52 protein-coding genes and 1 pseudogene (2 of these 53 cut by a window edge) are annotated in these 56,967 nt (G+C 71.8%); 31 read left to right on the top strand and 22 right to left on the bottom strand.

Annotation, left to right across the window (positions count from 1 at the left end; genetic code table 11):
* The 3 genes in view from ACLQ3B_RS13930 to ACLQ3B_RS13920 are tightly spaced (at most 30 nt apart) and all read left to right on the top strand, a layout consistent with a single transcriptional unit that may run on beyond the window.
* A protein-coding gene (locus tag ACLQ3B_RS13930) for a hypothetical protein (protein WP_425780774.1) crosses the window boundary here: on the top strand, positions 1 to 660 show its 3' portion. The gene continues 270 nt to the left of window position 1, outside the view; only the last 660 of its 930 coding nucleotides appear in the window; its start codon lies off the left edge, out of view; its stop codon occupies positions 658 to 660.
* Between the two features lie 13 nt (positions 661 to 673).
* Positions 674 to 1,135 (top strand): hypothetical protein, encoded by a 462-nt coding sequence (locus ACLQ3B_RS13925; RefSeq protein WP_425780773.1) that lies wholly within the window; start codon positions 674 to 676, stop codon positions 1,133 to 1,135.
* Between the two features lie 30 nt (positions 1,136 to 1,165).
* On the top strand, positions 1,166 to 1,921 hold the full coding sequence (locus ACLQ3B_RS13920; RefSeq protein ID WP_425780772.1) for a hypothetical protein: 756 nt from the start codon (positions 1,166 to 1,168) through the stop codon (positions 1,919 to 1,921).
* 112 nt (positions 1,922 to 2,033) lie between these two features.
* Here the strand turns inward: ACLQ3B_RS13920 and ACLQ3B_RS13915 are convergent, their stop codons facing one another.
* Genes ACLQ3B_RS13915 through ACLQ3B_RS13890 form a run of 6 tightly spaced genes read right to left on the bottom strand, consistent with a single transcriptional unit; the run spans position 2,034 to position 7,965 of the window.
* Complete coding sequence (locus ACLQ3B_RS13915; RefSeq protein ID WP_425780771.1) at positions 2,034 to 2,918, bottom strand: PmoA family protein; 885 nt, start codon at positions 2,916 to 2,918, stop codon at positions 2,034 to 2,036.
* On the bottom strand, positions 2,915 to 3,574 hold the full coding sequence (locus tag ACLQ3B_RS13910) for a hypothetical protein (RefSeq protein WP_425780770.1): 660 nt from the start codon (positions 3,572 to 3,574) through the stop codon (positions 2,915 to 2,917). The genes ACLQ3B_RS13915 and ACLQ3B_RS13910 overlap by 4 nt, the downstream gene beginning before the upstream one ends.
* The gene (locus ACLQ3B_RS13905; RefSeq protein WP_425780769.1) at positions 3,558 to 4,457 is read right to left on the bottom strand and encodes a carbohydrate ABC transporter permease; all 900 of its coding nucleotides are present in this window, start codon (positions 4,455 to 4,457) and stop codon (positions 3,558 to 3,560) included. Before ACLQ3B_RS13905 ends, ACLQ3B_RS13910 begins: the two co-directional genes overlap by 17 nt.
* Entirely contained in the window at positions 4,457 to 5,440 is a 984-nt protein-coding gene (locus tag ACLQ3B_RS13900) for a carbohydrate ABC transporter permease (RefSeq protein ID WP_425780767.1), read from the bottom strand. Before ACLQ3B_RS13900 ends, ACLQ3B_RS13905 begins: the two co-directional genes overlap by 1 nt.
* Before the next feature lie 28 nt (positions 5,441 to 5,468).
* Positions 5,469 to 6,815 carry an ABC transporter substrate-binding protein gene (locus ACLQ3B_RS13895; RefSeq protein WP_425780766.1) on the bottom strand — a complete coding sequence of 449 codons (1,347 nt, stop codon included), beginning with the start codon at positions 6,813 to 6,815 and terminating at the stop codon, positions 5,469 to 5,471.
* A gap of 19 nt (positions 6,816 to 6,834) precedes the next feature.
* A complete protein-coding gene (locus ACLQ3B_RS13890; RefSeq protein ID WP_425780765.1) occupies positions 6,835 to 7,965 on the bottom strand; it encodes a LacI family DNA-binding transcriptional regulator in 1,131 nt (376 codons plus the stop codon).
* Positions 7,966 to 8,202: 237 nt separating this feature from the next.
* Between ACLQ3B_RS13890 and ACLQ3B_RS13885 the strand changes: the two genes are divergently transcribed.
* The 7 genes from ACLQ3B_RS13885 to ACLQ3B_RS13855 all read left to right on the top strand — a co-directional run bounded on the left by ACLQ3B_RS13885 (position 8,203) and on the right by ACLQ3B_RS13855 (position 17,438).
* Complete coding sequence (locus ACLQ3B_RS13885; protein WP_425780763.1) at positions 8,203 to 9,531, top strand: Gfo/Idh/MocA family protein; 1,329 nt, start codon at positions 8,203 to 8,205, stop codon at positions 9,529 to 9,531.
* Positions 9,532 to 9,556: 25 nt separating this feature from the next.
* Complete coding sequence (uxaC, locus tag ACLQ3B_RS13880) at positions 9,557 to 10,990, top strand: glucuronate isomerase (protein WP_425780761.1); 1,434 nt, start codon at positions 9,557 to 9,559, stop codon at positions 10,988 to 10,990.
* A complete protein-coding gene (locus tag ACLQ3B_RS13875) occupies positions 10,987 to 12,291 on the top strand; it encodes an enolase C-terminal domain-like protein (RefSeq protein ID WP_425780759.1) in 1,305 nt (434 codons plus the stop codon). The genes uxaC and ACLQ3B_RS13875 overlap by 4 nt, the downstream gene beginning before the upstream one ends.
* Entirely contained in the window at positions 12,282 to 13,775 is a 1,494-nt protein-coding gene (locus tag ACLQ3B_RS13870) for a mannitol dehydrogenase family protein (RefSeq protein WP_425780758.1), read from the top strand. The genes ACLQ3B_RS13875 and ACLQ3B_RS13870 overlap by 10 nt, the downstream gene beginning before the upstream one ends.
* Complete coding sequence (locus tag ACLQ3B_RS13865; RefSeq protein WP_425780756.1) at positions 13,765 to 14,979, top strand: Gfo/Idh/MocA family protein; 1,215 nt, start codon at positions 13,765 to 13,767, stop codon at positions 14,977 to 14,979. Before ACLQ3B_RS13870 ends, ACLQ3B_RS13865 begins: the two co-directional genes overlap by 11 nt.
* Positions 14,980 to 15,069: 90 nt before the next feature.
* Positions 15,070 to 15,795: an HD domain-containing protein gene (locus ACLQ3B_RS13860; RefSeq protein ID WP_425780754.1), complete on the top strand. Its 726-nt coding sequence runs from the start codon at positions 15,070 to 15,072 to the stop codon at positions 15,793 to 15,795.
* A 149-nt stretch (positions 15,796 to 15,944) separates the two neighbouring features.
* Entirely contained in the window at positions 15,945 to 17,438 is a 1,494-nt protein-coding gene (locus ACLQ3B_RS13855; protein ID WP_425780752.1) for an FAD-binding oxidoreductase, read from the top strand.
* A 77-nt stretch (positions 17,439 to 17,515) separates the two neighbouring features.
* Here ACLQ3B_RS13855 and ACLQ3B_RS13850 read toward each other — a convergent pair whose 3' ends face one another.
* Positions 17,516 to 17,881 (bottom strand): barstar family protein, encoded by a 366-nt coding sequence (locus ACLQ3B_RS13850; RefSeq protein ID WP_425780750.1) that lies wholly within the window; start codon positions 17,879 to 17,881, stop codon positions 17,516 to 17,518.
* A gap of 18 nt (positions 17,882 to 17,899) precedes the next feature.
* A complete protein-coding gene (locus ACLQ3B_RS13845; protein WP_425780748.1) occupies positions 17,900 to 18,349 on the bottom strand; it encodes a ribonuclease domain-containing protein in 450 nt (149 codons plus the stop codon).
* Between the two features lie 245 nt (positions 18,350 to 18,594).
* Between ACLQ3B_RS13845 and ACLQ3B_RS13840 the strand changes: the two genes are divergently transcribed.
* A complete protein-coding gene (locus ACLQ3B_RS13840) occupies positions 18,595 to 19,422 on the top strand; it encodes a hypothetical protein (RefSeq protein ID WP_425780746.1) in 828 nt (275 codons plus the stop codon).
* Positions 19,423 to 19,460: 38 nt separating this feature from the next.
* On the opposite strand, the gene ACLQ3B_RS13835 is transcribed toward ACLQ3B_RS13840, so the two are convergent.
* The 6 genes and pseudogenes from ACLQ3B_RS13835 to ACLQ3B_RS13810 form a co-directional block, all read right to left on the bottom strand.
* The gene (locus ACLQ3B_RS13835) at positions 19,461 to 20,411 is read right to left on the bottom strand and encodes a DUF559 domain-containing protein (RefSeq protein WP_425780744.1); all 951 of its coding nucleotides are present in this window, start codon (positions 20,409 to 20,411) and stop codon (positions 19,461 to 19,463) included.
* Between the two features lie 223 nt (positions 20,412 to 20,634).
* Entirely contained in the window at positions 20,635 to 20,892 is a 258-nt protein-coding gene (locus tag ACLQ3B_RS13830) for a hypothetical protein (RefSeq protein ID WP_124819902.1), read from the bottom strand.
* 184 nt (positions 20,893 to 21,076) lie between these two features.
* Positions 21,077 to 21,646, bottom strand: coding sequence for a peroxidase (locus ACLQ3B_RS13825; protein ID WP_425780742.1), 570 nt, complete (start codon positions 21,644 to 21,646; stop codon positions 21,077 to 21,079).
* A gap of 84 nt (positions 21,647 to 21,730) precedes the next feature.
* A complete protein-coding gene (locus tag ACLQ3B_RS13820) occupies positions 21,731 to 22,357 on the bottom strand; it encodes a restriction endonuclease (RefSeq protein WP_425780740.1) in 627 nt (208 codons plus the stop codon).
* Between the two features lie 247 nt (positions 22,358 to 22,604).
* Positions 22,605 to 24,230, bottom strand: a complete 1,626-nt coding sequence (locus tag ACLQ3B_RS13815; protein ID WP_425780738.1) for an ABC transporter permease — start codon at positions 24,228 to 24,230, stop codon at positions 22,605 to 22,607.
* Positions 24,231 to 24,322: 92 nt separating this feature from the next.
* A pseudogene (locus tag ACLQ3B_RS13810) lies at positions 24,323 to 25,237 on the bottom strand (ATP-binding cassette domain-containing protein); the annotation flags it as partial.
* Between the two features lie 110 nt (positions 25,238 to 25,347).
* On the opposite strand from ACLQ3B_RS13810, the gene ACLQ3B_RS13805 reads away from it, so the two are divergent.
* Genes ACLQ3B_RS13805 through ACLQ3B_RS13780 form a run of 6 tightly spaced genes read left to right on the top strand, consistent with a single transcriptional unit; the run spans position 25,348 to position 30,457 of the window.
* On the top strand, positions 25,348 to 26,274 hold the full coding sequence (locus ACLQ3B_RS13805) for a TetR family transcriptional regulator (RefSeq protein WP_425780736.1): 927 nt from the start codon (positions 25,348 to 25,350) through the stop codon (positions 26,272 to 26,274).
* A 59-nt stretch (positions 26,275 to 26,333) separates the two neighbouring features.
* On the top strand, positions 26,334 to 27,509 hold the full coding sequence (locus tag ACLQ3B_RS13800; protein ID WP_425780735.1) for a sensor histidine kinase: 1,176 nt from the start codon (positions 26,334 to 26,336) through the stop codon (positions 27,507 to 27,509).
* Positions 27,506 to 28,165 carry a response regulator gene (locus ACLQ3B_RS13795; protein ID WP_425780733.1) on the top strand — a complete coding sequence of 220 codons (660 nt, stop codon included), beginning with the start codon at positions 27,506 to 27,508 and terminating at the stop codon, positions 28,163 to 28,165. Before ACLQ3B_RS13800 ends, ACLQ3B_RS13795 begins: the two co-directional genes overlap by 4 nt.
* A gap of 53 nt (positions 28,166 to 28,218) precedes the next feature.
* Entirely contained in the window at positions 28,219 to 28,932 is a 714-nt protein-coding gene (locus ACLQ3B_RS13790) for an ABC transporter ATP-binding protein (RefSeq protein ID WP_425780731.1), read from the top strand.
* Entirely contained in the window at positions 28,929 to 29,732 is an 804-nt protein-coding gene (locus tag ACLQ3B_RS13785) for an ABC transporter permease (RefSeq protein ID WP_425780729.1), read from the top strand. Before ACLQ3B_RS13790 ends, ACLQ3B_RS13785 begins: the two co-directional genes overlap by 4 nt.
* Complete coding sequence (locus tag ACLQ3B_RS13780) at positions 29,729 to 30,457, top strand: hypothetical protein (RefSeq protein WP_425780727.1); 729 nt, start codon at positions 29,729 to 29,731, stop codon at positions 30,455 to 30,457. Before ACLQ3B_RS13785 ends, ACLQ3B_RS13780 begins: the two co-directional genes overlap by 4 nt.
* Positions 30,458 to 30,494: 37 nt before the next feature.
* On the opposite strand, the gene ACLQ3B_RS13775 is transcribed toward ACLQ3B_RS13780, so the two are convergent.
* Positions 30,495 to 32,273 carry an ABC transporter ATP-binding protein gene (locus ACLQ3B_RS13775; protein ID WP_425780910.1) on the bottom strand — a complete coding sequence of 593 codons (1,779 nt, stop codon included), beginning with the start codon at positions 32,271 to 32,273 and terminating at the stop codon, positions 30,495 to 30,497.
* Between the two features lie 97 nt (positions 32,274 to 32,370).
* Between ACLQ3B_RS13775 and ACLQ3B_RS13770 the strand changes: the two genes are divergently transcribed.
* Positions 32,371 to 32,802, top strand: coding sequence for a MarR family winged helix-turn-helix transcriptional regulator (locus ACLQ3B_RS13770; protein WP_425780725.1), 432 nt, complete (start codon positions 32,371 to 32,373; stop codon positions 32,800 to 32,802).
* A gap of 97 nt (positions 32,803 to 32,899) precedes the next feature.
* Complete coding sequence (locus ACLQ3B_RS13765) at positions 32,900 to 34,684, top strand: N-acetylglutaminylglutamine amidotransferase (protein WP_425780723.1); 1,785 nt, start codon at positions 32,900 to 32,902, stop codon at positions 34,682 to 34,684.
* A gap of 19 nt (positions 34,685 to 34,703) precedes the next feature.
* On the opposite strand, the gene ACLQ3B_RS13760 is transcribed toward ACLQ3B_RS13765, so the two are convergent.
* Positions 34,704 to 35,837, bottom strand: coding sequence for a carboxylate-amine ligase (locus tag ACLQ3B_RS13760; RefSeq protein WP_425780908.1), 1,134 nt, complete (start codon positions 35,835 to 35,837; stop codon positions 34,704 to 34,706).
* Positions 35,838 to 35,979: 142 nt separating this feature from the next.
* Between ACLQ3B_RS13760 and ACLQ3B_RS13755 the strand changes: the two genes are divergently transcribed.
* A complete protein-coding gene (locus tag ACLQ3B_RS13755) occupies positions 35,980 to 37,641 on the top strand; it encodes a DUF885 domain-containing protein (protein WP_425780721.1) in 1,662 nt (553 codons plus the stop codon).
* Here ACLQ3B_RS13755 and ACLQ3B_RS13750 read toward each other — a convergent pair.
* Both ACLQ3B_RS13750 and ACLQ3B_RS13745 read right to left on the bottom strand, forming a co-directional pair.
* Positions 37,595 to 38,815 (bottom strand): RNA polymerase sigma factor, encoded by a 1,221-nt coding sequence (locus ACLQ3B_RS13750; RefSeq protein ID WP_425780719.1) that lies wholly within the window; start codon positions 38,813 to 38,815, stop codon positions 37,595 to 37,597. The genes ACLQ3B_RS13755 and ACLQ3B_RS13750 overlap by 47 nt on opposite strands.
* 2 nt (positions 38,816 to 38,817) lie before the next feature.
* Positions 38,818 to 39,174: a YciI family protein gene (locus ACLQ3B_RS13745; protein ID WP_425780717.1), complete on the bottom strand. Its 357-nt coding sequence runs from the start codon at positions 39,172 to 39,174 to the stop codon at positions 38,818 to 38,820.
* Positions 39,175 to 39,471: 297 nt separating this feature from the next.
* Here ACLQ3B_RS13745 and ACLQ3B_RS13740 point away from each other — a divergent pair, with 297 nt between their 5' ends.
* Entirely contained in the window at positions 39,472 to 40,794 is a 1,323-nt protein-coding gene (locus tag ACLQ3B_RS13740) for a flavin monoamine oxidase family protein (RefSeq protein ID WP_425780715.1), read from the top strand.
* Between the two features lie 124 nt (positions 40,795 to 40,918).
* Here the strand turns inward: ACLQ3B_RS13740 and ACLQ3B_RS13735 are convergent, their stop codons facing one another.
* Together ACLQ3B_RS13735 and ACLQ3B_RS13730 are read right to left on the bottom strand one after the other, a co-directional pair.
* Entirely contained in the window at positions 40,919 to 43,144 is a 2,226-nt protein-coding gene (locus ACLQ3B_RS13735; protein WP_425780713.1) for a discoidin domain-containing protein, read from the bottom strand.
* Between the two features lie 227 nt (positions 43,145 to 43,371).
* Positions 43,372 to 44,571, bottom strand: a complete 1,200-nt coding sequence (locus tag ACLQ3B_RS13730) for an ROK family protein (protein WP_425780711.1) — start codon at positions 44,569 to 44,571, stop codon at positions 43,372 to 43,374.
* Between the two features lie 234 nt (positions 44,572 to 44,805).
* Here ACLQ3B_RS13730 and ACLQ3B_RS13725 point away from each other — a divergent pair, with 234 nt between their 5' ends.
* The 4 genes from ACLQ3B_RS13725 (at position 44,806) to ACLQ3B_RS13710 (ending at position 49,402) form a co-directional block, all read left to right on the top strand.
* Entirely contained in the window at positions 44,806 to 46,104 is a 1,299-nt protein-coding gene (locus tag ACLQ3B_RS13725; protein ID WP_425780709.1) for an ABC transporter substrate-binding protein, read from the top strand.
* Between the two features lie 70 nt (positions 46,105 to 46,174).
* Positions 46,175 to 47,167 (top strand): carbohydrate ABC transporter permease, encoded by a 993-nt coding sequence (locus tag ACLQ3B_RS13720; protein ID WP_425780707.1) that lies wholly within the window; start codon positions 46,175 to 46,177, stop codon positions 47,165 to 47,167.
* Positions 47,160 to 47,999 carry a carbohydrate ABC transporter permease gene (locus ACLQ3B_RS13715; RefSeq protein ID WP_425780705.1) on the top strand — a complete coding sequence of 280 codons (840 nt, stop codon included), beginning with the start codon at positions 47,160 to 47,162 and terminating at the stop codon, positions 47,997 to 47,999. Before ACLQ3B_RS13720 ends, ACLQ3B_RS13715 begins: the two co-directional genes overlap by 8 nt.
* 29 nt (positions 48,000 to 48,028) lie before the next feature.
* The gene (locus ACLQ3B_RS13710) at positions 48,029 to 49,402 is read left to right on the top strand and encodes a GH1 family beta-glucosidase (RefSeq protein WP_425780703.1); all 1,374 of its coding nucleotides are present in this window, start codon (positions 48,029 to 48,031) and stop codon (positions 49,400 to 49,402) included.
* A gap of 82 nt (positions 49,403 to 49,484) precedes the next feature.
* Here ACLQ3B_RS13710 and ACLQ3B_RS13705 read toward each other — a convergent pair whose 3' ends face one another.
* A complete protein-coding gene (locus ACLQ3B_RS13705; protein WP_425780701.1) occupies positions 49,485 to 50,066 on the bottom strand; it encodes a nucleotidyltransferase family protein in 582 nt (193 codons plus the stop codon).
* 126 nt (positions 50,067 to 50,192) lie between these two features.
* Here ACLQ3B_RS13705 and ACLQ3B_RS13700 point away from each other — a divergent pair, with 126 nt between their 5' ends.
* The 6 genes from ACLQ3B_RS13700 (at position 50,193) to ACLQ3B_RS13675 (ending at position 55,412) form a co-directional block, all read left to right on the top strand.
* The gene (locus ACLQ3B_RS13700; RefSeq protein ID WP_425780906.1) at positions 50,193 to 50,690 is read left to right on the top strand and encodes a 2Fe-2S iron-sulfur cluster-binding protein; all 498 of its coding nucleotides are present in this window, start codon (positions 50,193 to 50,195) and stop codon (positions 50,688 to 50,690) included.
* On the top strand, positions 50,687 to 51,670 hold the full coding sequence (locus ACLQ3B_RS13695; protein ID WP_425780699.1) for an FAD binding domain-containing protein: 984 nt from the start codon (positions 50,687 to 50,689) through the stop codon (positions 51,668 to 51,670). Before ACLQ3B_RS13700 ends, ACLQ3B_RS13695 begins: the two co-directional genes overlap by 4 nt.
* On the top strand, positions 51,667 to 53,757 hold the full coding sequence (locus tag ACLQ3B_RS13690; protein ID WP_425780697.1) for a xanthine dehydrogenase family protein molybdopterin-binding subunit: 2,091 nt from the start codon (positions 51,667 to 51,669) through the stop codon (positions 53,755 to 53,757). The genes ACLQ3B_RS13695 and ACLQ3B_RS13690 overlap by 4 nt, the downstream gene beginning before the upstream one ends.
* 28 nt (positions 53,758 to 53,785) lie before the next feature.
* A complete protein-coding gene (locus ACLQ3B_RS13685) occupies positions 53,786 to 54,151 on the top strand; it encodes an ArsR/SmtB family transcription factor (protein ID WP_091398629.1) in 366 nt (121 codons plus the stop codon).
* On the top strand, positions 54,151 to 54,792 hold the full coding sequence (locus ACLQ3B_RS13680; protein WP_425780694.1) for an SRPBCC family protein: 642 nt from the start codon (positions 54,151 to 54,153) through the stop codon (positions 54,790 to 54,792). The genes ACLQ3B_RS13685 and ACLQ3B_RS13680 overlap by 1 nt, the downstream gene beginning before the upstream one ends.
* A 101-nt stretch (positions 54,793 to 54,893) precedes the next feature.
* Positions 54,894 to 55,412 carry an NUDIX domain-containing protein gene (locus ACLQ3B_RS13675; RefSeq protein ID WP_425780693.1) on the top strand — a complete coding sequence of 173 codons (519 nt, stop codon included), beginning with the start codon at positions 54,894 to 54,896 and terminating at the stop codon, positions 55,410 to 55,412.
* Positions 55,413 to 55,475: 63 nt separating this feature from the next.
* Here the strand turns inward: ACLQ3B_RS13675 and ACLQ3B_RS13670 are convergent, their stop codons facing one another.
* Positions 55,476 to 56,967, bottom strand: partial view of an ABC transporter ATP-binding protein gene (locus ACLQ3B_RS13670; RefSeq protein ID WP_425780904.1) — the 3' portion only. The gene runs 455 nt beyond the window's last position; only the last 1,492 of its 1,947 coding nucleotides appear in the window; its start codon lies off the right edge, out of view; its stop codon occupies positions 55,476 to 55,478.

The raw sequence follows: 56,967 nt of genomic DNA, 5'->3' as shown, positions 1-56,967 counted from the left end.
GCGTACTCGGCGAACACCGCGCCGGAGGAGAGTTCCCGCTCCAGCGGCCGGGTCACGTACGAGGTGCGGGCGGTCGCGCCGCCACGGCGTACCCCATGGTTGTGGATCGCCGCCGCGGCGGCGTTGGTCCTGGTGGTGGTCGCCGTGGGTGTGGTGTTGCTGACCCGCGACGGCGAGCCGGCCCCCGGCGAGCCGAGGGTGGTCACCGTCGAGGCGGAGAGCCTGGTGGACGCCGCGGTGGTCACGTCGCCACAGAAGAGCAAGGCGGCCGTGGGCGCGCAGCCCAACTGCTGCGGGGTGACCTGGTCCGGGGACAAGCAGCTCTTCTTCACAGGGCTGGCGATCGGCGATCAGGTCACCGTGACGGTGCAGATCCCGGCTGACGGCACCTGGCGTTTCGCCGCGGTACGAACCACTGCCTTCGACTACGCCAACACCGTCTTCACCATCGACGGCAACCAGGTCGGCGGCACGTTCCTCGGCTTCACACCGACGGTGCGGAAGACGGATTTCCTGGACGTCGGCACGGTCCGGCTGGCCAAGGGGCCGCACCAGGTCACACTGCTGGTGATCGGCAAGACACAGGGCACGAGCTCCTACTTCGCCGGGGTGGACACGATCCGGTTCACCGAGATCGTGGCGCAGGCGGTGGCGCGATGAGTGGCGTGGCGCGATGAGCGGTCGGCAGAAGGCGCTGCTGGGGCTCTTCGCCGTCCTGCTGGTGGCGCTGTTCGTGGTCGCGGTCGGCGCGGGCCGCGACGACCAGGGTGATCCGGGGGCCCGGCACGGGCTGGTCGACCGGTTGGGCGCGCTGGGCGGCGAGCGTTCCGCTGTGGATCCGGCGACGGTCAGCGCCGACTGCGCCGACGAGGCGGGCCGGCTGGAGTTCTCCGGCAGCTGCGCGGTGCGGGTCGCGGACCCCGGCGGGCTGCGCACCCTGGTGCTGCGCAGCGCGGCACGGTTCACGGTCGTCGCCCCGGCGCCCGGCGACGCCGACCTCACCATCCGCGACGAGGTCGAGCCGGCGGCGGACGGCACAGGCGCGGTGGCGAAGATCGCCGTCGACCAGGCCACCGAGGTGGGCCTGGTCTGCCCCGGGCTGGGCGCCTGCACGGTCGTCGTGGCCACGTCCTGACCCGAACTGGATCGAGAGGAAGGTGCCGCCGTGGGTGACCTTCGCAAGCCGTTCCTGCTGATGGCCATGCTCGCCATCGTCCTGGCGATCGGGGTGGAGCTGGGCGCCGGGCTGCTGCTCGGCGGCGCCGACGCCGGTGCGGCCCTCGCGGACAGCGCCGGCGCGCTGGACGTGGAGATCGACGACGTGTCCGGGGTCAGCGAACCGTCCGGCCGGGGCACCGGCTACCTGGCGTTGGTCGACGCGGTGGCGGTCTGGAGCACCGGGCTGTTCTGCCTGGGCCTGCTGCTGCCCGAGCGGGTCCAGGGTCGGGTGCAGGGCGTCGCCAGCCTGATCTTCTCGATCATCCTGATCATCGTCGGGCTGGTCGCGCTTGTCGTCGCGTTCGTGGAGCTGTCCATCATGGTGTCGCTGTTCCTGGCCGTCCCGTTCGGCACCCTGGCGTACCTGGCGCTGTGGGGGTTCTTCCCGGTCGGCGAGGCGGCGGCGCTGCTCGGGCTGGTGCTGCTGCTCAAGCTGGTGTGGGCCGGGATGCTGGTGCTGGCCCAGCCGCGCTTCCTGCAGAACAAGGGCCTCGTGCTGCTGATCCTCACCACCCTGCTGTGCACCGTCGTGCTGGAGTTCCTGCACAACCTGGTGCCGGTGATCCTGGTCAGCATCGTCGACGACGTGGCGGCGCTGGTCTTCGCGATCATCGCGATCATCTGGGGGCTGGTGCTGTTGATCGGCTCGATCCCAGCGATAGTCAAGGCCATCCGGGTAACCGCCGCCCTACCAGCCCGCTGACGTCGGCCACCCACCCCCCCCGCCCGCCCCGTTGATCATGAAGTTATTGCCACTCTGCGCGGCGTGTCGTGGCAATAACTTCATGATCAACCTGAGCGGGTTCGGGCGGGGTTCACGCCACCAGGGCGGCTGCGGCGTCGCGGTCGAGGGTTCTGTCGGTCACCCACACCCGGTACCGGCCGTGCCGACTCCCACCGGCCGGCACCACCGCCGGCCGGTCGAACGCGAACGCCACACCGACCCCCGGATACATTCCGGTCCGCACGAACCACCTGTCGTCCTGGCCCAGACCGGCAAAGACCAGGGTGTACGCCCCGCCACCCGACCCGACGCCGGTCAGCGCGAGCCACGGCGCGGCACTGCCGTTGACCGTCTCCTCCCCGGCGGTGTCGGCGGTGAACACCGCCGGTTCCCTGCCGTCGGCGGCCCGCCAGAAGAACCCGCCGTAGCCGGCCCCGCCCGGGCGGCCGTTGGTGGCCGGGCTGCCCAGGCGCACCTCCCGGTCGGCCGGGGCGGTGAGGACGGAATCCACGTCGAGCCGCCAGGTGTCCGGCGCGACCACCGACGCGGCCAGCCCCCGCCGTTCGGTCAGCAGCACCCCGCCGGCCCGGTCGCGCCACTGGAGATCGTGCGCGTACCGGCCCGGGGACCGTTCGACCTCGCCGGTGTGCGCGATGACGCCATGGTCGTCGCGCCAGGTGTAGCCGACGTCGCGGACGTAGGTACGCCCGCCCCAGAGGTTGCTGCCATCGACGTCCTGCACCGCCAGGGACGCGCCGAGGTGCCACACGTGGTCGGCGGGGAGCGCGTCGGTCACCACCGTGCCGGCGAGGGTGCGGACCGGGTGCAGGTACGGCCGAGGCCCGTGCCGCGCGTCCAGCGCCGGGTCCAGCACGTACTCGGCCACCTCGGTCCCGCCGAGCACGAGCCGGACCGGCGCCTCGCTCGGCGTGGCCGGGCCGGGCTCGGCGGCCCGGCCCGGACGATCGGATTTCACGGCAACTCCGGGCTCGGTGCGGTCCCCGTCGCCAACGACCGGCGGACGGTGACGGCGTGCAGGGCGGCCACGGTGTAGCCGGCGAGGATCGGCACCGCGACCGGGGTGACCAGGACGGCGAGCAACCCGGCCAGCGCGACGACCCCGGTGAGCGCGGCCCAGCGGGTCGGCGCGTCGAGGCAGGCGCGGGCGGCGGACCGGGCCGAGGCCCGCCACCGCCCGCCCCCGTTGCCGCCCACCTCGACGACGACCAGCCCGGCGTACCCGGCCAGGCTGGCCGCGATCAGCGCCGTCACCAGCAGCGCCGCCGGGCCGCCCGGCACCCGGCCGGTGGCCAGCGCCGCCAGGTCGGCGGCGAGCAGCGCCGCGGCGGCGAGCGCGAGCAGGCTGACCGGCACACCGGGCAGCACCGAGCGGCCGAACCGGCGTACGGTCGTGCGCGCCGACGGCCAGCTGCCGGTACGCGTCCAGTCGTGCACCGCCGCACTGGCCGTGCCGGCCGCCGCGGCGGCGGTGAGCAGGGGCACCGCCGCGAGGGTCAGCAGGATGCCGAGCAGCGCGAGGTCGGCGGCGTCGCGGGCGACGTCGCGCCAGTCGCGCCGCCCGCCGGTGTCGGTCGGTTCGGCCGTTGATGCCGGTTCAGCCCTTGATGCCACTGGTGTTGATCCCCTCGACGAGCATCCGCTGGAACGCGACGAAGAACAGGAAGACCGGCAGCAGCGACAGCACCGACATGGCGAACATCGGGCCGACCGCGCTCTGGCTCGTCGAGTCGATGAAAAGGGTCAGTGCGACCGGGACCGTGTAGTCCTCCAGTTGGGACAGGAAGACCAACTGGCGGAAGAAGTCGTTCCAGGTCCAGATGAACGAGAAGATCGCCGTGGTGACCAGCGCCGGACGGCTCAGCGGCAGGATGATGTGCCGGAAGATGCCGAACGGGCCGGCGCCGTCGATGCGGGCCGCCTCGTCCAGCTCCCGGGGGACGCCGCGCATGAACTGGACCATGAGGAAGACGAAGAACGCCTCGGTGGCCAGGAACTGCGGGATGAGCAGCGGCAGGTAGGGCCATTCGCCGCCGACCAGCCCGAGGGTGCGGAACAGGATGTACTGCGGAACGATCAGCACGTGCTGGGGCAGCAGCAGCGTGCCGATCATGACGGCGAACCACATGCCGCGCAGCCGGAACCGCAGCCGGGCGAAGGCGTACGCGGCCAGCAGGCAGGAGAGCCCGTTGCCGACGACGGTGAGCAGGCTGACCATCGTGCTGTTGAGGAAGAACCGGCCGAAGCTGACGTCGAAGTTGGACCACCCGGCGGTGTAGTTGCCCGGGCTGAACCGCTCGGGCAGCAGCCCGACGTTGTTGACGATCTCCTCCTGGGACTTGAACGAGGTGCCCACCATCCAGATCAGCGGGTAGAGCACCACGGCGACGATCGCCACCAGGATCAGCAGTCGCAGCAGGGGCCGTCCGCCGGGCCGTCTGCGCGCGTTCGGCGGCGCAGTGGTCGGCGCGGTGGTCGTCGGGGTTCCCGTCACCATCACCGGTCCTCCCCGTCGGAGTAGTGCACCCAGAACCGTCCGGTGCTGAAGAAGATCGCGGTGATGACCGCGATGGCGAGCAGGAAGACCCAGGCCATCGCCGAGGCGTAGCCCATGTTGAGCTCGGTGAAGCCGGTGATGTAGAGGTTCAGCGTGTACATCAGGGTGGAGTCGACCGGGCCGCCGGTGCCGTTGCTGAGCACGAACGCGGCGGTGAAGCCCTGGAAGCCGTTGATGGTCTCCAGCACCAGGTTGAAGAAGATGACCGGGGAGAGCATCGGCAGGGTGACGTTGCGGAACTGGCGGTACCGACCGGCTCCGTCGACCGACGCGGCCTCGTACAGCTCGGTGGGCACCTGCTTGAGCCCGGCCAGGAAGATCACCATCGGCGCGCCGAACTGCCAGATGGCCAGCACCATGAGTGTTTCGAGGGCCCAGTCGGGGTCGTTGACCCACGGTTTGCCGGTGATGCCGAAGAGGCTCAGCAGCGAGTTGAACGCGCCGTCACGGTTGAACATGTTGACCCAGACGATGGCCAGCGCCACGCTGCCGCCGAGCAGGGACGGCAGGTAGAACAGCCCGCGGAACAGCCCGACGCCGCGCCAGGCGCGGTTGAGCAACAGCGCCACGCCGAGCGCCGCGGCCAGCTTCAGCGGTACGGCGATCAGCGCGAAGGTCACTGTCACCCGTACCGCGTGCCAGTACGACGGGTCGGCGGTGAACATCCGCTCGTAGTTGGCCAGCCCCACCCACTCCACCTCGGAGAAGGGGGTGAGGATGTCGTAGTTGGTGAAGCTCAGGTAGAGCGACAGCAGCATGGGGATTGCCGTGACACCCATCAGGCCGATGAGCCACGGCGACAGGAAGACGTACCCCGCCAGACCTTCGCTGTGCCGGAGGCGTCCGGGCCCACGCCTGTCGGCGTGGGTCCGGGCGGATCCGGGGCCACGTCGGGTCGGGTCGGGCGCCGTGGTCAACGCCACGAACAGCTCCTCTCCTCGCCTGGCGGCGTCAGGCGATGGCGGACTTGCACGCCTCGACGAACTGGGCGGCGGCCTCGGCGGGGGTGGCCCGGCCGTACTGCGCGTTCTCGGCGGCCTTGATCAGCTCGGACTTCACCTTGCTGTGCCCCTTGATCGGCACCTGCGGCGACTCGCCGAACTTCTGGGTCAGCTCTGCCTCGACGGCGATGGACTGCTTCATGGCCGGGTCGGTGGTGTCGTCGCTGACCACCCGGCGCAGGTCCAGGTTGGACGGCAGGCCGCGGTCGGTGCCGAGCAGCTTGACCGCCTCCACGTCGTTGTTCAGGAAATTGATCACATCGATCGCGACGTCCTTGTTCTTGCTGCCCTTGAACACCGACCAGTACATCGAGGCCCGGGCCCACTGCGCGCTGGGGTCACCGGGGTAGGCGATCACGCCCAGCTCGTCCTTGGTGTTCTTCTTCAGGTCCGGCATCTGGTTGGCCCAGACCCACGAGGTCGCCGACTTGCCGGTGACCACCAGCTGCTTGGTGACGTCGCTGGAGTTGCCCTCGTGGATGACGTCCGCGGTCGGGGTGGCCTTGCGGTCCCGGGCGCCCTTCCACAGGTCGAACCACTTGGTCACGTCCTCGGCGGTGAAGCCCAACTCCTTGCCCTGGTAGAGGTCCTTGCCCTGTTGGCGCAGCCAGACCCAGAGCGCCTTGTAGTCGGCGCTCGGGTCCTGGGTGCCGGGCACCTTGGTCTTGGCGGTGACCTGCTCGGCCCAGGCGATGTGCTGCTCCCAGCTCATCCCGGTGGTCGGCTCGGGCAGGTTGTGCTTGGTCAGCAGCGTCTTGTTGTAGACCAGGCCCTGGGTGTTCTCCCCGGCGGCCAGGCCGGCGAGCTTGCCGTCGACGACGCCGTACTGCCAGAGGCTCTTGGGGAACTTGGAGGTGTCCAGCTTTCCGGACTCCTGGTAGGAGGTCAGGTCGAGCGTGGTGTTGCGGGCCGCGTACTCGGCGAGGTAGTTGTCGTCGATCTGGAACAGGTCCGGCGGGTTGCCGCCGGCGGTGAGCGTGGCCAGCTTGTCGAAGTAGCCCTGGTTGGCCTGCCAGGTCGTCTCGAAGGTCACGTTCGGGTGCTTCTTGGTGTAGAGCGCGAGGGCGTCCTCGGTCAGCTTGGCCCGGGCATCGCCGCCCCACCAGAAGATGGAGAGCTTGACCGGCGCGTTCGGATCGGCGGCTTTGCCGTCGTCTCCGCAGGCGGCGGCACCGAGCATCAGCGGTGCGGCGACCGTCACGGCGAGCAGGCCACGGAGCAGGCGCCGCCGAGGCAGCGGGGTACGGTGGGCGCGCCCGACGGGCGCGTCAGTGGTGGGGGGCGTTGCGGGGTGCATGTGCGCTCACTCCTCGGCATTAGGAGGCGACGGCGTCACCGGTGGCCGCAGTCGGGATGCCCGGGTCCGCAGGGCAATGCGGGCCCGGGCCACGCGGTGCGGCCAGGGGACGTGCCGGTCGGGCGTACGGGCCCGGGCCGGTCGAGTCGCGGATGACCAGGTCGGTCTGGAGCATTACCTGTGCGGTGGTACGACGGACGCCGAGCGCCGTGCCGGCACCGGACCCCCGCGCGTTGCGCGGTGACTCGATGTCCTGTTGCAGCAGCATGTCGACGGCCGTCCGGCCGGCGGCCCCGGTGGGTGTGGCCACCGTCGTCAGTTTGGGGCGGGTCAGCCGACTCAGGGTGATGTCGTCGACCCCGACGACGCTCACCTCCTGCGGCACCCGGACCCCGAGCGCGTCCAGCCCCTCGATCAGGCCGATCGCCATCAGGTCGTTGTAGGCGAGCACTGCCGACACACCGCTGCGTCGCACCTGCTCGGCGACGGCGGAGCCGCCGACCTCGGTGGGGGCGTTGGGGCCGAGCACTGTCAGTTCCGCGCCGCCGGCTCGGGCGGCCGCGCCGGCGGCCCGGCGCATCTCCCGGTTGGTCCACGAGCTGCGCGGGCCACCGAGCAGCGCGATGCTGCGGTGCCCCAGGCCGACCAGGTGCTCGATCGCCGAGCGGGCGCCCTGCCCGACGTCCATCAGCACGCAGGGCAGGCCGGTCACCTGGCGGTTCACCACGACCAGTGGCACCTCGCGGCTGAGCTGCTCGATCAGGCTGTTGCTCATCCGAGGGCTGCACAACAGCACCCCGTCGACCTGTTTGGCCAGCGCGTGGACCAGCTCTTCCTCGGCGGTCGGGTCCTCGTTGGTATCGGCGACGAAGACGTGGTAGTCGCGGTGTCGGGCCTGACCCTCCGCCGCCTTGATCAGCGGCGGGAAGAACGGGTTCGCGATGTCCGCGATGATCAGCCCGATGTTGTGCGTCCGTCCGGTGATCAGGGCTCGGGCGGCGCGGTTCGGCCGATAGCCCAGATCCTCCGCGCACGCCAGCACCCGGACCCGGGTCTCCGGGTTGACCAGGTGCGGGGCGGAGAAGGTGCGGGACACGGTGGAGATGTGCACACCGGACGCCCGGGCGACGTCCCGGATGGTGACTGGCACGGCGGCCCCTTCGTCCGATGTGGTGGCGGTCACGCAGGTGTGGCCCATTAATGCAAACGGTTGTGCCAGTGTCAACGGTCAATGGTTACGGCTTCGTTGCGCCAACATTCCCCTTGGTGATCATCCACGCCCCAAAAGCTGACATATGACGCCGATCCCGATGGTGTCGTTGACGCGATTGGATCGATCGTGATTACTTCATTGCAAACCTTTGCAGCACCGCCGGGAGGCGACCGCATGTCACCCAGATCCGCCGGACGGGTCCGCTACGCCGTCGTGGGCACCGGCGCGCGGGCCGAGATGTTCGTCCGGGCGCTGGTGCTCGACCACGCCGACACCACCGAGCTGGTGGCCTTCGCCGACACCAACCAGGCCCGGATGAACGCGCACAACCGCTGGCTGGGCGAGCTGGGTCATCGCCCGGTGCCGACGTACCCGGCCGGTGACTTCAAGGCCATGCTGGCCGCCGAGCGCGTCGACGTCGTCCTGGTCACCAGCGTGGACGTCACCCACGACGAGTACGTGGTGACCGCGCTACGCGCCGGCCGCGAGGTCGTCACCGAGAAGCCGATGACAGTGGACGCGGCACGCTGCCGGCGCATCCTGGACACGGTGACCGAGACCGGCGGCCGGGTCACTGTCGCCTTCAACTACCGCTACAACCCGCTGCACGAACAGGTTCGCCGGCTGCTCGCCGAGGGCGCGGTCGGCGAGATCGGCTCGGTGCACTTCGAGTGGCTGCTCGACGTCCGCCACGGCGCCGACTACTTCCGCCGCTGGCACCGCGACAAGGCCAGCTCCGGTGGGCTGATGGTGCACAAGGCCAGCCACCACTTCGACCTGGTCAACTGGTGGCTGGCCGCGACACCCGTCGAGGTGTACGCGGCCGGCCGACTCTTTTTCTACGGCGCGGACGGCCGCCGGCACGGCTACGCCCGCGACTACGACCGGGCGCACGGCTCCCCCGCCGCCGCCGACGACCCGTTCGCGCTGCGGCTGGACGCGCACCCTCGGCTGCGCGAGTTGTACCTCGACGCCGAGGCCGAGGACGGCTACCAGCGCGACCGCAACGTCTTCGCGCCCGGGGTGAGCATCGAGGACGACATGGCGGTGCTGGCCCGCTACTCCACAGGCGCCACGATGACCTACCACCTCACCGCGTACGCGCCCTGGGAGGGCTACCGGGTGATGGTCAACGGCAGCCGGGGCCGACTGGAGCTGGACGTGGCCGAGAACGACTTCGTCGACCGGGGCACCGCCGGCGCGGTCAAGGGCGCCGCCCTGCACGGTGCCGAGGCGCCGGCCGAGGGCGGAGGTGCGACGCTGACCCTGCGCCCGTTCTGGGCCCCGCCCCGGCAGATCCCGGTGGAGGGCCGCAGTCGGCACGGGCACGGCGGCGCGGACGCCCGGATGACCGGGGTGCTCCTCGGCGGTCAACCCGATCCGTTGGGCCGCGCCGCGACCGCCGACGACGGCGCGTTGGCCCTGCTCACCGGCCTGGCCGCCAACCGGTCCTTCGAGACCGGTCAACCCGTCCGCGTCGCCGACCTGCTCACCCCCCGCTGACACAGGAGACGAGGAGCCCCACCCCGTGCCCACGTTCGACCACACCGACCTGCTCCTGCCACCCGAACCGAGCCAACGCGCGCTGGCCCGGGAGCTGTACGCCCTGGCGGCGGAGCAACCCATCATCTCGCCGCACGGGCACGTCGACCCGGCCCTGCTCGCCGAGGACCGCCCCTTTCCCGACCCGGCGCAACTGCTCATCGTGCCCGACCACTACCTGACGCGGATGCTGTTCAGTCAGGGCGTACCCCCGGCGGATCTGGGGGTGCCCACGCGCGACGGCAGCCCGGTGGAGACCGACGGCCGGGTGGTCTGGCGGCGCTTCGCCGCGCACTGGCACCTGTTCCGGGGCACCCCGTCGCGACTCTGGCTGGAGCAGACCTTCCGCACCGTGTTCGGGGTGCACACCCCGCTCGGCCCGAGCACCGCCGACGCCCTCTACGACGAGATCGCGGCCCGGCTCGCCGAGCCGGACTTCCGGCCCCGGGCGCTGTTCGAGCGGTTCGGCATCGAGGTCCTGGCGACCACCGAGTCGCCGCTGGACGACCTCGCGCAACACGCCAAGCTCGCCGCCGACGGGTGGGGCGGGCCGGGCGGCCGGGTGGTCACCACGTTCCGCCCGGACGACGTGGTGGACATGGAGTTCGAGGGCTGGTCGGCGAACGTGGACCGTCTCGGCGACCGGGCCGGCGAGGACACCGGGACGTACACCGGCTACCTGGCCGCGCTGCGGGCCCGACGTGCCGCGTTCATCGCCGCCGGCGCGACCTCCTCCGACCACGGCCACCCCACCGCGCGGACCCTGGACCTGACCCCGGCCGAGGCCGAGCGGCTCTACGACCGGGGCCGGCGCGGCGAGGCCGACGCCGCCGACGCGGAGGCGTTCCGGGCGCACATGCTCGTGGAGTTCGCCCGGATGTCACTCGACGACGGCCTGGTCATGCAGCTGCACCCCGGCGCGGTGCGCAACCACAACCGGTGGTTGCACGCCCGGCACGGCCGCGACGTCGGCGGCGACATCCCGCAGGCCACCGAGTACGTGCACGCGCTCGCCCCACTGCTGGAGCGCTACGGCAACGACAGCCGGCTGCGGCTGGTGCTCTACACCCTCGACGAGGACACCTTCACCCGCGAGCTGGCGCCCCTCGCGGGTGGGTACGCCGCGGTGCTGCTCGGCGCGCCCTGGTGGTTCCTGGACTCGCCGGAGGTGCTGCGCCGCTTCCGGGAGACGGTCACCGAGACCGCCGGCTTCTACAACACCACCGGGTTCGTCGACGACACCAGGGCGTTCTGCTCCATCCCGGTACGCCACGACGTGGCCCGGCGGGTGGACGCCGGGTTCCTGGCCCGGCTGGTCGCCGAGCACCGGTTGCCACTGGACGAGGCCGCCGAGACCGTCGTCGACCTGGCGTACCGGCTGCCCAAGCGGGTCTTCAACTTCGGAGGACAGGCTCAATGACCGTCACCATCACCTCCGTCGAGGTGCACGACGTGCGGTTCCCGACAGCCGCCCGGGGCGACGGCTCCGACGCGATCAACAGGGGTGACTACTCGGCGACGTACGTGGAGCTGGGCACCGACGCCGGCCCGGTCGGCGCCGGGTTCACCTTCACCAACGGCCGGGGCAACGAGATCACCTGCGCCGCGGTCCGTGCCCTGGCCCACCACGTGCGGGGGCGCACCATCGAGGAGATCACGGCCGAGCCTGTCGCGTTCTGGCGCTCGCTGAGCGCCGACGTGCAGCTGCGTTGGCTGGGCCCGGAGAAGGGCGTCATCCACATGGCGACCGGCGCGCTGGTCAACGCGGTGTGGGACCTGCGGGCAACCCTGGCCGGCAAGCCGATGTGGCGCTTCCTCGCCGAGCTGCCCACCGACGACCTCGTGGCCAGCGTCGACTTCCGGCACATCAGCGACGCGCTCACCCCGGACGAGGCGGCGGCGATCCTGGACAAGGGGCGCGACGGCCAGGCCGACCGGCTGGCGACGCTCGAACGTGACGGTTTCCCTTCGTACACCACCTCGGTCGGGTGGCTCGGCTACCCCGACGACAAGGTGCGGGCGCTGACCCGACAGGCGTACGCCGACGGCTGGCGGGCGATGAAGATGAAGGTCGGCGGGCCGCTCGCCGACGATCTGCGGCGGGCCCGGATCATCCGGGAGGAGATCGGCCCGGACGCGCTGTTGATGATGGACGCCAACCAGGTCTGGGACGTCGACGAGGCGATCACCGCGATGGCGGCGCTGGCCGAGGTGGACCCGTACTGGATCGAGGAGCCCACCCACGCCGACGACATCCTCGGGCACGCCCGGATCGCCCGCGCGGTGCACGAGTTGACCGCCGGCCGCTGCCGGGTGGCCACCGGTGAGGTGGCCGCCAACCGGGTGATCTTCAAACAGTTGCTCCAGGCCGAGGCGATCGGCGTGATGCAGGTCGACGCCTGCCGGGTCGGTGGCGTCAACGAGGTCCTGGCCGAGCTGCTGCTGGCGGCGAAGTTCGGCGTGCCGGTCTGCCCGCACGCCGGCGGCGTGGGCCTCTGCGAGTACGTCCAGCACCTGGCGATCTTCGACTACCTGCGGGTGGCCACCGGGCTGGACGGTCGGATGATCGAGTACGTCGACCACCTGCACGAACACTTCGTCGATCCGGTGCGGACCCGCGGTGGCCGCTACCTGTTGCCCGAGCGGCCCGGTTACAGCGCCACCATGAAGCCCGCGTCGATCGCCGAGTTCCGCTTCCCGGACGGTCCGGCATGGCGGTGACCGTCGGGGCCTCCCGGCTCGGCCTGGGCATGCTGCGCCGGCTGCCCGCCGAGGCCCGTCCGCTGATCCGGCCGGGCACCGTGCCGACCGGCGTCGTGCACCTGGGGTTGGGCGCGTTCCATCGGGCCCACCAGGCCGTCTACACCGAGGCGGCGGTCGGCGCGGCCGGCGGTGACTGGGGCATCGTGGCCGTCGCCCCGCGCAGCACCGCAGTGGTCGAGGCGATCGCCGCGCAGGACAACCTGTTCAGCGTCAGCGCCCTCTCCGCCGCCGGCAGCGCCACCCGGGTCGTCGGCGCGCTGAGCGGAGTGCGGCACGCACCCAGCGACCCGGACGCCGTGGTGGCGCTGCTCGCCGACCCGGGGGTCCGCGTGGTGACCCTGACCGTCACCGAGAAGGCGTACCAACTCGACCCGGTGACCGGCCAACTGTCCCCGGACTCGGCGCTCGCCGCGGACCTGGCCGGCGGCCGACCCCCGAGCACGGTGCCGGGGCTGCTGCTGCGGGGGCTGGCCGCCCGGGCCGCCGCGGACGCCGGGCCGGTGGCCCTGGTGAGCTGCGACAACCTGCCGGCCAACGGTCGGCGGCTGCGCGGCATGCTCGACCAGGCGGTCGGCCGGGCCGGCGGTGTGCCCGCCGGGCTGGTCGAGTGGGTGGCCGGCAACGTCACCTGCCCGGGCACCATGGTGGACCGGATCGTGCCGGCCAGCACGCCGGAGACGATCGAGGCGGCCCGGCTGGCGCTCGGCGTGACCGACCTGGCGGCGGTGGCCGCCGAGCCGTACGCGCAGTGGGTGATCGAGGACGACTTCCCCGGTGGACGACCGGGCTGGGAGTTCGCCGGGGCGGTGCTCACCGACGACGCCGGCCCGTGGGAGCGGTTGAAGCTGCGTGCTCTCAACGGGGTGCACTCGGCCATCGCGTACCTCGGGGCGTTGGCCGGTCGGGAGACGATCGCCGACGCGCTGGAGATCCCGCACCTGCGTGACGTGCTGCGCCGGCTGATCGCCGAGGACGTGGCGGCCAGCTTCACCCCGCCGGACGGGGTCCGGGTGGTCGACTACGGCGAGCAGGCCCTCGCCCGGTTCGGCAACCCGGCGATCCACCACCGCACCCTGCAGGTGGCCCTCGACGGCTCGCAGAAGCTGCCGCAGCGCGTCCTGCACACCATCGCCGACCTGCGCGCGGGCGGGCGGTCCGCGCGCTGGGGCGCGCTCGTCGTGGCGTCCTGGTTGCGCTTCGCGCTGGGGTACGCCGACGATGGCCGGCCGCTGCCGTTCCAGGACCCACTGGCCGGTCCGATCCGGGCCGCGCTGGACGCTGGACCGCGGAGCCCGACGGGTGCGGTCGACGCGGTCTTCGCGCTGCGCGAGGTCATCCCGGTGGAGGTGGCCGAGGACGACGAGGTCCGCGCCGACGTGATCGCCTGGCTGACCTCGTTGGAACGGCACGGCGTCGAGGCCACCCTGGCCGGTGCCCGGTGAGCGGGTCGACGAGGGCCGGGCGACGGTGAACGGGGCCACGCCGCCGACCCGGGTGGCGGTGATCGGGGCGAACGGCCACGGTCGCTGGCACCGACGGGTGATCGCGCCCCTGCACGCCGCGGGTCGGCTGCGGCTGGTCGCCCTGGTCGACGTACGGCCGGTGGAGGACGACCGCGCCGCCCCGGTGCCGCCCGGGGTGGCGGTGTTCACCGACCACCGGGCGATGCTCGCCGCCACCCGGCCGGAGGTGGTGGTGATCTGCACGCCGCCGCACACCCACCTGGCGATCGCCCGCGACGCCCTGGCCACCGGCGCGGACCTGCTGCTGGAGAAGCCGCCGGTGCTGTCGCTGGCCGAACACGAGGAGTTGACCTGGGCGCTCACCGCCGCCGGCCGGGTGGCCCAGGTCGGCTTCCAGGCGCTCGGCTCGGCCGCCCTCACCGCGCTGACCGACGCGCTGGCCGCAGGCCGACTGGGCACGGTCACCGGCATCTCCACCATCGCCGCCTGGCAACGGCCGGACGCCTACTACACCCGCTCCCCCTGGGCCGGCCGACGGAGTCTGGACGGCCGGCCGGTGTTGGACGGCGCGCTCGCCAATCCGTTCGCGCACGCGGTGATGCAGTGCCTGGCGATCGCCGAGGCGCTCGCCGGGGCGACGCCCTGGCCGGTCGCGATCGAGGTGGAACGCTACCGGGTCCGGCCGATCGAGGTGGAGGACACCGCCGTGCTGCGGGTCCTGTTCCGCGCCGGGCCGCCGGTGCTGGTGGCGGCGACCCTGGCCGCCGAGGAGTTCGTCGCGGGTGAGGTGGTGGTGACCGGCACGGCGGGGCAGGCGGTGCTGGAGTACCCGACCGACAGGTTGCGCCTGCCCGGGGATGTGGTGACCCGTCGGGTGCCGGGGCGGCTGGGGCTGCTGGAGAACCTGCTCGCCCACCGGGTCGACCCGGCGGGCGTGCCGCTGATCGCGCCGCTGGCCCGTACGGCGCCGTTCACCGCGCTGCTGGACGCGTTGCGGACCGCGCCGGAGCCCCGGCTGCTCGACGGCGATCTGGTGAGCACCCTCGGCGAGGGCGGCGAGCGGGTCCGCCACCTGCGGGGCGTCGTCGACGTGTTGCGCCGGGCGGCCGAGCGGGGGGCGCTGCCGAGCGAGTTGGCGGTGCCGTGGGCGTCCGCCGCGTATCGCGCCGCGCTGGCGGGATAGGCGGCGGAGACAGGCACCTCGCCAGACAGTCGGGTCGGGTCGGCGACGTTCGGGCTCATCGATGTGGTGAAGATCGGCTATAAGTGACGCATGGACTTCCCGCCGCACCTGGGCAGCATGCCGATGCACGCGATCACCGAGATCCACGGCGAACCGGGCCTGCTGGAACGGTTCCGGTTGGAGGTCCAGCAGTTCGACGACGCCGCCCGGGCGCGGTTGACCGCGGCGCTCGACCTCGCCGCCGAGCTGCACCGCGACGATCGGCGCGTCCGTGAGCCGTACCTGAACCACCTGCTGCGGGTGGCGATCCGGTTGATGCACCACTACCAGGTGCGGGACGTGGGCGTGATCGTCGCCGGTCTGCTGCACGACGCCGTCGAGGACCACCCGGTCGAGCTGGCCGACGGCGACCCGGGCGCGGACCCGACCGGGGCCGCGCTGGCGGCGCTCGCCGCGCGGTTCGGGCCACGGGTGGCCACCCTGGTCGCCGCGGTCACCAATCCGGTGTACGACCCCGAGCGCGACCGCAACGCGCAGTACCGGGAGCATCTGGCGGTCAGCCTGGACCGGGAGCCGTGGGCCCGGGTGATCAAGGTGTCGGACTTCACCGACAACGGGGTGGGCGTGATCCACACGGTCGGGCCGAAGGTGATCTCGTCGGCCCGGAAGTACCGGCCGCTGGTGCCGCTGTTCCGGGACCTGATCGGCCGACCGGACACCCCGTTGTCGCCGGCGGTGAAGCGGCACATCTTCGGCCAGCTGGACCTTGCCGAGGAGCGGTTCAGTGCCATCCTGGACCAGCCCGCCCCGAGTTGACCCGTACCGGATCACCCGACCGGGTTCCGTGACAAGTTCTCAGATCCGTCCGGAAGCCTCGGGCATTACGGTTGGTTTGCGCCAGATGAGAGGAAGATTCCCTCTCGATTCATTTTTCGGGCGTGTCACCAATCGAGAGGATTCGGACCATGCGCGACCTTTCCCGTCGTGATCTGCTCAGGGCGACGGCCGTCGGCGCCGGAGCGGTCGCTATCCCGAGCATGATCGCCGGCAGCTCGGCCATCGCGGCCGACGTTCCCGGGTGGCCTTCCGACACGAAGTTCCCGCCGGCACAGCTGACCGGCCGGATCGTCCGCCCGCAGAGCCCCAACTACCCGGAGGCCAGCCTCGGCTGGGACGAGCTGTTCGTGCACTATCCGCTGGTCATCGTCTTCGCTCAGGAGACCCAGGACGTGGTCAACGCGCTCACCTGGGCGCGGCAGCACAACGTCGCGCTGCGGGTCCGCAGCGGCCGGCACAACCTGGAAGGCTGGTCGAACGTCGACAACGGCATCGTGATCGACGTGAGCGAGTTGAAGGACGTCCACATCGACACCGCCGCTCGCGTGGCGAAGGTCGGCGCGGGGCTCACCCAGTCGGAGGCGGTGACCGCCCTCGGGGAGCACGACCTCGCGGCGACGACCGGCACGGAGGGGACCGTGGGCCTCTCCGGCGCGACCCTCGGCGGCGGCTTCGGCTTCCTCACCCGCTACATCGGGATGGCCTGCGACAACCTGATCGGCGCCGAGATCGTCGTCGCGGCGGGCGCTGACGGGGCGAAGGTGCTCGAGGTGGACCCGTGGAACTACCCGGACCTGCTCTGGGCACTGCGTGGAGCGGGCAACGGCAACTTCGGGATCGTCACCTCGCTGACCTACCAGGTTGCCCCGCTCACCAGCGTCGCCTACCTGCAGGTGACCTGGCCCGGTCTCGGCGACCTGCACGAGGTCTTCGACGCCTGGCAGCGTGTCGGACCGTTCACCGACCCCCGCCTCGGCACCCAGGTCGAGGTCCACCCGGACGAGATCCTGCTGTTCGCGGTGCTCGCGGAGGGATCGGAGGCAGAGGCCAGGAAGCTGCTGGCACCGATCCTGTCGATCGGCAACCCCACGGTCACCGCGCAGACCGGCGGCTGGGGCGATGTCTACGCCGACTTCCAGATCCCCAACGAGGACGAGCCGGCGAAATGGAAGTTCTTCTCCCAGTTCACCCGCGAGCCGTTCCCGGAGAAGGCGGTCAGCATCGTGCGTGAGTTCATGGAGAAGTCGCCCTCGCCCGACAGCAACTTCTTCACCCAGGCGTTCGGCCGGGGGGCGCAACGACAGGAGCCGTTCGGTGGCGCGGCGTTCCCGCACCGCGACGCGCTCTTCTACTCGGAGCCCGGCGTCGGCTGGGGCACCCGCGGCGAACCCGACAGTGACGACGCCGTCACGCCGATCGCCCAGACCTGGATCGCCGAGTTCAGCCAGGCGCTGCGGCCCTACGTGGACGGCGCCTACGTCAACGTGCCGAACATCGGCATGGCCGAGTGGGAGAAGGCCTACTGGGGGCACAACTTCCCCCGGCTACGCAAGATCAAGGCGAAGTACGACCCACACAACGTCTTCCAGTACGAGCAGAGCATCCCGCCCGCCACGCACTGACCCGGACGACCGGCGGTGCGGGTGACGTCGACCCGCACCGCCGGGCACCGCCGCCGACGGCGGGCTCGAATTAGCGGTCAGGACGGCGCGGTCTCGTCGAGGACGACGCGCAACGAGTGCGGGGCGCTGGTGGCGAGGTCGCCGAGCACGGCGATCAGCAGGCCGTACTGATCGGTCGGCTCGTCGACGAGAAGCTGGCCAGCGTCGGTGATCAGCAGAGTGAGCGGGCCGGCGTCCAGCCGGTCCCGGAGCACGTCGGAGAGGGCGTCCCAGGTGTCCCCCAGGTACGCCGGCAGGGCCAGTACGGCGGCGAGCGCGGCGAACAACCCGGCCCTGCTCCGCGTCGTCGCTCCGGCCAGCACCACCGCGCCGGGCACGTCGAGTCCGCCGTCGTGGCAGACGATCAGCCAATCGGGCACCCGACCCGCGTCCTCGTCGACCATCACGTTCCTCCTGGTCGGTCAGAGCCGGTAGAAGTCGGTGTAGTGGTTGGGCGAGAACCAGGTGACCCCGGTGCTGCGGTTCACCACGATCCGGTACGCGTCCCGGGCGGCGCCCTGGGTGCGCGGGTAGACGTCGTACTCGTAGTAGGTGGCGTTGGTGGGCAGTTGACCCTCGTAGTTGTAGAACTGACCACCGGCGAAGTTGGACTTCCCGCCGCTCCATGAGTACCAGCCTCGGCTGGTCGGGAACCCCTTGGCGGACCAGCCCGAACGGACGGTGCGGGCGTCCGCGCAGCGGCTCATGGTGCAGGAGCTGTAGACCGCCGCCGAGGCCGGGTCGCTCAACCGAGGGGAGACCACGGACGGGCCGACCAACGCGGCGGCGACCATGGCGACGAGCAGGGCGAGGGTGGTGGTACGCCGGCGGATCGCGCCGAGCGTGGCCAGCGGGGACACGAGGGTGGACACAGGCTGCCTCCAGACCATCCAATCTATCGATCCGCGTGATTGTCGGACCGAACCCAGTCTCACCGCTGCCGGTCGACGGCAACACCCTTCGGCACCCGAACTGCTCCACAATGCTCGGTTAACCCTGAATGATCCTCGGTCCGGTTGGTGTCGATATGCCGTCCGCTCGGTGACGGCGTGGCGGCAGGCAAATCGGTCACCTGTTGTTAGCGTGAAAAGCGGATCCGTGACCGTGGAGGGGTGCCATGACGGACGCCCCCGACGGGAGGCCGAGGCCCGCGGACCAGTGGCGGCACCGGGGCGTACGCGGGTTGACCATCGCCCGCGACGCCGGTGCGCGCGGCTGGCGGTGGTGGGCGCGAACCTGGGATCGGCTGGTCGCCGCGCTCCAGGACGAGGCGCCCGTCGGCTCCGCCGCCGCGCCGTCGCCGTCCGGTCCACTCGTCGAACAACGCGACGCACCCCGGCTCATCGCGGTCCCGGCACGCGGGTACGTGTACTCGTTCTACATCCGCGCCACGTTCGCCTGGTCGTCACCGGCGAGCCTGCGGTCCGAGGTGCTGAGCTGGTACGTCCAGTACTTCCAACCGAACGCCATTCAGCGGCTGACCCGGCTCGCCGCGGACGCCGCCCGGGACCTGCACCCACACCGGGCCGGTGACCTGGAGGTGGCGTTGCAGCGGGCGCTCGCCGAGGATCCTCTGTGGCACTACCAGCGGGGCGACGTCACGCTCACCTGCCGCCCCGACGCCACCGTACGACTCGACGAACGGATCATGCCGGCGCTCCAGCCGCACGTCGACCGCCTGGTCAAGCTGGAATACCAGTTCGACGAGCAGATCCGAAAGGCCAGGTACGCCGAGGAGCTGAGCCGCCAGTGGGCGACGATCCTGGCGGATCACGCGGACGACCACGACCTGGCCGACGCCCGCGACCACATGCTCACCGCCCAGAGGGAAGCCGCACGATGGATCGCCGAACTCCTTCACCAACACGGCGAACACCCCCCGGAGTCGCCGCCCACGCCCAGAGTCCCTCCACAAGCCTCTTCAAGATCACTTGATGGTGAGTAGTTGTTGGGGGCTGTCGAGAACTGCTGAGCATCATGTGATCATGGGCGGCCGTGACGGTTGGCGAGGATGGCCAGAGTCTCCTGGCGGACCTTGGCCGGATCCGTGGTGAGGCAACGGTGGCTGAAGCGGACGACGAGGATCCCAACGGTGGCGGGCAGGGCGTCGCGGCGGAGGTCGATCTCGCGTTCGACCGGATCGCCATGGCTGGTCGCGCCGTCCAGCTCGATGTTGACCCGTTCCGCCTCGGCGAACATGTCGAGGTAGATCGTCCGGGCACCGACACGTACCCGCTCCTGCCGGGTGAACCTCGGCATTCCCGGGCCGGTGAAGACGTGGTCGTGTCCCCAGACCTCCAAGGGGCTGCGGCACCCAGCGGCGAGACGGTCCACCAAGCCGCGCACCGCCGCGCGGTCGGTCAACCTCGGCACCTCGGCAAGAGCGGCGGCGAGGCGCTGCGGCGTGGTCAGCCGGTCGTTGACCGCGCGGATGAGCAGGCCGGATCGGTCGGCCGACGGCAACAGGGGCCAACAGTCCACCAGGGTCCGATCAAGTCGGGTAACCGGCAACCCGCGGCGCACCACCACGTGCGGTGGCTCAATCACCAGGCCCGGCCGGTGCCGCACCATGAGATGCGGCCAACTTCTCAGGCCCGATTCGGTGGACAGGTCGATATGCACCGGCTCACCCGTCGGTTGACGCCGTACGCCCCACACGTCGAGCGCGCTCAGTCGACTGAGCGCCCCGCGCCCTCCCGCGTACGCCAGCGCGGCGCGACGAGCCAGCTCCGGTTCGATCCGCGCGAGAGGTGGCAGATCAGCGTGGGTATCCCGGACGAGCCCGATATCGACGTAGACCTCCGGGAGGACCCGGACCACTCGACCGGCCCGGCACGCGCCCTGGAGTGTCCACGGCGGCGCCACGCGGAGCACGTCCCGTCGGGTAGCCAGGCCACCGCCTCGGTCGAGCAGGGATTGCAAGCGTGCGTCCACCGGCCCACCCTGCCGCCGAGCGTCACCCTCGCGGGGGTCGCTGTGGACAGCAGAAGCACCTGTGGATGACGGCCCGAGTCCTACCCAGCTGCGGTACGCGCCGCTGAGCGCCGCACACCGAACAGCTGGGCAGCCACCCACCCATGACGAAAGGCCACCGCCGGTCGGGTCGACCCGGCGGCGGCCAATCGGGTCCGAGAGCGCCCGTCCGAGCAGGCAAGCGCTAGGAGGCGAAGCTCCAGAGGAAGTAGAAGCCGGGGGCGTTGGGGGTGTACTGGCGGTACTCGCAGTAGTACCGGCTCCACAGGCCGGCCCGAACACCCTCACTGCCGTAGCTGTTGCAGAACTGACCGTCGGAGTAGACGTTGCGCAGCGTGCCGCCTGGCGGGTCCGCCGCAGCCGGAGCGGCGCTGAACCCGACCAATCCGCCCAGCGCCAGCGCCACCGCCGTCACCAGGGTCGCCCATCTGCGTCCGCGCATGAAGCCTCCTCACATCACGTCCACGGTGCATGGCGGCTCCGCGTCGAGCCGAGACCGGGACATCGAAGTTCGTGAAAGTAGAGGCTTGCACGGGCGCGTGCGGTTCGGCTCCCGACAACGGGCGGCGCTACCGCGACGATCCGCCAGCGATCTCCGTCGAATGGGCATCCGCCCTGAACACGCGTCAGCCGCCGAAGCTCAGCGCCCGCCGCAGATCCACGTCCAGGCTCTCGTTGTACTGCGGATCGGGCTCAGCCCCGGCAGCGCTGAGGATGGTGCTGAAAAAGCATCTGGCGCCAACGGCGAGGATCACGCGGAAGATGTCCGTGTCATCGAGACCGTGACCGCGCAGGCCCGCGACGTCGGCCTCGGTGACGGAGTTGGCATCGGCCGCGACCTTTCCGGCGAAGTTGACGACTGCGACCTCCTGCGCGGAGAGACCGGCGCTGCCGTGGTCCGACGCGATGGCGGCGACGGTCGGTGCGTCGAAGAACTTGTCGCGCAGGACCTTTCCATGTGCCAGGCCGCAGTAGGAGGATTTCAGGGCCCGGGCCGCGGCGAGTGTCGCCAACTCATAGCGGCGCAGCTCCATCCCGGCCTTCACCGCACCGTTGAGCTGCTGCCATGCCGCGTACACCGTCGGGTCGTGGGCGAACAACCTGGTGTAGTTGGGCAGGTAGCCCATCGCCTTCGTGTCCGTATCGAACATCCGCTCGGTGTCCGGTGACTGTTCTGCCTGCTGCAGGAAACTCATCCGACTCCTCCCTTGCTTGACCCGGGACGGTACGCCGTTGCGACTGCGGACGCTGTCCGCTGACTCGACGATCTCCCGGGCGAATTAGTGCGATCCGCTTTCCTCGAGGAGCCTCGGCACGGGCTTTCCCGTCCACGCCCACATTTCCAGCGCATCCCGGTCGACGAGCGTGATGTCGAGCTGCCGGGCTATCTGAATGCCGTCGCCCGCGGTGAAGAAGCTGTTAGTCACGAGCATGCAGATCTCGCCACCGTGGATGTCGCGGCAGGTGCCGGCGAACCGCTGGATCGCGGCACTGCCCACCCGGTTGTTGGGGCTCTGCCGCTTGCACTGCACCACGACGCGCCGGCCGTCGGGGGCGATCGCCAGGACGTCCGCTCCCCGGTCACCGGAGCCGCCGCACACCGTCACGTTCCGAAACCCGGACGCGACCAGGATCCGGGCGAACCACCGCTCAAACTCGGGTCCGCTCATCGTGTCGGTCACCGCGATCAGCCTGTCCCGCTGGGCCTGGTCGGCCCGTTCGCGGGCACGCTGCTTCGACACGACAAGACCCACAGTGGCCGCCGCCATGACGACGAGGCTCACCAGGAGAGCGGACCAGTATGGATGCCGCTGCACGAAATCGATGACCATGCGGAGGAGCACGAGAGCGACGACGGCAGACAGCGCCAAAGCCCAGCCGTTGGCAGACCTGCCGCCACCGGCCACGCGGCGGACCATCGATCTGCGCCGAACACTGCCGCTGCGCCGCCGTCGGTAGTGCGCCCGAACCCGCGCGCCACCCTTCCTGGTGTGGGACCTGACATACGGCACGAGGCACCTCCGCGGTCGAGGAAACCTCAGTGTCGCGGTAGCGTGCGACAAACCCCCTGCACGGCCGTCGGTGGTGTCCGGTACCCGTCACTCATGTCGACTCGCTCAGCTGCCAACGAGCATCCGGACGCAGGAGCACGGCTCAGGACGGCACGTCGCGGTGGCGGAAGGCGGCCACACCGACGGCGAGCAGGGCCGCGGCCACCGCCGCCAGCACCACCAGGGGAAGCGCCGCCGGGTCGACCGCGGGCACGGCCGGCACATGGGTGTACGGCGACAGATTGAGCGCGGCCTGCGGCAGCTCCAGCACCGCGCCGAGCTGCCCGAGGAGCAAGAAGACCAGCAGCGCCGTCCAGGACAGCACCACCGACCAGCGGGGCAGCAGCCCGAAGATCGCGGTCACCACCCCGGCCACCACGAGCAGGGCGGGCAGGCGTAGCAGCGCGGCACCGCCCAGCTCGACGGCCTGGCCGAGCGGGTCGTCGGTGACGATGCCGTAGCCGAGGCCTGTGGTCACGCCGGCGAGGAGCAGCAGGGCGACAGCGCCGAGCGTCGCGGCGAGCACCTGGGTGCCGAGCCAGCGGGTGCGGCTGACCGCCGTGGCGAGGGCCGCCTCCAGCACCCCGTCGGCTTCGTCGCCGCGTACGCGGAGCAGGGCCTGCACGACGTACGCGCCGATGGTCAGGGCGAAGAGGCCGAGCATCGCGGCCAGGTACGCGTTGATCAGGTCGGTGCCGCCGCCCATCGCGTTTATCGCTTCGGCGGCGGCCGGGTTCGCGTCGATCATGTCGTTGAACTCGTCGGCGGCGACGCCCATGGAGAGGCCGAGCACGGCCACCCCGACCGCCCAGCCGAGCAGCGTGCCGCGCTGCGTCCGCCAGGCCAGTCCGGCGGGGCTGAGCAGCCGTGGCGCACCGGTCGCCGGGCCGCGTCGGGGGGCGACCAACCCGGCGCCCTGGTCGCGTCGCTCGGCGAGGGCGTACGCCAGCGCCACCCCGGCGAGCAGCAGCGCGGCGGGCAGGGCGAGCACCCACAAGCGTTCACCGTCGAAGGCTCGTACCTGGTTGCCCCAGCCGAGCGGGGAGATCCACGACGGCCAGGCGCTGCGTACGCGGGTCCCGTCGGCGCTCTGCTCGCCGAGCACGTCCCCGGAGGCGCGCAGCACGAAGGAGAGCCCGACGGTGGCGGCGGCGAGCGCGTTGGCGCCGCGTGCGGTCACGGAAAGCTGGGCGGTGACCGCGGCGATGGCGGTGAACGCGACCCCGACGCCGCCGATCGCGCCAGCGGCCGCGACCGAGCCGGCGAGCGGCAGACCGGCGCCGACCAGCGCGACCGCGAGCAGCACGGCGGCCAGGGCGTTCGCCGCGACGATGACGAGCAACGCGGCGGTGAGCGGCGCGTACCGGCCGACCACGGAGGCGCCGAGCAGTTCGGCCCGGCCGGTCTCCTCGTTCTGCCGGGTGTGCCGGGTCACCGCGAAGGTGCTCAGCAGCGCGACGATCAGGGCCAGCGTCACGTACGTCTCGGCGACCACCACGGCACCGAGGTCGGTGCCGTGGATGGGGCCGTTGAAGGCGCGGGCGACCAGGCTGGACGCCGAGGTGGTGGCGTAGGCCAGCCGGGTTTCCTGTGCCGGGTAGATGCCGGCGACACTGCCGGCGAGGGCGTAGCCGAGCAGGGGCGTGCCGAGGACCCAGATGGCGAGGCGGATCCGGTCGCGGCGCAGCACGAGCCGGGCCAGCCGGGTCGTGCCGGTGAGGGCGATCACCGGGCACCGGCCTGCGGGGCGTCAGCCTGCGCGTCGGCGTCCGAGCCGCCGGCGGGAGCGCCCGGGGCAGCGCCGGCGGGAGCGCCTGTGGCAGCGTCGACGGCAGCGCCCGGGGCGGCGGCGGCCGGGTCGTCGCCGTAGTGGCGGAGGAAGAGCTGTTCCAGGGTGGGTGGCGTGCTGGTCAGCGCGCGGACGCCGAAGCGGATGAGCTGGCCGAGCAGCTCGTCGAGGTGGGCGGGGTCGACCTCCAGGTGGGTACGGCCGTCGACCTCGCGCACGTCGTGCACGCCGGGCAGTGCGTCCAGGCCGGTGACCGGGCGGGCGGTCTCGACGGTCACCGCCGTGCGGGTGAGGTGGCGCAGCTCGGCGAGGGTGCCGGATTCGACGGTGCGGCCCTCGCGGATGATGCTGACCCGGTCGCAGAGCGCCTCGACCTCGGCGAGCACGTGGCTGGAGAGCAGCACGGTGGCGCCGGCCCGCTTGACCCGCCGGACCTCGTCCTGGAACACCGCCTCCATCAGCGGGTCGAGGCCGGAGGTGGGCTCGTCGAGCACGTACAGCTCCACCGGGGAGGAGAAGGCGGCGACGATGGCGACCTTCTGTCGGTTGCCCTTGGAGTAGGTGCGGCAGCGGCGGGTCGGGTCCAGGTCGAAGCGCCGCAGCAGCTCGTCGCGGCGACGTCGGTCGAGGCCGCCGCGCAGCTGACCGAGCAGGTCGATGGCTTCCCCGCCGGTGAGGTTGGGCCAGAGGCTGACGTCGCCCGGCACGTACGCCAGCCGGCGGTGCAGGCGGACCGCGTCGCGCCACGGGTCGGCGCCGAGCACCTGGGCGTCGCCGGAGTCGCGGCGGAGCAACCCGAGCAGGATCCTGATGGTGGTGGACTTCCCGGAGCCGTTGGGCCCGAGGAAGCCGTGCACCTCCCCCTGCTCGACGTGCAGGTCCAGCCCGTCGAGTGCCCGGATGGCGCCGAACGTCTTGACCAGGTTGCCGATCGAGATGACGGACATCGCCCCTCCTGCCATTGGATGCCTCGACCGTCACCACTGTACTGACCGCTGGTCAGTAGAATCAACGGTGACCGTGCCCACTGGTCAGGACAGTCGCTAGGCTGGCCGGCATGACCGCCGATCCCGCGGACGACACCCGCACCCGGATCCTGCGCGCCGCGCTCGACCTGTTCGCCGAACACGGTTACCAGCGCACCTCGCTGCGCCAGATCGGCGAGCGGCTGCGGCTCACCAAGACCGCGATCCTGTACCACTTCCCGGCCAAGGAGCATCTGCTCGCCGCCCTGGTCGAGCCGCTGGTGGCGGACCTGGAGGCGCTGCTCGACTCGGCCCAGACCCAGCCCACCGAGCGGGCCCGGTGGACGGTGCTGGAGGGCTGGTTGGACGTCATGCTCGCCCATCGCCGGCCGCTCGGCATGCTCTTCCACGACATCGCGCTGATCGGCCGGGGCGACGCGTACCACCGCCTCATGGAGGTCGCGATGCGGGCCAACGACCTCATCGCCGGACCGGACGCGGGGCGTCGTGAACGGGTCCTCGCGGTGCAGGCGGTGGGTGCGTGCAGCGATCCGGTCGTCTTCTTCACCGACGTGTCGGACGAGGTGCTGCGCGCCGACATGCTCGACGGCGCACGCCGCCTGCTGGCCCCGCTGTCCACGGACACCACGACCGAGGCGGGCGAGGACGCCGCGGCCGAGGCGCGCACGGACGCCGCCAACGGGGCGCGCACGGCCACGGCCGACATGCGCGCGGACGCCGCGGCCGGGGCGCGCACGGCCACGACGATCCCGCCGTCGAGGCGTGGAACCCCGACGCACGTGAGCGCCAGGGACGCGGCCCCGGGAGGCGCCACGACAACACCGAGCGCGGGGGCGGCGAGCCGACGTCGGCGGCCGGGGCGGCCGCCCGCGCTGGGCCGGGAGCAGGTCGAGGCGGCCCGGCGGATGCACGAGGCGGGCACCCACTCAGTGGACGCCATCGCCGCGGCGCTGGGTGTCTCGCGGGCCACCGTCTATCGCCACCTGACCGCACCATAACGAGACAGTTCTAAGACTGTTTCGAGACGGTTGTGAACTCAAGCTGCCCGGCCGTCCGGATGCCGTCGCCCGCGGTGAAGAAGCTGCCCGCCGAGTACGGTGTGGTGGTGCAGCGGCGCTCCCCGACCGGCCGAGCGGGGCGGCGATGGCCGCTGGCCGACGGTGTGGCAGCCCTTGTGGTGATCGCGGTGTTCTGGCTGCCCTCGCTGTTGGCGGCCGGCAGTTGGCCGCGAGTCGCAATTGGTGCCGCACTGGCAGTGGTCACCGCTGCGGCAGTGATACTCCGGCATCGGCTCCCCGCGGCGGCAACCGTGGCCGCGGCGGCGGCTACCCTCGCCGCCGGCCTGCTCGGCGTCTGCGAAGATCCGATGCTCGCCACCGCCTGGTGCCTCTACGCCCTGGCGCGCAAGCGGTTCGCGCGAGTCCCCACCAGCGCCGTCATGCTGGTCTGCCTGTTCGCCCTGATGCTGGCGGTCACCGGAGTGGACAGCGGCAGTCCGGACCAGCCCGGCAGCCGGGTGGTGCTCGCCGCCGCCGCGCTGACCGCCGCCTGGCTGCTCGGCACGGCGGTTGGCCGGGAGATGGAGTTCGCGAGGGAGGCCGAGCGCGCCCGGGTGCAGCTGGACGTGGCACGGGAGGTGCACGACGTGGTCGGCCATGCCCTCGGGGTGATCTCCGCGCAGGCCGGTGTCGTCCGCAGCCTGCCCGACGCCGACGATCGGGAACTGCGCGGCACGCTTGGCGACATTGAGGACCACGCCCGTCAGGCACTGCACGAGATCCAGGCCCTGGTGCGGAGCCTGCGCAATTCCGCGCCCGCCCAGGGCGGGCCCGGGCCGGCCGGTCGCGTCCCGAGCATCGCCGAACTCTCGCCGGTGATCAACGACGCCCGCGCGGCCGGGCTCACCGTCGACGCCCACCTCGACCTTGTGCCGGACGCGGGCGACGGCACCGGGTTGGTGGTGTTCCGCATCGTCCAGGAGGCCCTGAACAACGTGATCCGTCATGCCCCCGGCGCCCGATGCTCGGTCCGGGTCAGCCAGGCCGACGAGGAGATCCAGGTGTGGGTCCGCGACCACGGCTCGTCGGTCCCCGGCGCGGGCACCGGTTCCGGGCTCGGGCTGCAGGGCATGCGTGAGCGGGCGGCGCTGGCGGGTGGGACCGTTTCCTGGCGGCGGCCGCCGGGCGGCGGCTTCGAGGTCACTGCCCGACTGCCGGTGGCGGTGCGACGATGACGGCCGAGGTCACCGTCTTCCTCGTCGACGACGACGCGGGGTTCCGGCAGGCGTACCGGCGGCTGTTCGAGCGTACCGACGGCTTCCGGGTCGCCGGGGAGGCCGCCGACGGCGCCGAGGCGGCCCGGCTGATCGCGGCCCGGCGGCCGGCCGTGGCGCTGCTCGACGTGCAGATGCCGGGAATGGACGGTCTTGAGGTGGCACGGGACGTCCTGGCCTCCACGTCCACGAAGGTGATCATGCTGACCACCTTCGACCTGGACGAGTACGTGCACACGGCGCTGTCGCTGGGCGCCTCCGGATTCCTGCTGAAGAACGCGGCGCCGCAGGAGGTGCTGCACGCGGTGCGTACGGTGCACGCCGGACACGCCATGCTCGCGCCGGAGGTGACCGGGCGGCTGCTGCAACGACTGGCCCCGCCACCGCCGGAACGCGCCCACGCCTTCGCTGGTCGGGTGCTCTCCGAACGTGAGCTGCAGGTGGTCCGTTTCGTGGCGCGCGGCTACTCCAATCAGCAGATCGCCGACGAGCTGTTCCTGAGCCTGGAGACGGTGCGGACCTACCTGCGGCGGATGTTCGCCAAGTTGGGCGTCAACGACCGGACCCACCTGGCGGTGCTCGCCTACGAGGCGGGCCTCCTGCGCGACCCGCGGTAGGTGTCTACTTCCGGGTGACGCGGGCGACAGCCGCGGCGTCGCATGCTTTCGTCGTGATCGAGTTCAACAGCGTGACCAAGCGGTACGGGAAGAAGGCCGCCGTCGCCGAGGTCACTTTCTCGGTGCGGCCCGGCAAGGTCACCGGGTTCCTCGGGCCCAACGGCGCCGGCAAGTCCACCTCACTGCGAGTGTTGCTGGGCCTGGACCACGCGACGTCCGGCACCGCGCTGATCGACGGCAGACGATACCGGGATCTGCGCTACCCGCTGCGGACGGTCGGGGCGCTGATCGACGGCGCCGGGCCGGTCCCGGACCGCCGTGGCGTCGACCACCTGAGCTGGATCGCCCGGTCCAACCGGATCCCCCGCTCCCGGGTCGGGGAGGTCCTCGACGCGGTCGGTCTCACCGATGCCGCCAAGCAGCGGGTGAGCAGGTACTCGCTGGGTATGCGGCAGCGCCTTGGCATCGCCGCCGCACTGCTCGGCGACCCTGACGTGCTGATCCTCGACGAACCGGTGAACGGCCTGGACCCGGACGGCATCCGCTGGATCCGCACCTTCCTGCGCGACTACGCCACTCAGGGCCGGACCGTGCTGCTCTCCAGCCACCTGATGACCGAGATGGCCGACACCGCCGACGACGTGGTGGTGATCGCGAACGGCCGGATCGTCGCGGACGGCTCGCTACCGGAGATCACCGCGGGCCACGCGTCCCTGGAGGCCGCGTTCTTCGCCCTCACCGGCGGGCAGAAGCAGGTGTGGGAATGAGCGTGCTGTTAGCCGCCACCGGGGCGGAACTCTCCAAGATCAGATCATCACGGATCGTCTGGCTGATTACCGCCGCCGTCATCGCGCTGCACCTACTGATCGGCCTAGCGAACATGCGCGACACCACGACCGCCGTCGAGGGCATCACGCCGGACGGGCTGATCGAGATCTTCGCCGGTGAACGCCGGCCAGCCGGGGAGGCGCTGATCGACCTGCTCCTCTCCTTCTCGCTGCAGATCGTGGTGATGTTCCTGCCGATCATCGCGGCGGTGATCGCCGGCCAGGAATTCCGGGACGGGCAGTTGGCCCAGTCCGTCCTAGCGGTGCCGCGGCGGGGCCTGCTGACTGTCGCGAAGACGATCGCGCTTGTCGTGTTCACGGCGGGGGTCGCGATCCTGGTCGAGCTGATCAGCAACGCCTACCTGTTCCTGGCCGTCAAGGACTGGAATCCCGGTCTGCTGCTCGGCAGGAACACTCTCGCCGAGCACGGCGAGCTGCTCGCCCTCGCGGTGCTCGTCTCGCTCGTCAGCTTTGCGATCACCACCCTGACGCGCAGCACCCTGATCGGCATCGTGCTGTCGCTTCTGCTGATGGCGCTGGCGATGACGCAGGTGCTGGCACGGACGGTTCCGGTGGTGGACGCCCTGCTGCCGGTCAGCGCCGGGCGCAACCTGCTGCTCGACCCCGCTGACGCTGACCTCTCGTCGAGCGCGGGATACGCCGCCGTCGTCCTGGTGGCCTGGGCACTGCTGTCCACCCTGGCCGCCGGGCTGCTCCTCAGCCGCCGGGACGCCCGATGACCGCCGCGGAGACCGTCCGGCCGGCGATCCGGATGGCCGATCTCGTGGCCGCGGAGCTGACCAAGATCCGTAGTCTGCCGGCGACGTGGATCGCCCTAGCCGTCGCGGTGGCCGCCAACGCCGCGCTCGGCTTCATCGCGGCCACCGACGTGGTCCGCCTCGCCGGTGACAGCGGCCCGACAAGCGTCGCCCAGATCGGCGCCCTGATGCTGGCGCCGGTCTACGCGTTCCTGGCGATCGCGGTCTTCGCAGCCGGCACCGAGTACCGGGGTGGGCAGTTGCGCCTGAGTCTCGCCGCTGTGCCCGGCCGCGGCCGCTTCCTCACCGCCAAGTTGCTGGCCACCCTGGCGGCGAGCCTGGTCGCGGCGGTTCTTGTGGTGCTTCCGAGCCTGGCGCTGCGGACCGCGCTCGGCGACCTCGGCCGCTACCTGGTGGCGTACCTGCTGCTGGCGTTGATCGGGTACGGACTCGCGTTCACCGCTCGCATGGTGGTCACCCCGATCGCTGTCCTCTCTGCCTTGCCGATCCTGATCTCGACCACCCTGGGCGGTCTCTGGCCGGAGGCCGTCCGGCTGCTGCCCCACGAGGCGGCGTTGAGCCTGCTGGACATGCCGGCGGACCCGGCCACCGCGCTCAGCCCGGGCGTCGGTCTGGTGGTCCTCGCGGCGTGGGCGGCCGGGTCGGTGGCGACCGCGTGGATTCTGGTGACCCGGCGCGACGTCTGACCGCCGACCGTCGGTTGGAGGCGGTGCGAGCCGGTGTTCAGGCCGCCAGCGTGGCGTAGCGGCCGTTGCGGTCCAGCAGGCTGTCGTGGGTGCCGGCCTCGACGATCCGACCGTGGTCGAGCACCGCGATCTGGTCGGCGTCGCGGACCGTGGAGAGTCGGTGCGCGATGGTGATCGTGGTGCGCCCCTGGGCGAGCACGTCGAAGGCCCGCTGCACGGCGCGTTCGGTTTCGGTGTCCAGCGCGCTGGTGGCCTCGTCGAGGACCAGGATGCGGGGGTCGCGCAGCAGCGTCCGGGCGATCGCGAGACGCTGCTTCTCACCGCCGGAGAAACGGTGGCCGCGCGAGCCGACCACTGTGGCGTACCCATCGGGCAGCCCGGCGATGAGGTCGTGGATCTGTGCGGCGCGGGCGGCGTCCTCGATCTCGGTGTCGGTGGCCTCCGGCCGGGCGTAGCGCAGGTTCTCCCGAACGGTGGTGTGCAGCAGGTACGTCTCCTGGCTGACCACGCCGACGATCGCGGCCAGGTCGGCCAGGCGTAGGTCGCGCAGGTCGACGCCGTCGATGGTGATCCGGCCGGCGCTCGGGTCGTGCAGCCGGCTGACCAGCCCGGCGAGGGTGCTCTTGCCGGAGCCGGTCTCGCCGACCAGGGCGAGGCTGGTGCCGGCGGGTACGTCGAGGGTGACCCCGGCGAGGGCGGCGGTGTCGCTGCCCGGGTAGCCGAAGGTGACGTCCTCCAGGCGCAGGTGCCCGCGCACCCGGGCCGGGTCGAGGCGCACCGGCTCGGTGGGGTCGGCCACGTCGACCGGCAGGTCCAGGTATTCGAAGATCCGGGCGAAGAGCGCCAGCGACGCGGTGAGCGAGACACCCACGTTGAGCAGCCCCATCAGCGGCCGGAAGAGGCCGCCCTGCAGGGCCGTGAAGGCGACCAGGGTGCCGATGCTCAGCGTGCCGGCGGTGCCGGGCAGCCCGGCGGCGAGGTAGATGACCGCCGGTACGGCGGCGAAGATGATGCTCATCGAGGCCATCCGCCAGCGGCCGGCCAGCTCACTGCGCAGCTCCAGGTCGACCAGGCGGGCCGAGGAGGCGGTGAACCTGTCGATCAGCGCGGGGCCGGTGCCGAGGGTCTTGGCCAGCTGTACGCCGCTGATCGAGAGCCCTTCCTCGACCGTGACGTTGAGGTCGGCGAGTTCGCGTTGCCGCTGGTTGGTGATCTCGCGGCGCATCCGGGCGACCCGACGGGTCAGCCAGATGGCCGGCGGCAGCACCACGAGCGAGACCAGGGAGAGCTGCCAGGAGAGCGCGACCATGGCGACCACTGTGGCGACCACTGTGGTGAGGTTGGCGGCGACGGCGGTGGCGGTGGAGGTCACCACCGACTGCATGCCACCGATGTCGTTGGTGATCCGGGACTGCACCTCGCCGGTGCGGGTGCGGGTGAAGAAGCCGAGCGACTGGCGCTGGAGGTGGCTGAAGACGTCGGTCCGCAGCCGGTGCATGACCCGTTGGCCGACCTGGGTGGAGATCCAGGTCTGTACGACGCCGAGGGCGGAGGTCACGGCCGCGACGGCGACCATGCCGAGGACCAGCCAGACCAGCAGCGTCACGTCGCCCTGCGGCAGGGCCCGGTCGATGACGGCCCGCAGCAGGAACGGGCTGGCCATCGCGATGATCGAGGAGACCACGATGATCGCGGTGACGGCGGCCAGCGCGGGCCGATGGGGGTTGAAGAGGCGACCGATGCGGCGCAGCGACACGTGCCTGGCCTGCGTCTTCTCTTCGGCGCTGAGGGTGCGGTGGCCGCGGTCGCGGCCCATGGGGGTGGGTTCCAAGGGGGCACTACCTTTCGTCGACAATATTGCTGAGGTTACCTCATCATGAGGTAGCAACCACATCTCCTGCTACCGTATTCCGGTGACCGAGCACACCGTCGACAGCGCGGACGACGAGAGCCTGGCGGAGACGTTCTGGGCGGTAGCGTCCCGTCTGCGCCGGCAGACCCGGGACTCACTGGCGCCCTGGGATGTCACCCCCAGCCAGTCCCGGGCCCTCGGCGTGTTGGCCCGGCACGGCGAGGTACGCCCCGGCACCCTCGCCGAGCATCTGCGCATCGCGCCCCGCTCGGCGACCGAGGTCGTCGACGACCTCCAGACCCGGGGGCTGGTCGAGCGCCGACCCGACCCGGCCGACCGTCGGGCGACCCTGGTCGCGCTCACCGAGGAGGGCGACCGCGTCAGCACCGCCATCCGGGCCGCGCGCCGGGCCGAGGCCGACCGCTTCTTCGGCCACCTCGACGACACCGACCGCGCCGAGCTGGCCCGCATCCTGCGCACCCTGCGCGGCTGACGGGTTTGCCCCCGGCGCCCACGGGTAGCCAGCGGCCCCGTCCGGTCGGCGGGACCGGCCGACACCGGTCGGGGCGAGGTGACGGGAGGCCCGGCTGATGTGCGGGATCAGCGGGGAGGCGCGATTCGACGGCCGCTCGCCCGACTCGGCGGCGGTCACCCGGATGACCGAGGCGATGCGCTCACGCGGCCCGGACGACGAGGGACTGTTCGCCGACCGCTGGGTGACCCTCGGGCACCGCCGGCTGACCATCATCGACCTGTCCGACGCGGGCGGGCAGCCGATGGTCCGCGACGACCTGGGCCTGGCGCTGGTCTTCAACGGTTGCATCTACAACTACCCGCAGCTGCGCGAGGAGCTGCGGAACGCCGGGTACGCCTTCCACTCCACAAGCGACACCGAGGTGATCCTGGTGGCGTACGCCCACTGGGGTGAACGTTTCGTCGACCACCTGGTCGGCATGTTCGCGATCGGGCTGGTCGACCGGGCCCGGCGGCGGCTGGTCCTGGCCCGCGACCGGCTCGGCATCAAACCGCTCTACCTCGCCGAGACACCGGGACGGCTGCGGTTCGCCTCCACCCTACCCGCGCTGCTGCGGGCCGGCGACGTCGACACCGGCATCGACCCGGTGGCGCTGCACCACTACCTGTCCTGGCACTCCATCGTGCCCGCGCCCCGCACCGTGCTGCGCGGTGTGCGCAAGCTGCCGCCGGCCACCCTGCGGGTGATCGAGGCGGACGGGCGCAGCCGCGAGGAGGTCTACTGGCGACCCGACTACGTGCGGGAGCCCGCCGACACGGGGATGGACGCCGCCGACTGGCGGGCCGCGATCGGCGACGCGCTGCGCGCGTCGGTACGCCGACGGCTGGTCGCCGACGTGCCGGTCGGTGTGCTGCTCTCCGGCGGACTGGACTCCAGCCTCATCGTGGCGCTGCTCGCCGAGGCCGGCCAGCAACACCTGCGGACGTTCAGCATCGGCTTCGACAGCCGCGACGGCGAGTCCGGCGACGAGTTCCACTACTCCGACCTGGTGGCCCGCGCGTACGACACCGACCACCACCGGATCCGACTGGCCGACGACGATCTGGTACCCGCCCTCCGACGGGCCGTGCTGGCGATGACCGAGCCGATGGGCAGCCACGACGTGGTGGCCTTCCACCTGCTCTCCGAGCAGGTGGCGCAACACGTGAAGGTGGCCCAGTCGGGGCAGGGCGCCGACGAGGTGTTCGCCGGCTACGGCTACCACCAGCCACTTGTCGGGGCGCCCCGGCACGGCGCCGCCGAGACGTTCGCCGCCGCGTTCTTCGACCACGGCCACGACGAGCTGCGCCGCATCGTCGGCCCGGCGTACGCGCTGGAGCAGGACGCCAGCCGGGAGCTGCTCACCGAGCACCTCAGCGCCCCCGGCGCGCAGACCGCGCTGGACGCCGTGTTGCGCCTGGACACCCACCTGATGCTCCCCGACGACCCGGTCAAGCGGGTGGACAGCATGAGCATGGCGTGGGGCCTGGAGGTGCGCACACCCTTCCTCGACCAGGACCTGGTCACCCTGGCCGCGCACTGCCCGCCGGAGCACAAGGTCGCCCAGGGCGGCAAGGGCGTGCTCAAGGAGGTCGCCCGGGAGGTGCTGCCCGCCGAGGTGATCGACCGGCCCAAGGGCTACTTCCCGGTGCCGGCGCTGCGCAACGTGGACGGCCCGGTACGCGAGCTGGTCGCCGAGGCGCTGCAGGCGCCGGCCGCGCGCGAGCGGGGACTCTTCCGCCCGGAGTACGTGGCACATCTGCTCGCCGAACCGGACCGGGCGGAGGCGGCGGCCGGCAGCAACAAGCTGTGGCAGCTCGGTCTGCTGGAGCTGTGGCTCCAGACCCACGACATTCGTTGAGCCGCCGGCCCGGCGCGTGTCAGCCGGCGGCCGTGCGGACGATCAGGTCGTCGAGGACCGCGTGCAGGTCCCCGGCGCGCTCCAACACCCGCCGCTGCCGGGTCGCGCCGGTGCCGTCGCGGCGCAGCCGGGCGAGCTGCGCCAACACGTACCCGAGGTCGCCGTGGCGCAGCAGGGCCGGGGCGATCACCGCCATCAGCTCGTCGACGAGCGCCCAGGCGGGCCGGGCGCCACCGGCCCGCAGGTCGATCAGCTCGCCGTCGAGCCCGTCGTGGGCGGCCCGCCAGTGCGCCGCCGCGACCAGGCAGTCCCGCACGTCCGGGGCGGTCACCCCGGCGCGTACGTCGTCGGCGAGGGTGGCCACGAGGGACCGGACCAGCGCGGCGACCAGCACCGCGTCGTCCACCTCGGTGCAGACGTCACCGACGCGCACCTCCACGGTCGGAAACGTCGACGACGGGCGGGCGTACCAGTAGACCATCGCGGCGTCGAGCATGATGCCGGCGGCGATCAGCTGGTCGACCGTACGGTCGTAGTCGGCGGTGGAGTCGAAGTACGGCGTCGGCCCGATGCTGGGCCAGCGTTCCAACTGCATCGAGCGCCAGCTGGCGTGCCCGGTGTCGTACCCGTCGTGCAGCGGGGAGTTGGTGGTGATCGCCTGCACCACCGGCAGCCACACCCGCAGGTGGTTGCAGACCTGCACGGCCAACTCCCGGTCGGGCAGCCCGACGTGCACGTGACAGCCGCACACCGCCGGGTCGTGCGCCACCGGCCCGTACCGCCGGGACATCGCGTGGTAGCGCGGCTCGTCGGGAACCGTCCGGTGCGGTTCGGCCACCGGGGTGGCGCCGACCGCCACCAGTCGAGCCCCGGCCGCCGTGGCGGCCTCGGCGGCGAAGCGGCGCAACGCCACCAGGTGCGTGCGCAGTTCGGCGAGGTCCGCGCAGACCGGGGTGACCATCTCCACCATGCTGTGCCGGAACTCCTGGCGGCTCTGGTCCCGCGCGGGACCGCGCAGCGCGGCGAGCACCTGGTCGGCCACCGGCAGGTTCCGGCCACTGTCCGGGTCGAGCAGGAGGAACTCCTCCTCCACACCGAGCGTGAGGGTGGACAGGTCGGGCACGATGTCGGCGATCGCCGCGCGGTAGGCCAAGGCCGCCTCCATCCGCTCCTGCGGCCGTGGGTGGACCCTGGGCCGGGGCGGCACGGTTTCCCGGCCCAGCACCGGGACAAACACGCGCTCGGGATCTCGCCAGGCCCGCCGCGCGGGCGGTGAGGGCCCTAGCATGGGCCCCGTGCTCAAGGACTTCGCGGATCGGCTCCTGTGCCACACGGCCAGCCTCGACCCCTGCACAGCGGTCGTCGAGGCTGGCGAGCAGGATGTCGACGGGCTTACCGACTACAGCCCGGAGGGCCACCAGGCCCGCGCCGACCTCGCCGCCCGCGCCCTGTGCGAGCTCGAGAGCTTGGGCGACGCACTGCCGGCGGCGGGCTCGCTGCACGCCCACCTCACCGAACGGCTGCATACGCGTATCGCCTTCCACGACGCCGGGGAGGACCTACGCGAACTGCACGCGGCGGCCACTGGTCCGCTCCAGCTCATCCGCCAGGCCGTCGAGGCCGCGGTTCCCGGCCGAGGCGCCGAGGGCGCGGCCTTCGAGGAGGGCTGGGCCCGTGTCGGCGCACGCCTAGCCGCGATCCCCGCAGCCCTGGACGGGTACGCCCGCAGCCTTTTGCTCGCCGCGGAGCGCGGCAACCTGCCGGCACGGCGTCAAGTGGAGCTCGTCACGCAGCGCTGCCGCAACTGGATCGACGACGATGTCGCCCTGGTGGATCGCTACGGCGAGGGGCGTCAGCGGGCATCGTTGCAGGCCGCGGCGACGGATGCGCGAGAGGCGTACCAGAAACTGGCTGGAATGCTCACCGCGGACCTGGCACCACAGGCCGTCGAGGAGGAGGCGTTCGGTCGGCAGCGGTACGCACTCTGGGTGCGTACCTTCCTCGCGGCCCAGCCTGACCTGCGCGAGCTGTACGACTGGGGCTGGGACGAGTTTCGAGCGACAGAGGCAGAGCTGATCGCGGAAGCGAAGGCCCTGTGCGGGGGCGTGCCAGAGGTCCTTGCCCGACTCGCCAGCCCCGACGCACCCGGCACCCTGCACAGCAGGGAGTCGTTCGCCGCGTGGCTGCAGGAGCTGTTGGAAGCCGCCATCGAGCGGCTGGACGGCGTGCACTTCGACATCCCCGCCCCGCTGCGGCGCGTCGAGACGCGGTTGACCACGTCGTCCGGCATTGCCTACATCGGGCCGTCGCGGGACCTGACGCGGCCGGGCCGGGTCTGGTGGTCCGTCCCCGAGGACGCAGCGGCCTTCCCCACCTGGTACGCCTACAGCACCGCCTATCACGAGGGCGTTCCCGGCCACCACCTCCACCTCGGCTCCGAGGTCTGCCGGGGAGGCCTCGGGCAGCGGCTGAACCTGCTCGGCGGCCTCTCCGGCAGCCAGGAGGGCTGGGCACTGTACGCCGAGCGGTTCATGGACGAGCTCGGGCTCTACGAACAGCCCGGTGCTCGACTGGGGTACCTGTACATGCAGCTCCTGCGGGCAGCCCGGGTCGTGCTCGACATCGGCCTGCACCTGCGACTGCCGATGCCGTCTGGCGGTGGAGCCGTGTGGACGGCGGGCGCGGCGCTGAAGTTGTTGCAGGACCGCTGCCATCAAGGGCCGTACGCATCCGCCGAGCTCGCGCGTTACCTGGGCCGACCAGGACAGGCGCTGGCCTACAAGGTGGGTGAGCGCGCGTGGCTGGCGGGCCGCTCGTCGTTCCCCGGCGACCGGCGCGCATTCCATCGCCAGGCGCTGGAGCTGGGTTCGCTGGGCTTGGATCAGTTGACGGCTTCCCTCCGTTCCCGGCCTACCCCGGTGGCAAACGCGCGCTCAGGGCCGCCGCGCGGGCGGTGAGGAAGGCCCGTTCGGCCGCGTTGTCCGTCAGGGCGACGGCTGTCCGGTACGCCTCGACGGCCTCCCCGCCCCGGCCGAGTCGAGCCAGCAGGTCGGCGCGGACCACGTGATACACGTGGAAGCCGTCCAGGTCGAGGCGGTCCACCTCGGTCAGCGCCACCGCCGGTCCGGCCACCTCGGCGAGCGCTACCGCCCGGTTCAGCGCCACCACCGGGCTGGGTGTGACCGCCGTCAGCTGGTCGTACAGCTGAAGGATCTGGCCCCAGTCGGTGTCGGCGGCGCGTCGCGCGGCGCTGTGCACGGCGGCGATCGCGGCCTGGATCTGGTACGGCCCGGGTCGGTCGCGGCGCAGGCAGCGGCGAACCAACGCCTGCCCCTCGGTGATCAGGGTGGTGTCCCACCGGCGCCGGTCCTGCTCCGCCAGCGGCACCAGGTCGCCGTCGGCGGTGGTCCGCGCCGCCCGACGGGACTCGGTGAGCAGCATCAGTGCGAGCAGGCCGAGCGCCTCCGGCTCGTCCGGCATCAGCTCCACCAGCAGCCTGGTCAACCGGATCGCCTCGACGCACAGCTCGACGCGGATCAGGTTCGGACCGGCGCTGGCCGAGTATCCCTCGTTGAAGATCAGGTAGAGCACCGCGAGGACGCCGTGCAGCCGGTCGGGCAGGTCGGCGTCGCGGGGCACCCGGTACGGGATGCGCGCGTTGCGGATCTTCGACTTGGCGCGGACCAGCCGCTGCGCCATCGTCGGCTCGGGCACCAGGAAGGCCCGAGCGATCTCGGCGGTGCTCAGGCCGCCGAGCAGACGCAGGGTGAGCGCGACCCGCGCGGCCGGGGCGAGCGCCGGATGACAACAGGTGAAGATCAGCCGTAGCTGGTCGTCGCGCACAGGCCCCTCCTCGACGGGTTCGTCGGCGGCGAACAGCAGGGCCGCCTGGGCCTGCCGCTCGGCCCGGGACGCCTCGCGGCGCAGCCGGTCGATCGCCCGGTTCCGGGCGGTGGTGATGATCCAACCGGCCGGGCTGGGCGGCGAGCCGATGGTCGGCCAGCGCTCCACCGCGACGGCGAAAGCCTCCTGGACGGCCTCCTCGGCGAGGTCGATGTCGCCGAGGAGGCGGACCAGGACGGCGACCGCGCGGCCGTACTCCGCGCGGAACACCGCCTCCACGTCGGGCACGGTCAGTCGCCGGCCCCGCCGTGGAAGGGGCGCACCTCGATCGGCAGGGTGGTCGCCAACGCGTAGCGGCGACCCCAGTCGAGGGCGGCGTCCAGGTCCGGCACGTCGATGATGGTGATGCCGCCCAGATACTCCTTGCCCTCCACGAACGGTCCGTCGGTGACGAGGACCTCGCCGTCGCGGGGCCGCAGCACCGTGGCGGTCTCCGGGCCGTGCAGTCCCTGCCCGAAGACCCACGACCCGGTGGACGCCAACTCGTCGCGGAACTCGCCGAGCTGACGCATCACACCGGCCAGGAACTCCGGCTCCGGCGGCAGCTCACCCTGCGGCTGCTGAATGCTGAGCAGGTAGAGCGTCATGGTTCCTCCTCGCGGGGGCGGCCGGCCTCTCGCCGGCCTCTCATCCTCCACACGATCGGCCGCCGCTCAGATCGACAGGCTGCTGTTAGAAATCTCAAGGACGACTCCGCCCCAGTGTCGACGCGTCCTTTGCTCTGCTTCACCTGACGCGACGATGAAGGGGATCGAGTGTCGCGTGGGTTGAAGCAGAGCAAAGGACGCGGGACAAGGGCGCGACCCTGCGCTGCCGCAGCGTGATCAGCCGTTCAGTCAGCGCCGGGAGTCATGCTCCCGGCGGTTGCGGGTAAGCAGCGCGCCGTGACCGACGGCTTTCGGGTGGTCGTGGTCGGCGCCGGCTTCTCCGGTCTCGCGGCCGCGCTGGCGCTGAGCCGCGCCGGCGCCCAGGTGCGGGTGCTGGAGGCCCGCGACCGGGTGGGCGGTCGAGTGCTGACCCGGTGGCTGCCCGAGCTCACGCAACTCGATCTCGGGGCGCAGTGGATCGGCCCGACCCAGGACCGGATGTACGCGCTGGTCACCGAGCACGGCCTGGCCACCTTCGCCTCGGCGTCGATCGGCCCGCCCACAGTGCTCTGGGCCGGTGCGCCCCGGGCCGAGCCGCCGACGCAGGTGGGCCGGGTGCTCGGCCTGCTCGACGAGTACGCCGCACGGCTGGACCCGACCGCGCCCTGGGCGACGCCGGAGGCCGCACTGTGGGACCGCACGACCCTCGGCGGGTGGCTCGCCACCACGGCCGGGGACGACGACACCGCCGACTACCTCGGGCGACTGCTCGCCGGTGGACTGCTGGCCACCGGCGCGGACGAGCTGTCCCTGTTGCACCTGCTGTTCTACCTGCGCAGCGCCGGCGGGACCGGACCGTTGCTGGGGATGGCCGGCGGCGCGCAGCAGGACCGGATCGTGGGCGGGCCGCCGGCGCTGGCCGAACGGATGGCCACCGCTCTGCCGCCGGGCGCGCTGACGCTGGCCGCGCCGGTGCGGGCCATCGAACAGACAGTCGACGGCGCGACGGCGTGGACCGACACCGGGCGCGTCGACGGCGACGCCGTGGTGGTCGCGCTGGCCCCGGCGCTGGCCGGCCGGATCCGGTACGACCCGCCGCTGCCCCCGCTGCGTGACGGGCTCACCCAGCGCATGCCGATGGGTTCGGCGCTGAAGGTGCACGCCGTCTACCCGGAGCCGTTCTGGCGTGCCGGCGGGCGCTCCGGGGTGGCCACCAGCAGCGCCGGCCCGCTCACCGAGACTGTCGACAACTCCACCCCGACCTCACCGCTCGGGGTGCTGACCGGGTTCAGCTACTCCAGCGATGCCGCCACGCTGCGGGGCATGTCCCCCGCCCAGCGTCGGCACTGCCTGCTGGAAGCGTTCGCCAGCGTGGTCGGGCCGCGCGCCGAGGACCCGGTGGATCTCGTCGAGTACGACTGGTCGGCCGACGAGTGGACCCGGGGCTGCTTCTCCGGTGCGCTCACCCCGGGCACGTGGCGGACGTACGGCCCGCACCTGCGGACGCCGGTGGGGCGGGTGTACTGGGCGGGCACCGAGACGGCCACCCGCTGGAGTGGCTACCTGGAGGGCGCGGTGCGTGCCGGTGAGCGGGCTGCGGCCGAGGTGCTGGCCGGCTGATCGACACGACCGCAGCCGGCATGACCGCAGCCGGCCCGGTCTCGGCGGGACCGGGCCGGCCTCGGCCCTGGGTGCTACCCGGCCGACCCGGTCACAGAGGACCGGGCCGGCGCGGGCGCCCCGGTCAGGGGTAGGTGGTCAGGTACACCGTCTGGTTGGCCGCGTTCGCGGTGCCACCGGCGTTGTTGATCACCCGATTGATGGTGCCGACGCCACCGAGCGAGACGGTGACCATGTTCGTGAAGCGCACGTTCGAGTTGGTGGGCACCTCGAAGGACCGTTCCTCGACCACCGCGGGGTTGACGTTGAAGTAGCTGTAGCTGCCCAGCCCGAACGCCTGGTGGCTGGTCACCGAATCGGCGACCTTGTACGCGGCGTAACCCCGGGTCGACCCGTTCATCCAGGCCGCCTGGTTCGGCACGTCGTAGGGCAGCTCGTTCTGGTAGAAGTACGTCCGCCCGCCGTTGCCGTTCCAGATGGTCTGGTACTTCTGGTAGTGCTCGACGAAGAGGCCGTACATGGTGACGTTGTCGCCGTTGACGGTGAGCCCGGTGTCGGCGGTGTTCAACGTCCACCCGGTCGGTACGCCGCTGGCGGCGTGGTCGGCCCGCCACAGCCACATGTGGTCGCCGATCACGTTGTCGCTGTTGACGGTCAACGTGTTGGTGGCCCTGCCGACGTGCGGCCCGCCGATGCGGAAGAACACGTCGTGCAGCGAGGTCGGGTTGCTGGCGTGGCTCGCGGACGAGCCGGACGGCCCGACCTCCATCAGCACCGGCGAGTTCGTCGTGCCGGCCTCGAACATCAGGCCGGCCACCTTGACGCCGTCCACATCGGCCACCCGCATCCCCACCGCGCCGTTGTCGGCCTGGATGGTGGCCAGGCCGAGGCCGAGGACGACAGTGTCGGCCCGGTTGACCTGGATCGGCTCGGTGACGTGGTGCACGCCCGGGGTGAAGAGCAGGTGCTTGCCCTGGGCGAGAGCCGCGTTGATGGTGGCGGCGCTGGTGCCGGGCTGGACCACGAAGAACTGCGACAGCGAGATGGACGCGCCGGCCGGGGTCTTGTTGTACCAGCTGGTGCCCGTCGAGTTGGTGCGCAGCGCGGGCACGAAGACCCGGTACTCGCCGCTGCCGGTCACGTACAGGAACGGCTTCTCCCGGACCTGCGGGGTCTGCGGAATGACGGTGTGCGAGGGGTTCGGGAAGCTCGGTGCCGGGGCGCCGTTGACGCCCTGGAAGACCATGTTCCACACGGAGCCGGTCCAGCCGTTGCCGAACTCGCTGTTGCGGGAGTACCACTGCTGCTGCGAGCCGGAGACGACCAGACCGTCGATGCGGGTGTCGGCCAGCAGGCCGCCGCTGGACCAGCCGTCGCCACCGTTCCAGAGCTGGATCTGGTTCTGCGCGCCACGCAGGTGCATCCGCCGGTACGGCGCGGCCTGGGACACCGCCCAGCGTTCCACGGTCTGCCCGGCGGGCAGGGTGACCGAGAGGTTCTCGGCGGCCCGCCAGAAGTTCTGGGTGGCGTTGCCGCCCATCCAGAACGCCTCGGCGCGGACGTGGCCGTTGAGGTTGACGTCGTCCGGGCTCATGCCGAGGCCGGCGACCTGGGTGAAGAAGCCGAGGTTGACGTCGGCGGTGTAGGTGCCGGGCTTGAACAGCACCGCGTAGCGCTGCGGGCCGAACTGGTTGGTCTCCTGCTGGGTGAAGAGGGTGTTCAGTCGGCTCTGGATGGTCGACGTCGGCGTGCTCGGGTCGAAGACGAACGTGTTCGACCCGAGGTTGGGGTTGTACGGGTCGGTGGGCGTCACCGGGGGTTCGTTGGTGCCGCCGCCGGTCTCGCCATAGACCTGGAACTCCCAGAGCGAGTAGCCGTAGCCGGTGCCCCGGGCGGTGCCGTACATGCGGACGTAGCGGCCGGCGCCGGAGACGGTGAGGTTCTGGGTGCCGCCGGTGCTGGTCGTGGTCGAGTAGATCGTGGTCCAGGTGGACCCGTTGTCGGAGGTCTGGAGCTGGAAGGCCCGGCCGTGGGCGGCCTCCCACAGCAGGTTGACCTGGGTGATGGTGGCGCGGGCGCCCAGGTCGACCTGGAGCCACTGCGGGTCGTTGAACGCGCTGGACCAGCGGGTGCCGGTGTTGCCGTCGACAGCGGCGGCGGCGGGCGTTCCGGCGTTCTCGGTGGACGAGGCGGTTGCCGTGCGGCCCTGGGACAGCAGGGAGGGGGCGGCGTGCGCGGGTGTCGTGGTTCCGGTCGGCGTGAGCGCCGCGACCAGGGCGACGGTGAGTCCGACGAGCAGGTGCCGCACGACCCGAGGACGGGGGCGTACGGATGTAGCGCGAGATGTCATGACATCGCCTGTCGATAGGGGGTGACGGGGGTGCCGCGCGGGTGGGATCAGCTCGCCCCGTGACGCCGTGGGTGGTGCCGCCGATGCGGCGTCGCGGGCCGGAGAGCGCTCTCGTAGGAGTGTTGCGGCGAGATTGCGACGGCGTCAAGACATCGATCTATAACTTCGTTATTTATCCCGAGGATCTTTTTTGTGTAATTTGCCGTCGGCGGAGCCGTCGTCACCGCTCAGCGGCGGACGCCGCCCTCGGTGAGGAAGCGGGCGATCGGCAGGGTTGCCGCGCCCAGCGCCACCGCGTCCACCCCGAGCCGGCACAGCTCGATCGACGCCTGCTCGTACGGCTGGCGCAGCGCCTGCCGGCCGGCCGCCTCCCGCACGGCCGGCAGCAGGTCGCCGAGGGCCATCGCCGCCCAGCCGCCGAGCACCACGCGCTCCGGGTTGAACAGGTTGATCAGGTTGGCGACCCCGGCGCCGAGGTAGCCGGCGGTGTCGTCCAGCACCCGTCGGGCGGTGGCCGAGGTCTCGGCGGCGGCGACCAGCGCGGCGATCTGGGACTCCTCGTCCTCGCCCGGCACCTGTCGACCCCGGCGGGCCTCGCGGTAGCGGTCGATGATCGCCTCCGCCCCCACGTACGCCTCCAGGCAGCCGCGCGCACCGCACCGGCAGGCCCGGCCGCCGTACACCAGGGTGGTGTGCCCCCACTCCCCCGCGCTGCTGGACGCACCGCGGTAGGTGGCGCCGTTGGTCACGACCGAAGCGCCCACCCCGGAGCCGACCAGCGCGAAGACGGCGTGCCGGGCGCCCCGACCGGCGCCGAACCACATCTCGGCCTGGCCGAGGGTCTTCGCGCCGTTGTCGATGTGCAGCGGCAGGTCGGTGCCGGCGCCGATCAGACGCTCCAGCGGCACCCGGTCCCAGCCGAGTGCCTGGGCGTGCACGACGGCCTCGGCACCCTGCTCGACCACGCCGGAGACGCCGATGCCGACGCCGAGCACGTCGCCGGGAGCCACGCCGGCCCGGCCGGTCACCGCGTCGATGCCGGCCAGCACGTGCCCGGCCACCAGGTCGGGCTCGGTGCGGGCCGGGTCGAGCGGGTACTCGACGCTGGCCAGCAGGGTCATCGCGAAGTCGAACAGCTCCACCCGGACCCGGGTCTCGCCGACGTCCACGCCGACGACGAAGGCGAAGCGGGGCGCGATCCGCAGCAGCATGCTGGGCCGACCGCCGTCGGACTCGGCGGCCCCGGCCTCGACGACCAGCCCCTCGTCGATCATGTCGGCCACCACGTTGCTGACCGCTGGCTGGCTCAGCCCGGTGCTGCGCACCAGGTCCTGCCGGGTGAGCGGGCCGTCCAGGAAGAGCTTGGTCAGCAGGGCGGACCGGTTGCGCAACCGCACGCTGCGGTTGGTGGCACGCGCCAGCTCCACTCGTCACCTCGTTCCCGTCGGCCGTTCGAGGCGACTGTAACCGCCTCGTGCTTGACGACCCACCTGCCAGCAACTTTAATGACGACATAAATTAAGCCGTGATGTAACTCCCGGGAAACGCCGACGGACCCCGACGGCGCACCCCCGAACCCTGTCCGCAGCCGGCTCCGTCGCCCGACCCCTATCGGCGACGAAGGCCGGCGGACCCCCACCACGCACCGGAAGGGCTGACCCGTGTCGAGACGACACCTCGGGATATTCACCGCCGCCGTACTGGCGGCCGCCTCGCTGACCGCCTGCGGTGGCTCCGGCGACGACTCCGCCGCATCGCCGAAGACGCTCACCTACTGGGCCAGCAACCAGGGCGCCAGCCTGGAGGCCGACAAGACCACCCTCCAGCCGGAGTTGGACAAGTTCGAGAAGCAGACCGGCATCAAGGTCACCGTCGAGGTGGTCCCCTGGTCGGATCTGCTCAACCGGCTGCTGGCGGCCGCCGCCTCCGGCAAGGGCCCGGACGTGGTCAACATCGGCAACACCTGGTCGGCGTCGCTGCAGGCCACCGGCGCGCTCGTCGAGTTCGACGACGCCGCCCTGCAGGCCGTCGGCGGCAAGGACCGGATCGTCCCCGCCGCGCTCGCCGCCGCCGGCGCCCCCGGCAAGCCGCCGGCCGCCGTGCCGCTCTACAGCATGGCGTACAGCCTGTACTACAACAAGAAGTCGTTCGCCGACGCCGGGATCACCGCACCGCCGACCACCTGGGAGCAGCTCGCCGAGTACGGCAAGAAGCTGAGCACCGGCGGCAAGTGGGGTCTGGCGATCGAGGGTGCCAACCCGTCGGAGAACGCCCACCACGCCTTCACCTTCAGTCAGCAGTACGGCGGCGAGTGGTTCGACTCGGCCGGCAAGCCGACCTTCGACACCCCGCAGAACGTCTCGGCGATCAAGCGGTACATCGACTTCATGGCCGCTGACAAGATCACCAACCCGAGCAACGCCGAGTACGCGCAGAACCAGTCGGTCTCCGACTTCGCCAACGGCAAGGCCGCCATGCTGCTGTGGCAGTCCGCCGGGTCGAACCTGAAGACGCAGAACATGCCCGCCGACGCGTACGGGGTGGCCCCGGTGCCGTTCCTGGCCAGCCCGCCGGCCGGCGGCAAGAAGGTCAACAGCATGGTCGCCGGCATCAACATGGCTGTCTTCAAGCACACGAAGAACAAGGACGGCGCGCTGAGCTTCGTCAAGTTCATGACCAGCGACGAGGAGCAGACGATCCTCAACAAGACGTACGGCTCGCTGCCGGCGGTGAAGACCGCGGCCTCCGACCCGGCGTTCAGCGCCACCGAGCAGAAGACCATTCAGGAGACTCTGGTCACCACCGCGGCCCCGCTGCCGCAGGTGCCCGACGAGAGCACCTTCGAGACCCTGGTCGGCACCGCGATGAAGGAGTTGTTCGCCGACGCGGCCAGCGGCAAGCCGGTCACCGAGGCGTCGGTGAAGGCGAAGCTGACCGACGCGCAGCAGAAGATGCGCTGACCCAGGCGTCACCGGTGGCCGTGGTCGGGCGCTGAGCCCGACCACGGCCACCGCCTCCGAGAGGACCCCGATGGCAACCAGCACCACCGCGCCGGACGCCGACCGACGCGAACCCCGGGCCGGGTCGCCGGCCCGGAGGCCGGCCCGCCGGCCCCGCGGCCCCCGCCGCTCACTCCTGCCCTATCTGCTGCTCGCACCGGCCATCGTGCTGGAACTCGCCATCCACGTCGTCCCGATGGTGGTCGGGGTCTGGATGAGCCTGCTGGAGCTGACCCAGTTCCACATCCGCGACTGGTCCACCGCGCCCTTCATCGGCCTGGAGAACTACCGGGCGACGCTCGACCTGAACAGCGCCGCCGGCAAGGAACTGCTGCACTCGTTCTGGGTCACCCTGGCCTACAGCCTGCTCTCGGTCGGGTTCGCCTGGCTACTCGGCATCTCCGCGGCGGTCGTCCTGCAACGGCCGTTCCGTGGACGGGCGATCCTGCGGGCGCTGTTCCTCACCCCGTACGCGCTGCCGGTCTACGCCGCCGTGATCACCTGGAGCTTCCTGCTGCAACGCGACACCGGCCTGGTCAACCACGTGCTCGTGGACCAGCTCGGGCTGCTGAACGAACGGCCGTTCTGGCTGATCGGCGACAACAGCTTCTGGTCGCTGCTTGTCGTGTCGGTCTGGCGCAACTGGCCGTTCGCGTTCCTGTGCCTGATGGCCGGGCTGCAGAACGTGCCCGGCGAGCTGTACGAGGCCGCCGCGATCGACGGCGCCGGCTTCTGGCGTCGGCTGCGCTCGGTCACCCTGCCGATGCTGCGGCCGGTCAACCTGGTGCTGCTGCTGGTGCTGTTCCTGTGGACGTTCAACGACTTCAACACCCCGTTCGTGCTGTTCGGCGGTTCCGCGCCGGAGCAGGCCGACCTCATCTCCATCCACATCTACCGCAGCTCCTTCAAGACCTGGGACTTCGGCTCCGGGTCGGCGATGTCGGTGGCGCTGCTGCTGTTCCTGATGGTCGTCTCGGCCGCGTACCTGCTGATCACCAACCGTCGGAGGGACGACCATGCGTGAGACCGCCGGCGAGCGCTGGGGTCGGCGCATCGTGCTGACCCTGCTCACCCTCTTCGTCGTCATCCCGCTCTACGTGATGGTCACCTCGGCCGCGAAGCCGTTGCAGGACGTGCAGAACGGCTTCACCTGGTGGCCCAGCCGGCCCACCCTGCAACCATTCATCGACATGTGGAGCACCGTGCCGCTGGCCCGGTACCTGGTGAACAGCCTTGTGGTGTCGAGCATCGCGGCGCTCTGCTCGGTGGCGGTGGCCATCTTCGCCGCGTTCGCGGTGAGCCGGTACCGGTTCCGCGGTCGGGGTGTCTTCACGGTGACGGTGCTGTCCACGCAGATGTTCCCCGGCATCCTGTTCCTGCTGCCGCTGTTCCTCATCTACGTCAACCTGGGCAACGCCACAGGCATCGAGCTGTACGCCAGCCGTACCGGTCTGGTCATCACGTACCTGACCTTCTCGCTGCCGTTCTCGATCTGGATGCTGGTCGGCTACTTCGACTCGATCCCGCGCGGTCTGGACGAGGCGGCGCAGGTCGACGGCGCCGGTCCGCTGCGCACCCTGTTCCAGGTCATCCTGCCGGCCGCCGTACCCGGCGTCGTCGCGGTCACCGTGTACGCGTTCATGACCGCGTGGGGTGAGGTGCTCTTCGCGTCGGTGATGACCGACGAGGGCAGCCGCACCCTGGCGGTCGGCCTGCAGGGCTACTCCACCCAGTTCAACGTCTACTGGAACCAGATCATGGCCGCCTCGCTGGTGGTCAGCATCCCGGTCGTCGTCGGGTTCCTGGCCCTGCAGCGCTACTTCGTCGCCGGTCTCACCGCCGGCGCGGTCAAGTGAGTCATCCAACCCCAGAGGAGAACCGTCCCGTGCCCGACCTGTCCAAGCTGCCACCCGACTTCCTCTGGGGTGTCGCCACGGCGGCGTACCAGATCGAGGGGGCCGTCGACGTCGACGGCCGGGCGCCGTCCATCTGGGACACCTTCTCGGCGACCCCCGGCACTGTCGACAACGGCGACACCGGCGCGGTGGCCTGCGACCACTACCACCGCTGGCCGGAAGACCTGACGCTGCTGCGCCGGCTCGGCGTGGACGCGTACCGGTTCTCGGTAGCCTGGCCCCGGGTGATGCCCGACGGCGTCGGGCCTGTCAACGCCGCCGGGCTGGACTTCTACGACCGGCTCGTCGACACGCTGCTCGCCGACGGGATCCGGCCGTTCGTCACGCTCTACCACTGGGATCTGCCGCAGGTTCTGCAGGACTCCGGCGGTTGGCCGGAGCGCGCCACCGCCGAGGCGTTCGCCGACTACGCGGCGGTGGTGGCCGGCCGCCTCGGTGACCGGGTCGCCGACTGGTGCACCGTCAACGAGCCGCTCTGCGTGTGCTGGATCGGGCACCTGGAGGGCACCATGGCCCCCGGCGAGCGGGACCTCACCCGCGCGGTGCACGCCTCGCACCACGTGCTGCTCGGGCACGGCCTGGCCACGCAGGCGATCCGCGCCAACGCGGCCCGTCCGGCCTCGGTGGGTCTGGTGCTCAACCTCAGCCCGATCGAGGCGGCGACCGACCGACCCGAGGACGTCGCGGCGGCCCGCCGGGCGGACGGGCACGTCAACAGGTGGTGGCTGGACCCGATCCACGGGCGCGGCTACCCCGCCGACATGATCGCCACCTACGGGGTCGAGCCGCCGGTGCGCGGCGACGACCTGGCGGTGATCGCCACGCCGACGGACTTCCTCGGGGTCAACTACTACTTCCGCCAGCTGGTGGTCGACGACCCGGCCGGCGCGGCCCCGTACGCCCGGCAGGTGCCGGTGCCCGGCTCGGTGGAGACCGCCATGGGCTGGGAGATGTACCCGGCGGGGTTGGAGCGGCTGCTCGTCGACGTGCACGAGGAGTACCGACCGGGCCGGATCATCGTCACCGAGAGCGGCTCGGCGTGGGAGGACGAGGTCACCCCGGACGGCACGGTGCAGGACAAGGAGCGCACCGACCACCTGGAGCAGCACCTGGCCGCCTGCGCGTCGGCGGTGGCCCGCGGGGTTCCCCTGGACGGTTACTTCGTCTGGTCGCTGCTTGACAACTTCGAGTGGGCGTACGGCTACGACAAGCGCTTCGGGTTGGTGCACGTCGACTACGCCACCCAGCGCCGGACGGTGAAGGCGAGTGGCCTGCGCTACGCCGAGCTGATCCGCGCCCACCAGCTCGCCCGCACGACCGGCACCACGGCGCCGGTGGCCTGAACGGGGGCGGTGCGAGCGGCCGCCCGGGGTGTCCACCCCGGGCGGCCGTTCCCGTCCCGATCGGACGAAACCCCCCGCTGGCTCACCCGTCGCTGAGCGGGCGGAGTCGGAGCAGGTCGGCCGGGGTGTCCACGTCGACCGGGGAGCCGACGTCGGCACAGGGCACCTCGACCACCAGGTCCGGCCGGTCGCGCAGCAGGTCGCGGGCGCCCCGGTCGCCGACGGCGTAACCGCTCAGCAGCGGCCAGGTCTGCCGAGCCAGCAGGATCGGGTGCCCGGGCCGGCCGGCGTAGGTGGCGACGGCGACGACCGCGCCGTCGGCGTACGCCGCGCGCACCCGGCGCACCGCGACCGGGCTGAGCAGCGGCTGGTCAACGAGGACCACGACGGCGGCCGGTACGGCGGCCGGCAGCGAGGCCAGGCCCCGCAGCAGCGACGAGCCCAGCCCGTCGGCCCAACGGTCGTGTCGGACCAGCACCGCTCCGGGCAGGTCGGGCACCTCGTCGGCGCCCGCGCCGAGCACCACGTGCACGGGCGCGCAGCCGCCATCGCGGAGCAACCGGACCGCGCGCCGCACCAGCGGCTCGCCGGCCAGCTCGACAAGCGCCTTCGGCCGGCCGTAGCGCCGACCGGCGCCGGCGGCCAGCAGCAGCCCGGCGGTCACCGTCGTCCCCTCCCGTACGAAGGGCTTCGCGTTATTCGCCCCGGAATATACCGACAAAGCTAGTCTGGGCCGGTGCAGGGCGGACCGGAGAACGCGACGACGACCGACGAGCGGCACTCGTCCCGGGTGACGGTCGAGGTCAACGGCGCGTCCCGCGAGGTGACCCTGGACAACCGCACCACACTGCTCGACACGCTGCGCGAGCACCTCGACCTGACCGGGGCGAAGAAGGGCTGCGACCACGGCCAGTGCGGCTCCTGCACAGTGCTGCTGGACGGCCGTCGGGTGAAGAGCTGCCTGGTCTTCGCGGTCACCGTGGACGGTCGGTCGGTGGTGACCGTCGAAGGGCTGGCCGGGCCGGACGAGCTGTCCCCGTTGCAGGCCGCCTTCATCGCGCACGACGCGTTCCAGTGCGGATACTGCACCCCAGGGCAGCTCTGCTCTGCCCGCGGCATGCTCGACGAGGTCTCCCGGGGTTGGCCCAGCGCGGTCACCGGCGATCTGAACACGCCCGCCGACCTGACCGACGCGGAGATCCGCGAGCGGATGGCCGGCAACCTGTGCCGCTGCGCCGCGTACCCGCACATCGTCGCGGCCGTGCGCGAGACGGCGGCCTCCTCGTGAGGGCGTTCCGCTACCACCGGCCCGCCGACGTGGCCGAGGCGGTCGCCGTGCTGACGGCCGAACCGCAGGCCGCGTACCTCGGCGGCGGAACCAACCTGGTGGACCTCATGAAACTCGGGGTCCAGCGCCCCGACGTGCTGGTGGACGTGACCCGGCTCCCGCTCGACACCGTCGAGGAGGTGCCCGACGGCGGCCTGCGGATCGGCGCGACCGTCCGCAACAGCGACCTCGCGGCGCACCCGGTGGTGCGCCGCGACTACCCGGTGCTGGCCCGCGCCCTGCTCGCCGCCGCCTCCGGACAGCTGCGCAACATGGCCACCACCGGCGGCAACCTGTTGCAGCGCACCCGCTGCGTCTACTTCCAGGACACCAGCAAGGCGTGCAACAAACGGCAGCCGGGCAGCGGGTGCGCCGCCCTGCACGGCCAGAACCGCGACCTGGCGGTGCTGGACTGGTCCGAGCAGTGCGTGGCCACCCACCCTTCCGACCTGGCCGTCGCGTTGGCCGCCCTCGACACGGTGGTGGAGGTGCACGAGGCCGACGGCCCCCGCGACATCCCGATCGCCGACCTCTACCGCTCCCCCGGCACCCACCCGGAACGGGAGACCACGCTGGCCCGGGGCACGCTGATCACCGCCGTCCGGCTGCCGCCGTTACCGGCCGCGCGCCGCTCGACGTACCTCAAGGTGCGCGACCGTGCCTCGTTCGCCTTCGCCGCCGGCTCGGTGGCCGCGGTGCTGGACCTCGACGGGGACGTGGTCCGCGACGTGCGGCTGGCTTACGGCGCGGTGGCACACCGGCCGTGGCGGGCGTACCGGGCCGAGGAGGAGCTGCGCGGTCGTCCGTTCAGCCCGGAGTTGGCGGCACGGGCGGCCGACGCGGAGTTGGCCGAGGCGCGCCCGCTACGGCACAACGGCTTCAAGCTGCCGCTGACCCGGGCCATCACGGTGCGGGCGCTCACCGAACTGGCGGCGTCGTGAGCACCGGGGCGGTCGGCCGGGCGTACCCCCGGTTGGAAGGCTCCGCGAAGGTCACCGGCACGGCCCGGTACGCGGTGGAGTACCCGGTGGAGGGGGTCAGCTACGGCTGGGCGGTCCCGTCGGCGGTGGTGCGCGGCCGGATCACCCGGATCGACACGACGGAGGCGCTGGCGTCGCCCGGCGTGCTGGCCGTGGTGCACCACGGCAACGCGCCCCGGATGGCGCCCGGCCCGCAGCCGGAGCTGCGGTTGTTGCAGGAACCGACTGTGCACTACCGGGGGCAGTACGTCGCGGTGGTGGTGGCCACCAGCCTGGAGGCGGCCCGCGAGGGCGCCCGACTGGTCCGGATCGACTACGACACCGGCCCGCACAGCACCGTGCTCACCGACGACCACCCCGGCCTGTACAAGCCGGACCACGTCAACCCCAGCTATCCAACGGACACCGCCGAGGGCGACTTCGACGCCGGGTACGCGGCCGCCCCGGTGCGGGTGGACGTCACCTACCGGACGCCGGCATACCACAACAACCCGATGGAGCCGCACGCCACCACCGCGCAGTGGCACGACGGGCGGCTGCTGGTGCACGACTCCACCCAGGGCGCGACGCCGGTGCGCGCCACCCTCGCCGAGCTGTTCGAGTTGCCGCCGGAGTCGATCCGGGTCGTCGCCGAGCACGTCGGTGGCGGCTTCGGCAGCAAGGGGTACGCCAAGGCGTCGGTGGTGCTGGCCGCCCTCGCCGCCCGGCACGTGGATCGTCCGGTCAAGTTGGCGCTGACCCGCCAGCAACTGTTCGGGCCGGTCGGCTACCGGACCCCCACCATCCAGCGGGTCCGCCTCGCCGCCGACACCGACGGCCGGCTCACCGCCATCTGCCACGACGCGGTCAGCCAGACCTCGACGGTGCACGAGTTCGCCGAACAGACCGCCGTCTACACGCGCAGCATGTACGCCGCACCGCACCGCCGCACCACGCATCGGCTGGTCCGCCTCGACGTGCCCACGCCGTTCTGGATGCGCGCCCCCGGCGAGTGCCCCGGCGCGTACGCCCTGGAGTCGGCGATGGACGAACTGGCCATCGCCGTCGGCATCGACCCGGTGGAGCTGCGCGTCCGCAACGACACAGCTGTCGACCCCGATCAGGGCCGCCCGTTCACCAGCCGCAACCTGGTGGCCTGCCTGCGCGAGGGCGCGCAGCGGTTCGGCTGGGCCGGCCGTGATCCGTCGCCCCGGTCCCGGCGCGACGGGCGCTGGCTGATCGGGACGGGGGTGGCCGGGTCGAGCTACCCGGCCCGGGCCCGGCCATCGTCGGCGACGGCCACCGCCCGGCCCGACGGCAGCTTCCTGGTCCGGATCAACGCCACCGACATCGGCACCGGCGCCCGGACGGCGATCTGGCAGGTGGCCGCCGACGCCCTCGGGGTGCCGCCGGAGCGGGTGGAGATCCGGATCGGGGACAGCGCGCTGCCGACGGCGGCGCTGGCCGGCGGCTCGATGGGCACCGCGAGTTGGAGCTGGGCGGTGATACGCGCCGCGCAGGCGCTGCGCGAGAAGCTGCGCGACGGCGGGCCGCCGACCGGCGAGGTGACCGCCGAGGCGGACACCACCGAGGAGGTGGGTGGGCTGCCCGCGCTGCCCCGGTACGCGTACGGGGCGCAGTTCGTCGAGGTGCGGGTCGACGCGGACACCGGTGAGGTGCGGTTGAACCGGATGCTCGGGGTGTTCGCGGCGGGTCGGGTGGTGAACCCGACGACGGCGCGCAGTCAGCTCATCGGCGGCATGACCATGGGACTGTCGATGGCGCTGCACGAGGAGGGCGTGCTCGACGAGCGGTACGGCGACTGGGTCAACCACGACCTGGCCACCTACCACATCACTGGCTGCGCGGACGTGGAGTCCATCGAGGCGTACTGGCTGGACGAGCGGGACGACGAGCTGAACCCGGCCGGGGTGAAGGGCGTCGGCGAGATCGGCATCGTCGGCGCCGCGGCGGCGGTCGCCAACGCCGTGCACCACGCGACAGGCGTACGGATCCGGGAGTTGCCGATCCGGCTGGACAAGCTCATCGGAGTATCAAGGCTGGCTTAAATAAGCCCTCGGTGATACAACTGTCGTCGTGCACGCCTTCGACGTGCTGGGCGATCCGGTCCGGCGCCGCATCCTGGAGCTGCTCGCCGGTGGCGAGCAGACCGCCGGCGCGGTCAGCGCGGTCATCCGCGAGGAGTTCGGCATCTCCCAGCCCGCCGTGTCCCAGCACCTCAAGGTGTTGCGCGACAACGGCTTCGCCACCGTGCGGCCGGAGGGCACCCGGCGCCTCTACGCGGTCGACCCACGCCCACTGCGCGAGGTCGACGGCTGGCTGGAGCACTTCCGCCGGTTCTGGACCCCACCCCTGGCGGCACTCGCCACCGAGCTGGCCCGGGGCCGACGTGAGCGTCGGCTGCGCGGGCCCGCCGACCCACCCGACGAGAGGAACACCTGATGTTCGACGCCACCGAGCAGATCAACGCCGTGCAGCGGAAGGTCGGCAGCCGCACCCTGGAAGCCGGTGAGGCGCGGGTCACCACGATCAGCCAGACCTACCAGGCGACGGCCGAGGACCTGTGGGACGCCTGCACCAGCGCCGAGCGCATTCCGCGCTGGTTCCTGCCGATCTCCGGCGACCTGCGGCTGGGCGGCACGTACCAGCTCCAGGGCAACGCCGGCGGCACCGTCGAGAGCTGCGAGCCGCCGCACCGCTTCACCGCCACCTGGGAGATGGGCGGCGAGGTGAGCTGGATCGAGGTGCGGGTCAGCCCGGTCGGCGACGAGCGGGCCCGCCTCGACCTGGACCACATCGCGCACGTCGACCAGGACCGGTGGGCCCAGTTCGGGCCGGGCGCGGTAGGTGTCGGCTGGGACCTCGGGCTCCTCGGCCTCGCCTCGCACCTGGCCGGCGACGGCAGCGGGATCACCCCGGAACAGGGTGCCGAGTGGACCGCCTCCGCCGAGGGACGACGGGCCATGGAGCTGAGCAGCCACCTGTGGTGCGAGGCGAGCATCGCCGCCGGCACCGACGCCGACGAGGCGAAGGCCGCCGCCGAACGCACCACCGCCTTCTACACCGGCGCCCCGCAGGCCTGAGCGGCCTGAACGCGCGGCACGCGCCGGGCGGGCTGGCGGCATGGGCGTGCGGGGGTGGCGGCGGGGCAGTCTGGGCGGAGGTCGGAGTAACGTGCGGCGGCATGACCGGCACGCAGTACTCGCACTGCTCCTACTGTGGCGCCGCCTACCCGGCGGCTGCCGGATGGCCGCGGGTGTGCGCGGTCTGCGGCGAGACCGTCTGGCGCAGCCCGCTGCCGGTGGCGGTCGCGGTGCTGCCGGTCCGCACGGCCGAGGGCCTGGGCGTGGTGGTGGTCCGCCGGGACATCGAGCCGGCCCGCGGCCTGCTCGCGCTACCCGGCGGTTTCATCGAGTACGGCGAGGAGTGGTCCGACGCGCTCGTCCGTGAGCTGCAGGAGGAGACCGGCCTGGTCGCGGCGGCCGAGGACGCTCGGCTGCTCGCGGTGCAGAGCTCACCGGCGGGCGGCACGGTGATGGTCTTCGGGGTGCTGCCGGAGCGGGCGGCCGAGGACCTGCCACCGTCGGCGCCGACCGAGGAGGCGACCGAGTGGCTGGTGCTCACCGACCCGGCCGAGTTGGCGTTCTCCACCCACACGCACATCCTGACCGACTTCCTGACCACCCACTCCCCGCCGCGTTGATCAAGAGGTTTGCGTCACCGGTGGACCAGATCCTGACGCAAACCTCTTGATCAACAACTCGGGTCAGTGGGTGTCGGCGGGGCGGCGTTCGTCGGTGTCGGTCAGGTAGCCGCTGGCCTGCAGGGTGAACAGCTCGCGGTAGAGACCGCCTGCCGCCATCAGCTCGTCGTGGCTGCCCTGCTGGACGAGGCGGCCCCGCTCCAGCACGAAGATCCGGTCGGCGTGCCGGACGTTGGCCAGCCGGTGGGTGATCAGGACGACGGCCCGGTCGGGGTGGCGGCGCAGGTGTTGGAACAGGGCGTGTTCGGCGCGGGCGTCGAGGGCGGCCGAGGGTTCGTCACAGATCAGCAGGGCGGCGTCGCGATAGAGGCCGCGCGCCGCGACCAGCCGCTGCCACTGCCCACCGGACAACTCGTGGCCGTCCTTGAACTCGCGGTCGAGCAGCGTGTCGTAGCCGTGCGGCAGGCCGACGATCATGTCGTGCGCGGCGGCCGCGGCGGCCGCCTCCTGGACACTCGGGCCGGAGCGATCCGGCGGGCGGTCGTGCCGCCCGACGCGGATGTTCTGCCCGGCGGTGAAGGGGAACTTCCACCACTCCTGGGTCATCACGGCCACCTGGGCGCCCAGGGCGTGCGGGTCCAACTCGGCGGCGTCGACGCCGTCCCAACGGATCACCCCGCCGGTCGGCTGATAGAGCCCCGCGATCAGCTTGGCCAGAGTGGTCTTGCCGGAGCCGTTCTCGCCGACCAGCGCGATCACCTCACCCCGGCGGATGGTCAGGCTGACCCCGTCCACCGCCGGGGCATCGGTGTCCGGATAGCTCAGGCTCACGTCGTCCACCTCGATCATGCCGACACCGTCGGCCACCCGGTCGCCCCCGATCGGCACCCGGGCGTGGGCACGGGCCAGGAAATCCCGGTAGTCCTGGTAGTAGAGCGCGTCCTCATAGAGCGAATTGGTGGCGACGACCGCCACGCCCAGACTGGTCCGCGCGGACTGCAGCGCGAGCAGAGCGGTCGCCGCGGCGGCGAGGGCGACCATCCCGCTCAACAGCAGGCCGCCGAGGACCGCGTACACACCGAAGGTGGCCAGCCCCGCCACCGTGGCGCCGACGACCCGGGTGCCGGTCTGCGAGCGGACCAACCGCAGTTGGGCGCGGGTCTCGACCGCCATCACCCCGCGGTACTCGGCGAGCAGGAACTCGCGCATCTGGTACGCCCGCACCTCGGCGGCGGTGTGCCGGTTGGCCATCAGGTGGGCCAGCATCCACATCCGGCGTCGCCGGGTGATCCGGGCCAGCATGGCCAGGTATTCCCGGCGGGCCATCCGCACCGCAGTGATCGCCTGGGGAATCGCGGCGAGCAGCAGGCAGGGCAGCAGCAGCGGTTGGATGACGGTCACCGCGACGGCGGTGGCGAGCATCCCGACCACGCCGGTGACCAGGTTGACGGTGTGGTCGACGATCCACGCCGCCTCGCCCATCCCCCGGTCGCGCGCGCGGTCCATCTCCTCGGCGAAGCCGGCGTCGTCGAACGCGGCCAGGTCCACCGCCGTG

This window comes from Micromonospora sp. DT53, from assembly GCF_049841535.1.
Classification (GTDB): domain Bacteria; phylum Actinomycetota; class Actinomycetes; order Mycobacteriales; family Micromonosporaceae; genus Micromonospora.
The sequence above is the reverse complement of the archived record's forward strand: the minus strand, read 5'-3'. Positions and strand labels throughout refer to the sequence as shown.

Excerpts from the sequence above, each read along its gene's own strand:
- ACLQ3B_RS13925 (WP_425780773.1), top strand. The coding sequence starts at position 674 with ATGAGCGGTCGGCAGAAGGCGCTGCTGGGGCTCTTCGCCGTCCTGCTG.
- ACLQ3B_RS13905 (WP_425780769.1), bottom strand. The coding sequence starts at position 4,457 with ATGGTGACGGGAACCCCGACGACCACCGCGCCGACCACTGCGCCGCCG.
- ACLQ3B_RS13895 (WP_425780766.1), bottom strand. The coding sequence starts at position 6,815 with ATGCACCCCGCAACGCCCCCCACCACTGACGCGCCCGTCGGGCGCGCC.
- ACLQ3B_RS13885 (WP_425780763.1), top strand. The coding sequence starts at position 8,203 with ATGTCACCCAGATCCGCCGGACGGGTCCGCTACGCCGTCGTGGGCACC.
- ACLQ3B_RS13875 (WP_425780759.1), top strand. The coding sequence starts at position 10,987 with ATGACCGTCACCATCACCTCCGTCGAGGTGCACGACGTGCGGTTCCCG.
- ACLQ3B_RS13870 (WP_425780758.1), top strand. The coding sequence starts at position 12,282 with ATGGCGGTGACCGTCGGGGCCTCCCGGCTCGGCCTGGGCATGCTGCGC.
- ACLQ3B_RS13860 (WP_425780754.1), top strand. The coding sequence starts at position 15,070 with ATGGACTTCCCGCCGCACCTGGGCAGCATGCCGATGCACGCGATCACC.
- ACLQ3B_RS13855 (WP_425780752.1), top strand. The coding sequence starts at position 15,945 with ATGCGCGACCTTTCCCGTCGTGATCTGCTCAGGGCGACGGCCGTCGGC.
- ACLQ3B_RS13850 (WP_425780750.1), bottom strand. The coding sequence starts at position 17,881 with ATGGTCGACGAGGACGCGGGTCGGGTGCCCGATTGGCTGATCGTCTGC.
- ACLQ3B_RS13840 (WP_425780746.1), top strand. The coding sequence starts at position 18,595 with ATGACGGACGCCCCCGACGGGAGGCCGAGGCCCGCGGACCAGTGGCGG.
- ACLQ3B_RS13830 (WP_124819902.1), bottom strand. The coding sequence starts at position 20,892 with ATGCGCGGACGCAGATGGGCGACCCTGGTGACGGCGGTGGCGCTGGCG.
- ACLQ3B_RS13825 (WP_425780742.1), bottom strand. The coding sequence starts at position 21,646 with ATGAGTTTCCTGCAGCAGGCAGAACAGTCACCGGACACCGAGCGGATG.
- ACLQ3B_RS13805 (WP_425780736.1), top strand. The coding sequence starts at position 25,348 with ATGACCGCCGATCCCGCGGACGACACCCGCACCCGGATCCTGCGCGCC.
- ACLQ3B_RS13800 (WP_425780735.1), top strand. The coding sequence starts at position 26,334 with ATGCCGTCGCCCGCGGTGAAGAAGCTGCCCGCCGAGTACGGTGTGGTG.
- ACLQ3B_RS13795 (WP_425780733.1), top strand. The coding sequence starts at position 27,506 with ATGACGGCCGAGGTCACCGTCTTCCTCGTCGACGACGACGCGGGGTTC.
- ACLQ3B_RS13785 (WP_425780729.1), top strand. The coding sequence starts at position 28,929 with ATGAGCGTGCTGTTAGCCGCCACCGGGGCGGAACTCTCCAAGATCAGA.
- ACLQ3B_RS13780 (WP_425780727.1), top strand. The coding sequence starts at position 29,729 with ATGACCGCCGCGGAGACCGTCCGGCCGGCGATCCGGATGGCCGATCTC.
- ACLQ3B_RS13775 (WP_425780910.1), bottom strand. The coding sequence starts at position 32,273 with ATGGGCCGCGACCGCGGCCACCGCACCCTCAGCGCCGAAGAGAAGACG.
- ACLQ3B_RS13765 (WP_425780723.1), top strand. The coding sequence starts at position 32,900 with ATGTGCGGGATCAGCGGGGAGGCGCGATTCGACGGCCGCTCGCCCGAC.
- ACLQ3B_RS13745 (WP_425780717.1), bottom strand. The coding sequence starts at position 39,174 with ATGACGCTCTACCTGCTCAGCATTCAGCAGCCGCAGGGTGAGCTGCCG.
- ACLQ3B_RS13735 (WP_425780713.1), bottom strand. The coding sequence starts at position 43,144 with ATGACATCTCGCGCTACATCCGTACGCCCCCGTCCTCGGGTCGTGCGG.
- ACLQ3B_RS13720 (WP_425780707.1), top strand. The coding sequence starts at position 46,175 with ATGGCAACCAGCACCACCGCGCCGGACGCCGACCGACGCGAACCCCGG.
- ACLQ3B_RS13715 (WP_425780705.1), top strand. The coding sequence starts at position 47,160 with ATGCGTGAGACCGCCGGCGAGCGCTGGGGTCGGCGCATCGTGCTGACC.
- ACLQ3B_RS13680 (WP_425780694.1), top strand. The coding sequence starts at position 54,151 with ATGTTCGACGCCACCGAGCAGATCAACGCCGTGCAGCGGAAGGTCGGC.
- ACLQ3B_RS13675 (WP_425780693.1), top strand. The coding sequence starts at position 54,894 with ATGACCGGCACGCAGTACTCGCACTGCTCCTACTGTGGCGCCGCCTAC.